Genomic DNA, 56,579 nt, shown 5'->3' on the forward strand with positions numbered 1-56,579 from the left:
AGGTAGGCCGCCGTGCGCAGGGCGTTCACCATGAGCGGCTGGTTCTGCCCGAGCGTGCCGCCGGGTACGAAGACCGTCCGCGCCCCGGCGAGCGCCAGCATCCGGACGACCTCGGGGATCCAGAAGTCCGAGCACACGGCGATGCCGATCTGCCCGAACTCGGTCGACAGGACTCCGAGGGAGTCGGTCTGGCGGCACACCACCATCTCGTTGCCGAAGGCGTGTGCCTTGACCGCGCGCCCGGTGATCACGCCCTGCCGGCCGATCAGCAGGGACGTGTTGCGGTACATGCCGTCCTGCATGTCCTCGACGAGCGAACCGAGCAGGATGTGGGTGTCGAGCTTGCGGGCCAGGGACTGGAACCCGTCGACGACCGGCCCCGGGATGGGGGTGTCGGTCAGCCCCCTGCGCCCGTCCTGCCCCGGCATGTACCACGGCGGGCCGAGCAGGAACTCGGGAAAGCACACCAGGTCGATGCCGCCGGCACCGCAGACGTCCTCGATCGCCTGGTAGGCGTTGCGCAGGCCGTCCTCGTGATCGTCGACCCACTGGGTCTGTACTACCGCTACCCTCATGCGTCTTGTCTCCTCGGGATGCCACCGGTGGATCGGCCGCGGCGGCTGCCTGCCGCGGCCGGGTGCGGGTCATGACGTGGCGGTACTCCAGTCCTGCGCGCCGACGACGGTGACCTCGGCCTCGACTCCGAGCGCCTCGCCGATGCCGCCGCGCACGGCCCGTCGCATCGCGTCCAGGTCGACGGCGCGGGGGTCGGTCACGGCGCAGGTCACGTGGAAGGTGCCGTCCCGCAGGACACAGGCGAAGTGCGGCGCGAGGCGCCGGTGCCCGAACACGATCCGCTCCACGTCGAGCGCCGTGACCAGTCCGTCCGGTCCGCGGACCGCCGCGGACACGCTGCCGAGCGGCACCAGGACGGGGCTGGCCGAGCCGCAGGCGCAGCGGTGGTCCGCCGGCCACAGCTCGACGGCCTCGCCCGTCGGGGCGCCGTCCAGGAGCAGTTCACCGCGCCGTCCGCCGCGCACCCGTGCCCGCAACCGGTGGTCGCACAGGTGCAGGGCGCCCTCCGTGCAGGCCACGGCGACGGTCGGTGCCGACGGTGTTCCGTAGAGGGCGGAGGTCCGCGCCGCCCAGGTGGCGCCGATGCGGTCGAGGCGCTCGGTGGAGCAGGCCTCGCCCACACAGACGATCGTCCGGACCGTCGAGTCCTGCGGCCGCTTCCCGAGGGACGCCGCGAGGCCCGCCAGCTCCGCGGCGAAACCCGGGGAGCACACCAGGGCCGTCACCTCGTACTGCTCGATCAACCCGAGCAGGCGGGCCATCGGGCAGATGGTGCCGCTGGTCCCCACGCTGATCACCGAGGCGCCGACCATCTCGATCACGCGGTCCACCTCGGCACCGATGAACGACAGTTCGTACGGCACCGCCGAGACCACGACGTCGTCCTCGGTGAGCAGCGTGCCCAGTGCCAGCGTGAGGTCGATCTGGTTGTGGATCCACTCGTCGCGGGTCAGCACGATCGGCTGCGATCCGCCGGAGGCGTCGACGTGTTCGCCGTAGCGGGCGCGGACGGCGGCCCGGCCGTCCGCCGCGGCGGGGGGAGGCAGCGGGTCGCCGGCGTCGCGGTCGAGGAGTGCCAGGAACTGCTCGTAGTGCGTGGTGATGGACGCGGCCGTCGTCACCGGGCCTCCGCTTCCCGGGCGAACCGGCGCCACCCGTAGTCGTCGAGAGCGCTGTCGCCCTGTGCGGGCCGCAGCAGGGGCCGGCGTCCGGTGCCGGTCTCCATGTCGACGCTGACGACCGTCGCCAGCACGAACTCGTGGTCGCCGATCCGGTAGGACGACTTCAGGCTGCAGTCGATGGTGCCGAGGGCGTCGGACAGCCGCGGGCAGCCGTTGGCCGAGGGCGTCCAGGCCAGGGCGTCGAAGCGGCTGTCCGGCCTGCCCTGCGAGAAGGCCTCGGAGACGGCGCGCTGGTCCTCGCCGAGGATGTTGACGCAGAAGCGGCCGGTGTCCGCGATGGCGTTCCAGCTGGTGCTGCCCGAGCGCACCAGGAAGCCGATCAGGGCGAGCTCGTCCGAGACGACGGTGAGCGAACCGATGACCAGGCCGTACGGTGTCGGCCCCTGCCCTTCGGACTGCCGGGTCGTGCCGGCGACCACCGTGACGGCCCGGGGCAGGAGTTCGCCGAGCACCCCGAGGTCCGGTGGCGCGCCGACCAGCGGCTCCTGCCCGGGTGCGGGCCCCGGCGGCGCCGCGGCGTCCTCGCCGCGCAGCCGGCGCACGAACCGGCCGGTCACACTGTCCGGGTCGGCGGCGAGTTCGCCGGGCGTCCCGCTGTGCACCACACGGCCGCCCTCGCGGCCCGCGCCGGGCCCGAGGTCGATGACCCAGTCGGCCAGGGCGATCACCTTCACGTTGTGCTCGATGACGACGATCGTGTTGCCGCTGGAGATCAGCCGCTCGAAGAGCGCCAGCAGGTGGCGGATGTCCGCGGTGTGCAGACCGCGGGTCGGCTCGTCGAAGATGAACAGGGTGCGGCTGCGGCGCTGCTTGAGCAGTTCGCCCGCCAGGTTGAGCCGCTGCGCCTCGCCTCCGGAGAGGGTGGTGGTCGAGCAGCCGAGTTGCAGGTAGCCCAGGCCGAACTCGCTGAGGACGCCGAGCGCCTGGACGACCTTGGGACTGCGCTCGGGGTCGAACCAGGCGAGGGCGTCCTCGACGGTCATCGACAGCACGTCGTGGATGTTCTTGCCGTCCAGCCGCACGTCGAGGACGTGTTCCTGGAAGCGGCGGCCCTCGCACTCGGGGCAGACGATGAACTCGCTCTTGAACAGGGTCATCTCGATCTCGGCCAGCCCGAGTCCCTTGCACGACTCGCACCGGCCGCCGGCCACGTTCGGGCTGAACTCACCGCGCCCGAGCCCGCGTTCCACTGCCTCGGCGCTGGCGGCGAACGCGTCGCGGATGTGGTCGCTGATGCCGATGTAGGTGACGAGGGTGCTCCGGCTGGAGCGGCCGATCGGCCGCTGCTCGACGTGGATGACGTCGTCCAGGGCCTCGGCGCCCTCGACGACCGCGTCCCCGTCCACCACGCCGGCCGACCGGTGGGCGACGGCCCGGGAGACGGCGGCGTGGATACCGGCCACCAATGAGCTCTTGCCCGCGCCGGACACCCCGGAGACGCACGTGAGTGCGCCGAGCGGGAACCTGGCCGTCTGGTCGAGCACGTTGTTGCGGGTGATGCCCCGCACCTCGAGCCACGGCGCCCCGGACAGGTCCGTCGCGGTGCGAGCCGGCCCGTCCGAGGCCAGGGCGGTCGCCGTCGGGGAGTGGGCGCACTTCAGCAGGTCGGCGTAGCGGCCCTCGAAGACGATCTCACCGCCGCGGGATCCGGCGCCGGGTCCGAGTTCGACGATCCAGTCGGCGGCGCGGATGACCGACTCGTCGTGCTCGATGACGATGACGGTGTTGCCGAGGTCGCGCAGCCGCCGCAGCGAGTCGAGGATCCTGCCGGTGTCGGCCTCGTGCAGACCGGCGGTGGGCTCGTCCAGGACGTACATGACGCCGGTCAGGTCGCTGGCCAGGTGCTGGGCGAGCAGCAGCCGTTGCAGCTCGCCGCCGGAGAGGGTGGTCACCGGCCGCCGCAGTTGCAGGTGCCCCAGGCCGACGTCCTCGATGTCGGTGCTCTGCTCGACGATCGCGGCGGCCAGTTCGCGGACCTGAGCCGGTACGTCCCCGGAGGCGAGTCCATCCCGCAGCCGGGCGATCGAGCGGGACAGTTCGTCGCTCTGGAAGTCGGGGAAGGTGTGCCCGGCCACGGTCGCCCTGAGCGATTCGGGGCGCAGCCTGCCGCCGTGGCAGGCCGGGCACACCTCCCGCCCGAGGTAGTTGGTGAAGGCGTTCTTGCGGGCGGCGGACGACGCGTTGCGGTACGCCCGCTCCAGGAAGCCCAGGATGCCCTCGAAGCGGAAGTCGTTGGTGACCTTGCGGATCTTCAGGGTGTAGACGGTGTCCGAGCCGTGCAGCACCCGCTCGGTCTGCTCCGCGGTCAGCTTCTCGAACGGCACGTCGAGGTCCAGGCCGATGTCCGCGGCCATCGCCTCGAAGGCCTTGCGCACGTTGGGGACGGCGAAGGTGCCGGGGTCGGCCCCGTCCCAGATCTCGGTGAGGGTCTTCGACCGGTCCGGGATGATCCGGTCCAGGGAGAAGCCGACGAGTTCGCCGATGCCGTCGCACTGGAGGCACTTGCCCTCCTTGCGGTTGGGGCTGAAGTGCTTGGCGGAGTGCGGTTCGGCGAAGCAGCCGCAGTCGTCGCAGAACAGGTCCGCGCCGGTCGGGCCGAGGCAGGCCGGGCAGACCGGGCGCGAGCCGGCGCCGAACAGCAGCCGGTACAGGCCGTCGAGTCCGGTGAGCGTGCCCACGGTCGAACGGGGGTTGGAGGAGCCGCCGTCGCGCTGGCGCAGGGCCACCGGCGGCTGCGTGCCCGCGATCCGGTCGAAGTGGTAGTCGCCGTCGCCCATGTCGAGGGACTTGCTGGACAGGGCCCCCAGGTAGAGCGTCTTGGAGTGCTCGAAGAGGGTGTCGATGACCAGGGACGACTTGCCCGATCCGGACACGCCCGCGGCGACGACCAGTTGTCCCTTGGGGAAGGAGACGTCGACCGACTTGAGGTTGTGGGTGGTGACTCCCTCGAGCCGGATGCTGTCGAGACTCATGTGATGTCGTTCCGCCCTTCGGCCAGGGTGCGGGCCCGGTCCTCGCAGCGCCGCAGGTCGGGGTAGCGGGTGTAGAGCATCGAGCGGACCCGGGCGGGGTCACCGCGGTTCCAGGTCTCGTACAGCTCCTGGCGCATGCCGAACCGGTCGACGGCGAGATCGGCGGCGAGCCGGAAGATCCGCGACTTCTCGTCCACGCCCATCTCGCGTCCGCACATGTAGGTGTCCAGCACCGCGCGCAGCTCGGACGTCCCCAGATCGGCCTGAGACGGCTGCATGATCAGGCCCGAGGCCCCGATCTGCCGGATGATCTCCGAGGCGCGGGTGGAGAAGCGGCCGGCGACGGCGTCCAGCGCGGCCGTGGAACCCGGGGCGAGCAGCCCCGAGGCGGTGGGCCGGCTCTCGGCGTCGACGGCGGCCAGGCCGAGCCGGACGATCTCCACGTACGAGGTGAGTTCGCCGAGCAGGTCGGTGACCTGGCGGAACGTGTCGACGCCGATCGCCTGTGCCAGGAGCGACGCGACCCCGAGCATGGTGCGCAGCCGGTGGTAGTAGCGCACCTGGCCGGTGTAGAGAGACCACTTGTTCAGCTCGCCGAAGCCCCGGACGGCCGTCCGGGAGTCGTCGAGCAGGAACACCCGGTCCATCGGGACGAACACGTCGTCGAACACGAGCATGGCGTCCTGCTCGTCGTAGCGCGCCGAGAGGCCGCCGGAACCGTCGGCGTAGGACGGGCGGCACAGGACGCGCAGGCCGGGACTGGCCAGGGGGGCGGCGAACCAGCAGACGTAACTGGGGTCTTCACGCAGGTAGTTGGCGGGTGAGAGGTAGATGAGCACCTCGTGGGCGTACGGCGCCAGCGTGGCGATCTGTTTGGCGCCCCGCACGACGATGCCGTCGGCGCCGCGCCGTACCACTCGCAGTCCCAGCTCGGGCCGGTCGGCAGGGGTGGAGGAGCGGTCGATCTGCGGGTCGCCCAGGCCGTGTGTGAGGGTGAGGTCGTTCTCGCGGCAGCGGTGGTAGTAGTTCTCGGCGTTGCGTCCGAACTCGGCGTTCACCTTGGCCAGTTCGAACCGGAAGTCGTACAGGCCGACCACGACGTTCGACATGAAGTCGGGGATCCGCGACAGCTGGCCGTGGGAGGCCTCGGCCCACCGGTGGGAGTTGGCCCACTTGCGGCCGAGGCCCTCCCGGTCGGCCGGCGCCAGGTACGACAGGCTGACGGGGTTCCCGGACGTCTCCGACCGGTACAGCATCTCGTCCGCCCGGTCGGGCAGGTGCTGGGCGTCGTACAGGCCGGCCAGGGTGGAGAGCATGGGCGTGAAGCCCGGGTCGCCGGTCACGTCGACCCGGCGTCCGTCGCTCCAGACCTCCCGCTCGTCCTTGAGGCTGGCGATGTACTCGGCTCCCCGCCAGGCCCCGGTGCGGGAACCCGGCGCGGAGGTCGTCTCGTCGGTGGGCATGACGCTGTCAGAGGCCGTGGGTCGTGTGGTGGTCACCGTCCGCGCTCCTACGGGTTCCGCTCGGCCGCACCCGACCGGAAGGGCTGGTAGCTCTGCTCTTGCACCTGCGGGAAGTACTCGCGTGTCGCCTCGCCCACGACCCGCATCAGCTCGGAGTCGAGGGAGCTGGGGTCGGTGATCAGCTTCGCCAGGGGCGAGTCGGGCACGGAGTTGGTCAGGGGCGTGCGGCGTGCCCGGTGGATGGTGGCCAGCGCGTGCTGGGCGTTGGCCGCGTCCCGCATCTTGTAGACGGCCTGGGGGCCGTCCGGGATGCCGATCATGGACTTGGTGCCGCCGCTGCCCAGGCAGTTGCGGGGCATGTGCAGGTGCTCGTGCCGCCACTGCTGGTGGGCGGTGTGCAGTTTGAACGCCTGGTCGACCACGGTGTGCCGCAGCCATGCCTCCGGGTCGTCGTGGCGCTGTGCGTCGATGTCCCGGAGGGTCTCCTCGAGCGAGGACCCGCCGAGCGAGTCCAGCCATGCCCCCAGGTCGTTCCACAGGTGTTTGAACAGGTCCCGGAACATGTGCTGCTTGATCGACAGCGAGTGGGTGCCGCTGGCGGGGCCCAGGTTGGTGCGGAAGCCGTGGTACTCCCCCGTCGCCAGGTGTTCGGCCATCACCCGTTGCGCCTCGACCACCGGGTCGAGCAGTTCCCGGCAGGCCGTCAGGTGCTGCGCCGCCCGGCTCAGGGTCTTGGCGCGGATCGCCCTGATCGCGACCTCCAGGTGGTCGTTCGCCTCGGCGCAGAGGATCTCCGGCACCTGGTGCAGGGCGACGAACTCGCCGTGCAGGGTGCCCGGGTCCAGCTCCGTCGCGGCGACGGCGCGGGCCAGGGTCTCGGCGGAGATCAGCTCGTCGGTGCTCCGGCTCACCCCGACGGGGACCGCGGTGAGGTCGCTCTCCCACTTTGTCGCGTCGTGGCACGCGGTGCGGATGCCGTGCAGCACGCGGTACAGCGAGTCGTCGATGCTCCGGGTGGCGATGGTGGTGCGGGTCAGCTCGGGCGCACCGGCCAGCAGTGTGCCCTTGGCGACGTCCTCAAGTCCGCGCAGGGACTCCACGTAGGCCGCGTAGCCGGCGGACCCGGAGATGCTCACGGCCGCGGGCCCCGCCGCCGCGCCGGCGCCGAAGACGCTGCGGACGTCGAACACCACGGTGCCGAGCCGGCGCAGCAGCCGGTGGAAGCCGACGGCCCACTGCACGTACCGGGAGGCGGCCGGGATGTCGTCGGCCAGCAGACACTGCTGTGTCCGGCCCGCCAGCCGGGCGAGGTTGAGCAGACACACCTCCGAGGCCTGCAGGACGGCGCAGACGGTCGAGTCGTAGGTTCCCTCCGGCACCCCCCGTGCGGCCCGTGCCTCACCCAGCAGGTCGATGCGGTGCAGCTGGTCGTAGCTCTCGGCCACCGGGCCCAGTTCGGTCGTCCTCCGTCCGGCGGGGCACATGTCGGCGGTCACCGGATCGTCCAGGCTTGCCATTGCGCCATCACTCCTCGCTGGGTGCCGCTGAGTACCGGATCGATTCGGTGGGACATGAGTCGAAGGCGTCGAGGACCCGTTCGAGTTCGTCGGGTGTGTCGGGCTGTTTGCACACGTAGTGGACGTCGTTGTCGAGGTCCGCGTCGAAGTTGTCGGGCGCCAGGTCGTTGCAGAGCTTGCAGTCGATGCAGGTGTCGTCGATCTCGAAACGCCCGTCGATCGGGACGCGCGTGGGAAGCGGCAGGTCAACTCGCACCGGCGGCTCCTCCTCCCCCGTAGGCACTGAAGTTGCGCATCGTCGGTTTGGCCGAGGTCCGCAGCGCCGTCTCGAACCGCTCGGTGTCCAGCGGGCCGAAGCGGGTGGACGCGCCGAGACGGGCACGGACCCCGGCCGCCACGGCTGCCCGGGTCGCGTCGTCGGCGCTGGACGGCGGCAGGGCGATCCGCAGCACGTCGCCGTCGACGTCGAACGCGAAGTAGTAAGGGCCGGTGGTCATGGCGCCCAGGACGATGTCCTCGATCTCCAGCTGGGACGTCCAGCGATCACCGACGGGGATCCGGTCGCCCAGCCGCCCGCGGTGCTGCAGCCGGCGCAGCGGGGAGCCGCACGCGCAGGGCGCCGCCTCGATCCGGCACACGTCGCCGGTGCGGTAGCGCAGCAGCGGCATGGCCCGGCTCGCCAGGGTCGTCACGGCCAGCTCCCCGACGGAGCCGTCCGGCAGCCGTCGGCCGGAGTCCGGGTCGACGACCTCGAAGTACGTCCGGGTCTCGACCAGGTGCAGTTCCCGTTCGCGGCAGAACATGGCGAGCGTGTTGGTCTCGGTCATGCCGAACATGGAGTACGCGACGGCGCCCCACTGGTCGGCGAGGCGCCGCTTCTTGGCGGGCGACGCGCCCTCGCCCGCCATGAGGATCTTCGAGACCCCCAGGTCGACCCGTGGGTCGATGCCGCGGCGGCGGGCGGTCTCGCCGAGGAACAGGGCCCGCGTGCCGGAGCACACCAGGGTCGTGGCACCCGAGCGCTGCAGGGCGTCGACCATCCGGTCGGGCGTGCAGGACGGTGAGGCCGCGCCGAGGGGCACGATCGTGCAGCCGAGGATCTCGATCGCCCGGTCGAGGTCCTGGCCCACTCCGGCCAGTTCGTACGGGACGGCGATGGCCGCGACGTCCCGCTCGTCGAGCACGGCGGACAGCAGCCCGGCGACGGTGAGGTTGTTCTCCAGCCAGTCCGCCATCGTGAAGAACGCCGCGATCGGGCGCCCGTCGCCGGTGCCGGAGCTCTCGTCGAAGCGGATCACCTCGCGCCGCGGTACCGCCAGCATGCCCAGCGGGTAGGCCGCGGAGAGGTGCTCACGCCGGGTGAAGGGGATGGCTTCGAAGGCGTGCGGGCGGCCCTGCGCCGCCGCCCGGGCGGTGCCGGCGGGGACGAAGGCCGCGTAGAACGGTGAGTTGCGGCAGGCGTGTTCCACGGTCGCCGCGAGTGCCTGAGCCGCCCAGGCGTCGAGTGCCGCACGGTCCAGTGCGGTGACCGCGGCGACCTTCCGGGCGATGTCGACGCGGGAGGCGAGGGTGTCGCGCAGCCTGGTGCGCGGGTCGTGGCCGGCCGGCCGGGTGAGCGTGGTCATCGGGAGGCCTCCTCCAGCCGCGCCATGGCCGTCCGCTCCTCGGCCGCCAGGCCGGCCACGATGGACGCCGCCTCGTCGAGGGCCTGCCGGGCGCCGGCGTCGTCGGTGTCGCGGAGCAGGTTCGCGACCTCCGTCCAGCGCCGGGCGATGCGGCGGTACTCGACGGCGAGGTCGTCGTAGGCCGCGACGCCGGTCAGCTCGTGCGCCTCCTCGAGGAACTGCGCCCACAGGGTGCGGAAGAGTCCGCCCCCGGTTCCGCCTTCCTCCATGCTGGTGCCGACGGCGGCCATCGCCTCGACGGGACGGTCGAGCCGGTCGTGCCACCCCCGCATCAGCGAGCCGGCCTTCGCGATGCCCTTGAAACCCATGTTGGTGATGGGCGGGGCCAGGAACTCCCGTGCGGTGGCCAGGATCGAGGCCTGGCAGGCCTTGGCGAGGACGGACGCGTCGTAGCCGCGCGGGTCCACGCGCACCGACAGGTTGCGCGAGGACATCGGTCCCTTGGCGGCCCTGGCCCGGGCGAGGCTGTCCCGGGAGGTCGACCGGACGCCGAGCGACCGGGTCTCGACGACGACGAACCGGTCGTCCTCGTAGCCGATGCAGGCGAGGTAGTGCGCGGCGAAGTGGTGGTTCTCCCGCGCGTAGTCGAGGTGGTAGCGGTCGAGTTTGAGTCCCACCACGTCGCCCTCGTCGAGGGCCTGGATCAGCGTGGCCTCGGCCTTCGCCGGGGAGGCCGTCTCCTGTGTGCGCAGGTCGAGGCAGAGCGCGTCGGCCACGTTGCGCATGAGGTGGTCGGGCTTGACCCGGCCGGCGAGGAACGGGCTGGGCATCTGCTTGGAGTGCCAGTACAGGAACGACAGACCCTGTCCGAGGCCGAAGATCAGCGGCTCGCTCAGCTCGATGTCGTGGTTGCGCAGCATGTTGAGCAGCGCGGTGGACTCGCAGTGCTCGCCGGAGTAGGGGGAGATCTCAATGACCGCCATCGCCGTGCCCCGTTCCGTCGCGCGGCGCCTCGAAGACGATCTCGAGCACGGAACCGCTGTCGTTGTTGCGCAGGTGCCCGTAGGTGTGGCCCAGTTCGTCGGCCTCGGTGAACGCGATGTTCTCCAGGTGGTCGACGTCCCGGTCGAGGACGTCCAGGAGGTAGCGCACGTCGTCGTCGGTGTGCACGTCGATGGCGACGTGCGACATGAGCCGCCCGCGTTCACCGGCGGGGCGCTCCGCCCAGGGGCCGAACCGGCGGCAGGCGAACATCTCGATGACGCGTCCGTCGGCGAGCACGATCGAGTTCCACCATCCCGGCGTGCCGTACTGGCGGGGCGAGATGTACGACGGGCCCATCTCGACGGTGGTGACGAGGCCGGAGGCCCGGTGGTCGTTCAGGTAGGCGTTCCAGCCGAACACCTGCTCGTCGTTGTCGTAGTCGCCCATGTAGACGCCGACGTGGTTGACCCCGGCGAGCTTCTCGACGACGTGGTCCGGCGCGTACCCGCACCAGGCCGACAGGTACTGGCCGCAGTCGAGGTCCCGCCACATGCTCGACGTCCGGAGGAGTTCCTCCCAGGACCGGTCGAAGCCGGCGCGGTCGGGAAAGCGGCCGTCGCGTGTGGCGGTGATGGCCGGCGAACTTCCCGCGAGTGCGTTCATGGCGCTTCCTTCCTGCCCGTGATGACGATCCCCATCTGCACTTCCGTCACGACGGCCGTGCCGAGCGCGGTGCCCGCCAGCAGTTCCTCGATCTCGCTCTTGACGTACGAGGACCGGATGGAGGTGCGAAAGCCCGGGCGCATGTCGGCCGCGATGTTCGCCTTCATGAACTGGAACGTCGTCCGGTCGACGTCCCGGCGCAGGTCGGAGACGCAGTAGCGGCCACCCGGCTTGAGCACCCGGTGCAGCTCCGTCAGGGCGGTCACCGGATCCGCCCATTCGTGCAGCGAGGAGGCGCTGATGACGTGGTCGAAGCGGTCGTCCTCGAACGGCAGGGCCAGGACCGTGCCGCACTCGTAGGCGCAGCGTCCGGCGACGCCGTACCCGTCGGCGTTGGTGCTCGCCCGGCGCAGCATCGCCGGTGAGATGTCGAGGCCGACGAGGCGGGCGGAGTCGTCCGCCCGGGTGAGCCACTCCAGACCCAGGTAACCGGGACCGCAACCCAGTTCCAGTACCTCACCGGAGTCGATCTCCGCCGCCAGGATGTCGTCGATCTTTTCCTGGAGCCAACCGTTGTCCCGGATGTGGCGCTGCATCTCGTCGTACTTGAGGGCCAGTTCGTCGCCCTGGAGGCCCTCGTCGGTCTCCGGCACCCGGGCGGCGACGGTGCCCCGGGCGCTAGCCACGGTCCTGCTCCGGCCGCCGTATGCCCACTGCTACACCTCTCATCGTGGCGCTCCCCATGTGCACGTCGGAACGGTCGTTGGTCGTCAGGAGATTGACCGAGGATCTGAGTGACTCGTCGATCGAGGGCTCGTCCGGATACCACCAGCCGGCGTCCGCCACCACGACGTCGGGTGCGACGGAGTCGGAGATCCTGACCGTCATGCGCACCCCGGGCGCACCGGCCCGGCTGAAGAGTTCCACTTCGTCGCCGTCCGCCAGCCCTTCCCGGCGGGCGGTGTCCGGGTGGACGGTCACCCGCGCCGAGGTCTGGCCGCGTGAGGTGGTCGGCAGCTGGTGGAACTCGGTGTTGTAGAACTGGCGCGGATGTGCGCTGGTCATCACGTACGGCAGGGCCGGGTCCGCCCGAGGGGCGTGCCGGTGGACGGGGAACGGCTCGTAGCCCATGGCCCGCAGCCCGGGGTGCATCAGGTTCACGCGCCCGGTCCGCGTACGGAAGCCGCCGTCGCGGTACTTGCGGTACCGCTTCTCGTTGCGGAGGTATCCGATCTTCGTGAACTGCTCCCAGGTGAGGTCGAGTCCGGCGAGTTTGGCGTCGAGCGCGGCTTCGAGGGAGGGGTAGAAGTGTTCGCTCAGGCCCAGTCGTTCGGCGAGCGCGAGGATGATCTCCTCGTCCGAGCGGCATCCGTCGACCGTGGCGATCTTGCGCCGGGCGGCGATGTAGGAGTTGAACTCGACGACCTGGTCCCGTTCCAGCCAGCTGGAGGCCGGCAGGACGACGTCCGCGTACCGGGCGGTCGGAGTCATGAACAGGTCGCACACGACGACCAGGTCCAGCTTGCCGAGCGCGGCGCGGACCCGTTCGGTGTTCTCGTGCGAGGCCAGGATGTTGCTGCCGAAGATCACCAGGGAGGTGACCGGATAGGGCGATCCGGTGAGGACGGCCTCGTGCAGGTCTCCCGGCGCGACCCAGCCGGACATCGACAGGATCTTGTGCGTGTCGCCGCCTATCCGCTTCCTGGCCTGTTCCTCGGGGAGCAGGTCGGAGCGGGGGAAGGCCCGCCGGCCCTCGATGGGCATGGGCTCCCAGATCACGTCGCCGCCGGGGGCGTCGATGTTGCCGCAGATCGCGGCGAGCAGCGCGATGGCACGGTGGGTGTCGAAGGAGTTCTCGTTCTGCGACAGCCCGGTGCCGGCCTCGATGCAGGCTCGCGAGGCGAGGGCGTAGGAGCGGGTCGCCTCGCGGATGAGCCCGGGTGTCAGCCCGGTGATGCTTGCGACCCGGTCGACGTCGTACGTCTGGACGTGCGCGGCGAGTTCGTCGAAGCCGGAGGTGTGCGCGGCGACGAAGTCGTGGTCGTACCAGCCCTCGTCGATGATGATCTTGATCATGCCGAGGGCGAGGGCGCAGTCGGTGCCCGGCCGGACGGCCAGGTGGAGGGCGGACCGGGCGGCGGTCGGCGTCCGCCGGGGATCGACGGCGATGACGCGGCTGCCGCGTTCCACCGCGCGCAGGAACTTGATGCCGATCACACCGTCGGAGTGGGTGTTCGGCTTGTTGCTGCCCCACAGCAGGATGACTTCGGGGTCGCCGTCGTAGTCGCAGAAGGTGAAGGCGCCGTAGGTCATGATCGAGGCCATGACGCGCGGGTAGAAGCACACGTGTGCCGGGCCGACGACGTTGGGTGTGCCGATCGCGTTGGCGAGCCGGAACACCCACTCCTGGTAGTTGCGGTCGGTCCCCTGGCCGAGGACGACGGATTCCGGCCCGTGCCGGTCGATGGTCGCGGTGAGTTCGGCGGCGATGCGGTCGAGGGCGGTGTCCCAGCCGACCGGCTCGAACGTGCCCGAGCCGCGGGGCCCGGTCCGTACCAGTGGTGTGGTCAGCCGGTCCGGGCTCCTCAGCAGGTCCAGTGACGCCTTGCCCTTGATGCAGAAGTAGCCCTCGCTGGTGGGGTTGTCCGGGTCGCCGTGGATGTCGGTGGGCACACCGTCCACGAGTTCCACGACGGCGCCGCATCCGCCGTGGCACATGCGGCAGACGGATTTCACATGGGTGACCGTCACACCGGCTCACCTGCCCGCTTCGCCGCCGACACCACGAGCCCCTCGAAGAGGGCCTGCTCGGCGTCGGCGATGGCCTCCAGCAGCGCCGCGGCCTCGTGCAGCCGCCTCGGCCCGTGCGCACCGGGGTAGGCCATCAGCATCTCGATCGCGCGGTCCCACTGCCGCTCGACGTCACCGAACCCCTCGGCGAACGGGGCGAGTTCGTCGTCGTCGCACACCTGCCGGGCCTCCTGGAGGAACGCGCGGTAGAGCGTGCGGAAGTTGGCTCCTCCGGTCCCGGCGTAGCGCCAGAAGCGTCCGACACCCGGCACCGTCTCCTCGGGGGAGGTGAGGGCGTCGTGCCATCCGGCGACCTCCGCGGCGGCGCGACGCAGCGCGGGAACGCCGTAGCGCGGTCCGCGGTCCTCGGTCATCCGCTCCGCGGTCAGCCGGACGGCGTCCCAGATCTGCTCGCGCAGCACCGCGTCGGGGTCGGTGGTCAGCCGCTCCGGAATCTGTTCGACGTACAGGTACAGGTGGGGCGAGGGCATGAATCCCTCGTCGGAGGCGCGGGCCCGGCGCAGTGATCGGGCCGGAAGTGACCTGGCGCCGCCCTGCTGTTCGGTGTCGACGACGTGCGCGTGGGTGTCGTCGAGTCCGTACAGCGCGATGTGGTGCGCGGCGAAGTGGCTCGCGGAGGTGAAGTAGTCGAGGTGGAAGATGTCGACGGACACCCCCACGACATGTCCGGACTCCAGCAGTTGTCTGGCGACGGCGTCCGCCGTGTCCGCGTCGGGCGCCTGTGCCGCGCGCAGTTCCACGCCCAGGGCCGAGCAGGCGTTGCGGGACAGCCGGGCGGGCTCGATCCGGCCGGTCAGCATCGGCGGGACGCGTCCGGGCGCGGGGGCGTCCCAGTACTGGAAGTCGATCCCCTGGCCGAGCCCGAACAGCATGGCCTCGGACACACCGACGCCGGCGTGGTGGAGCATGTTGCGCAGGGTGGTCGTCTCGCAGTGAACGCCGTGCTGGGGCTGAAATGTCGCCAAGCGCATGTGGCTTCCCAATCGCAGGGTGCGAAGAACGCCGTGAAGGAGGAGGGGCCGGCTATGCGTCGAGCAGGACGTCGTCGTATCCCCGGAGATCCAGGAAGCCGTTGCCGCTGGCCAGGATCACGATGACCGGTCGGAGGTGCTCCGCGTCGGCCTTGGCCACGACCTCCAGGGCCGCGGCGACCGCGTGTCCGGCTTCGGGGGCGAGGAGCAGGCCCTCGGTCCTCAGCAGGAGCCGTCCGGCCTCCAGCGCGGTCCGCTGGTCGAAGGCGACGGCGTCCAGAACGCCCTTGTGCCGCAGCAGGCTGACCAAGGCGGAGCTGTGGTGGTTGCGCAGGCCGCCGACGTGCGTGGGCGGTGGGATGAAGCTTTCTCCCATGGTGTAGCCGAGCACCTCGGGTGTGAAGCCGCCGAGGTCGGTGCGGGCGTACGCGTAGACCCCCTGGGTGAGCCGGGGCGCCGCCGTGGATTCGGCGGCGAGGAAGCGGAGGTCCGCTCCCTCGGCCCGGGCCCGCAGATGGGGACCGATGAGGCCGCACAGGTTGCTGCCGCCGCCCGAGCACGCGATGAGGTGGTCGCCGCGCCCGTCGACGCCCAGGTCCTCGCCGTGGACGTCCTTGAGCTGCCGGGCGACTTCGAGTCCGAGCAGGGTCTGGTGCAGGTACACGTGCGGCATCCCGCTGCCCGCGAGATACGCGGCGGAGGGGGTGTCCAGAGCGTGCTCGATGGCGTCACTGATGGCGGTGCCGAGGCTGCCCGGGTGGCCGGGGTTGTCCGAGAGGATCTTCCGCCCGATCGCCGTGCGGGGCGACGGCGACGGCCGCACCTCGGCTCCGAGCAGTTCCATGTAGTGACGCCGGTAGGGCTTCTGCTCCAGCGAGCACTTCACCATGTAGATCTCGGCCCGCAGACCGAACATCTGCGCCGCGAGGGCGACACTCATCCCCCACTGACCCGCCCCCGTCTCGGTGACGAGGGTGGTCCGCCCCTCCTGGGCCGCGTAGTAGGCCTGCGCTATCGCGGTGTTCAGTTTGAAACTGCCGCTGGGGAGGACGTCTTCACGCTTGAGATAGATCCTGGCGCCCGTACCGAGATGCTTCTCGAGACGGTGCGCGCGGTGCAGCGGTGTGGGCCGGCCGCAGTGCCCGAGCCATTCCGCGACCGGTTCGGGAATCGCGACCCACTGCTCATCGGGGGCATTCTGTTCGATGAGCGCCCGGGGGCGGATCTTCGCGGATATCTCCGCGGCGGTGGGACTTCCGGAGTCCCTGACCTCGGGCATCGGGCCGGGCAGGTCCGGCAGGAAGTTGTACCAATGGGTGGGCATTCCCGGTAAGGAACGGTCGCCGGGAACTGCGGGTCGATCATCAGGCGTTTGCGCATACCCCGACCGACCTGGGCTGTACGAAGTCACATTCCCCCCGCTCCCCCGCTCCGGAATTTTGTGAAAGTCAGCGTACGTAGCGGCCTCGGACCGCGCAACCACTTGAACGTCAGATGGCAATTCAACCATCGCGCACCTGGAATTGCCCCTCGCCGAGGCGGCATTCACAGCGCGGTACAGCAGCTTCCGGAATCATCCCGACCGCGATCATTGGCCCACTTCCCGAAAAAAGGCAGGGGCCTGACGAAAAGCAGCAAGCGATCACCGAGAAGACAGTGAATCCGCCGGCGCTTATGCGCCAGTGTCCCGGGAATTGATCCGTTCCGTCAATGAATCGGCCAGGAGCTGCCAGCTCTCGGCGTGGTGTCGCGCCAGTTCCGCGATCAGCGGCGCGCAGTGGATCGGCAGACTGCTCGCCATCGCTGCGAAGTCGTGCGGCTGGGTGGCCGAAGGGTCCAGGGTCCGCAGCAACTTGCGGCCCACCTCGGTGAACCGGAGCGAGGGATCGGCCCGCAGGCGCCTGACCGCCGACGACACGTCCCCGCACGACGGGTGCGCCCGGGGGCGTTCCGCGAGCGCGGGGCCGTGGCCCGTCCCGTTCCCCCGGGCCGGCGCTTCGCCGGCCTGCACCTCGACCTGCGGTCGTCCTCCGCCCCTGGCTTGCGCCTCCCCGGCCCGCGCCTCGACCTGCGGTCGCCCTTCCCCCTGGGCTTCGCGTGCGCGCCGGCGGGCGTCCTTGGCCGTGGTGAGCGAGATGCCCGCGGCGCGCGCCACCTCCCGCGCGGTCGCGTCGGGGTTCTCGGCGAGATAGCCCAGGGCGCGGCTTCGGCCCTCGCCCGCAGCCAGCGGGTAGGCCACCCCGTCCCGGCCCAGCCGTACGGGGGTCGGGTGCGGATTTTCCGCACCCGACCCCCGCCTCAGCGCTGCGACGGTCTTGTCCGACAGGCCGGCGACGCTCGCCAGCCGTCGGTTGGACCACTCGGGGAAGTCGGCGAGCATGTGGAGGGCCGCGGCCTTGCGGTCGGCCAGCGACAGAGGCAGTCCGTGATTGCTGTTCAGCTTGACCGCGAGGACGAACGCCTGCCGCTCGTCACCGTTGAAGAGCACGGCGCTGATGTGCGAGGCGCCGCTCCTCTCCGCCGCCCGCAGCCGGTGCACACCGTCGATGACCGTCATGGTCTTTCGGTGGATCACAATCGGCGGCAGTTCGGAACACACCTCGGCGAGCGTGCTGATGTGCCGTGGGTCCTCGCCCGCCGCGCGAAGTGAACCCACGACCCCGATGCTGCTTATCGGTACGCGCGTGATCTCCGATAAGAGACCACTGAAGTACAATTCTGAACGACTTGAATTCTGCTGCATCGGCTGCTGTGTGGCTGCCGAGACGTGGTCCCTCACTCTTCCTCCCCAGCGAACACCAGCGGACCCGCGGGCCGTCGCACGACCATCCGGTTGCGGATGACGTCAGGCGGCGCGGCGAATCAGGAACCGAGGAGAGGAAGGGCTGTCAGGAGCCATCGGAAAGGTGAGCAACATCGAGTCTCCCCCGCGACGCAATGCCGAACCGACCTCGAACCCTGCCAGCAGGATCGATGCCACGCAAGAGTCCGTTCGCACACGTCAGTTGGGAATGCCACGTACTCCGTGATCGCCGATCGGGTCGCTCCGGCCGTGTGAAGAAGGCCCTCCCCCCGGAATGATCCGCTCCCCGAGACGGGACAGGTAATGTCTTCGCTGCTCGGCGCATGATCCGTCCCGGTTGTCTGGACCATACAGCCTGTTTGCCCGGCCGGCGTGAAGTGCAGAGCACGGGAAAAGTGCGGCACGCGGGCGGCGGTCGAGCAGGTAGTGACATACCCGGCCCGGAGAAGTTGTTCCGGCGGAGCGGCTGTTCACGCCGCCGCGGCGTTGTCCTGCTCCAGCGCCCCGCGCAGCCAGCCGTCCGCGGCGCCCGGGGTCGGCTCGGGCAGCCCGGACGGCGGTGTGCGCAGTACTGCCGTCAGCTCCCAGTACCGGTCCAGGCGCGGCTCGGTGGCGAGCCGCGCCGCCAGCAGCCGCCGGAACTCCCGCGTGTCCCGGGTGCCGTACGCACTCGCGTACGCCGCGACATACGCGTCGAGTGCCTCGCCGGGGTGCGGGGCCCGGTCGTGCCGCACCTGCGGGCCCGCGAGGTCGAACGCCTCGACGAGTCCGGCGTAGAGGAGGGAGGCGCCACCGGCTCCGGCCACCCGGTGCACGTCCGGCTGGGGCCTCCGGCCGGACGGGCAGGGAGCGGTCGTCATCGCGTGCAGCTGGGCGAAGGCGAGCACGTGGGCGGGGGTGGGGTCGTCCGGTGGCTGGGGGACGGCCGCCTCCAGGAACGCCGCCGTCACGCGGGCCGGCATGCGCGGCGGCAGCCAGCCGCGCCAGAAGCGGACCAGCGGTGCCGTGCTCGGCGGGGTGCTCACCGCGCCCAGGATCCGCAGCCGTTCGGCCCGTTCCGCGGCCGGGCACTCCGCCACCAGCCGCAGGGCCGTCTCACGCCAGCGCATCGCCGTCAACTCACTGCCCAGCTCCCGCAGTCGGCCCGCGACCGCCTCCTCCAGGACGCGGCCCGCCCCGCCCGCGTCCTCGACGATCCGCCGCACCTGCGGCACCGACAGGTCCAGCGCGCGCAGGGAACGGATCAGCCTCAGCCGCTCCAGCGCGTGGGAACCGTAGCGCCGGTGTCCGCCGCCGCTGCGGGCGGACTCGGGGAGCAGGCCCCGGTCGGAGTAGAAGCGGACGGTCTTCACGGTGACACCCGCGCGCTCCGCGAGCTCGCCGATGCTCCAGAACTGCTCGTCGGACATGGCCGGTTGAACCTCCCTCAGGGGGAGTTCCTACGGTACCGGCGCACGGAGCGGACCTACGCCCCGGCCTCGTGGCCAGGGTTTGCGCGAGGCGCGGCACGCAGCGAACCGGGAGGAGAGACCCATGACGGTGTTCATCATGGTGGCGGGTGTGTTCACGGGCACACATGTGTGGCAGGAGACGGCGGCCCGGTTGGCCGCGGCCGGCAGTGAGGCACGCCCGGTGGCCCTGACGGGGCTCGACGCGGCCAGGCCCGCGGACCCGTCGGTCCGGACGGACCTGGAGACACACATCGCGGATGTGCTCGCGGTGGTCGACTCGGTGGACGCCGGCGAGGAGATCGTGCTCGTCGGTCACGACTACGGGATCCACCCCGCCCTCGGGGCCGCCGACCGGCGGGCCGGGCGCATCGCGCGGCTCGTGTACCTGGACTGCGGAATGCCGCAGAACGGTGTTCCGGCGCTGGCCGCGGTACCCGACCGGACACTGCGCGCGCAGCTCGCCGAGCGCGACCGCCACGCCGCGGCGGACGAGGTGCTGGCGCCGCCGACCGATGAGGAGTGGCAGCGCTGGGGCAGCACCGCGGGAGTTCCCGACACGGCGCTGGACCGGCTGTCCGCCCTCGCGGCACCGCAGCCCCTGGGCACTCTGCTGCAGCCGCTGCGGCTGAGCGGGGCGTCGGCCGCGGTGCCGGTCACCGGGGTGCTGTGCACCCAGAACGGCGTCAGCGTCGACCTGGTGCAACAGCTCGTCGATCTCGGCGACCCCGCGCTGGTGGCGCTGGCCGGGCCCCGCATCGGCTTCTTCGAGATGCACACCGGGCACTGGCCGATGCTGTCATGCCCCGCCGATCTGGCGGACGTCCTGCGGCGGGCGGCGGCCGGCGAAGGACGCCGCCTGCTCCGGCCCGGAGCCGACTCGCCACCCGCCCATCTGCGTCCGTTCCCGGTCGACGTTCCCGAGGTGGTGCGGGACCGCCAGGGTCAGGTCGATCTGTACGTCCCCGCAGGTGGGGAGCCGCGTCCGGCGGTGGTCTTCGTGCACGGCGGCCCGGTCCCCGCCGGGGCCCGGCCCACTCCCCGGGACTGGCCCACCCTGGTGGGTCACGCCCGGCTGGCGGCCGCCGAGGGGGTCGTGGGGGTGACCCTGGACCACCGCCTGCACGACATCGCCGACTACGAGCGCGCCGCCGGGGACGTCGCGGCCGCGGTCGAACTGGTCCGGGCCGACCCCCGGGTGGACCCCGAGCGGATCGCGCTGTGGTTCTTCTCCGGCGGGGGCCTGCTCACCGCCGACTGGCTGGCCGGCCCGCCGGTCTGGCTGCGCTGCCTGGCCGCCTCCTACCCGGTGCTCGCGCCCCTGCCCAACTGGGGGCTCACGGACAGCCGGTTCCATCCGGTACGGGCCGTCGCCCACACGGGCGGTCTGCCCCTCGTCCTGCTGCGCGCCGGGCTGGAGACCCCCGGGATCGCCGCCACCGTCGAGGCGTTCGTGACCGCGGCCGAGGAGGGCGGCGCGGCGTTGGAACTGGTCGACGTGCCAGGCGGCCATCACGGCTTCGAGACGCTCGACCCGCCCGAGGAGACCCGCCCGGCCCTGCTCCGTGCGATGCGCTCGGTGATCACGCACCTGGAGAGCTGACGCGAGGGGGTCTTCTCCCGGCCGCTCCTCTTCTCCCGGCCGCTCCTCTTCTCCCGGCCGCTCCTCGACGGCAGCCGCCTCAGGGGCGCGCGGCAGGGCCGGTGCGCCCCAGCCGGAGTGCGGAGACGAGGAAGAAGACACCGCCGAGCAGGGCGTAGCCCGCCAGGGATGCCAGCGAGGCACCGTCCTTGCTCGCCTGGGCGACGAAGGAGGCTCCGGCCAGGGTGGAGAGGGCACCGCTGGCGATCATCGGCCACTGCCCTCCCATGCCGCGCCGCAGGGCGCCGACGAGCAGTTGGACGAGGCCGGCGGTGATCGCCCAGACACCCCAGACGCGCAGGACCGCCGGGATGCCGGAGGCGACCGCTGCGGCCAGCGCCGCGGCGGTCAGGGTGCTCAGGGCGACGTTGGCGTACAGGCCGCGCACGGGTCCGCGGCCGGCCCTCGCGGACCTGATGTCGACGACGGCACAGGCGACGTCGAACAACGGATAGACCACCAGCAGGGTCGCGCCGAGGGGGCCGAGGGTGCGCGCGGTGGTGAACAGCAGCGCGGCCCAGACGACGGCGAACGCGAAGCGTACGAAGTACAGCCGGCGCAGCGCCCCGGAGGCGGCCGTGTCCGGGGTGGAGGTGGGGGCGGGCGGGGCGACGGAGCTGGCCATGGCGGCTTCTTCCTGCTCGACGGGAATCCCAATGAGGGAGAACGTTCGGTCTACTTGGTGACACGGCTCATCCAAGGCCACTCGCACTCCCCTGTCAAGACCGAACGTTCTCCCTCAGTCGGCTGCTACCGTGGCGTCATGAGCGCGAGCACAGGGAGCGGGAGTACGTCGGAAGCACGGTCGCGACTGCTCGGCACGGCCACCCGGATCTTCTACGCCGAGGGCATCCACTCGGTCGGGGTGGACCGGATCATCGCCGAGGCGCAGGTCACGCGGGCCACCCTGTACCGGCACTTCAAGGGCAAGGAGGACCTGATCCTCGCCTATCTCCAGCAGGCCGATCAGGGCATCCGGGGCCAGATCGCGGCCGTCCTGGAGCAGGACCTCACGGCACCCGACGCGGTCCGCGCCGTCGGACGGTCGATCGCCGAGAGCATCCGGACGCCGGGCTTCCGCGGGTGCGCCTTCCTGAACGCTGCTGCCGAGTACCCCGACCCGGCACACCCCGTCCATCAAGCCGTGCTGGCGCATCGCCAGTGGTTCCTGGACACCGCCACCCGACTGCTGGCCGAGGCCGGCTGCGTTCCCGCCGAGACGGCGGGGCGTCACTTCGTCATGCTCCGCGACGGCGCCATGGCGGCGGGCTGCCTCTTCGACCCGGCGCTGATCTCCGAGACGCTGCTGAACGGCGTCGAGGGCCTGCTGCGGACGGGCCTCCCCGGTACTGCTGACCGCTCCTGAGGCGCCGTTCCGGATCCGAGCACCCGTGCGCCCCCACCGGCGCCCTCCCATGCGTGTCCCGCCCGGCGCACGGTCGGAACCATGGAGGTCGGCGAAGAACCGTGCGCCGGGCGGGGGGACGGTACGGACTGCCCGAACGGCGAGGTGCTCGACGTGAGGGCGCAGGGCCCCCGCTGTGAGGAGTGCCGGCACCACTGGGAGCTGGACTGGACGGAGCCGGGGCGCAGGGCAGCAGACGACGAAGGGGCGACCCGGCCCCCGGGACCCCCGGGGGAGGCAGGGCACGACAGCGCCGCTTGACGCCATGGGCTCGGACGGACTCCGTTCCGGCCCCACCGCGGTGTGCGGACCCGGGCCCCCGCGCCGCCGCGCCAGGGGCCCGGGGAGCGCGCCGCCGTCCGTATCCCTCGTGCCGGCGGGCGCTCGCGCGGGACGGTGTCCCGCGCCCTTGCCGATCCTTCCGGGCCGGCGGCTGCGACGGATGCAGCCGCGGGGCGTCCCGCCGTCCGGCCCGGCCGGACGCGTCCCCCGGACAGGTGAGGTGAGCCGCACGGGACTGGGCACTCGCTCCCGCATGAACGAGCACCACGACGGTCCCGACGCCGCCCACCGCCGACCGCAGGGCGTGTCGGACACCACCGTCCAAGCCCTCGGCGCCCTGTCCAAGGCACTGGAGACGACCGAGCGCGCCCGCGGACACCTGTACGCCTTCCATCAGCTGACCGGGGGTGCCGACTTCGAGCTGGACCGTGCGGTCGGGCTGCTGCGCGAGGCGGGCCACCACGCCTGGGCGGACCGCGTCCGGCGCGAGATCCTGGGCCGCAACGTCATCCCGGGGCACTGGACGTTCCAGATCGTCGAGGCGTACAACGACACCTACTACGACCCGTTCAAGGCCACGGAGAAGGAAGCACGGCAGGAGCTGGCCGAGGGGAAGGACCACCTGTTCGAGGCGGAGCTCAAGGAGGAGCGGCGCACCGGTGGCCACCCGGACCACTCGGCACGGCCCGGCACCACACCGCGGGGGTGAGCTCCACGGCACTCACCCGGTGACGGTCCGCCTCAGCACAGCACCCGCAGTGCGCCCGGCAGCACCCGGGCCGTGACGGGCAGGACGGCCTCGATCTCACCGTCCGCGCCGTAGGGCAGGTCCCGGTCGGCCTCGATACGTATCTCGCGGCCGCGGACCACCTGCACCTGGGGGCGGTGGACGTGGGCTCCGGTGTCCAGCTCCTTCATCAGGGCGAAGAACAGGCGGCGCGGGGCGTCCCGGATCATCACGACGTCGAGGAGTCCGTCGTCGAGGCGGGCGTCGGGGGCGATGCGGCGTGCCGAGCCGTAGTAGCTGGAGTTCGCGGCCACCACGGTGTAGCCGCTGTAGGCGTGGTCCCGGCCGTCGACGGTGACCCGGTAGCGCACGGGGCGCCAGCTGCTGATCGCGCGCAGGGCCCCGGCGTAGTACGAGGCCGGGCCGCGCAGCATCCGGGACTGGTTGGCGTGCTGGTTGGCCAGGGCGTCCACCCCCGCGTACACGCTGCCGAGGACGACGGTGGCGGCGTGGACCGACGAGGTGACCTCGATGGTGTCCACGGCGCGCGGTGTGCCGTGGAGCAGGACCCGGGCCACGCCGTCCGGGTCGCTCGGCAGGCCGAGGGCCCGGGCGAAGTCGTTGCCACGCCCGGCCGGGACCATGCCGAACAGGGCGCCGGTGCCGCTGAGGGCTCCGCCGATGCTTCCGGTGATGCCGTCGCCGCCGACGGCGAGGACCACCCGGCCGCGTTCCCCGGCGCTCCGGGCGAGCTCACGGGCGTGGGCGAGGCTGCGGCTGTACTCGGTCTCCAGCTCGGCGCCCGCCTCCCGCAGGAGACGGGCCACCTGCAGCAGCGCCGCCGCGCTGGTGGCTCCGCCCGCGGTGGGGTTGACGACGGCGGTGAACTGGCGCATCGATGTGCCTCCGGGCTGACGGGTGGTGCCGGGCTGTCGTGAGGGTGGGATGGTGCGCGGTCGGGCGGGCCGGGGACCGGTTCAGTCCGCCGGCCCGGGGCCGGTTCAGTCGGCCGGCAGCAGCACGCCGGGGTTCAGCAGGCCGTCCGGGTCCAGCCGCTGCTTGACGGCTCGCAGGGCCGCGACCCCGAGGTCGGTGGCCTCGCGCACGTACCAGTCGCGGTGGTCGGTGCCGACGGCGTGGTGGTGGGTGATCGTGCCGCCGGCCGTGAGGATCGCGTCGTTCGCGGCGTGCTTGGCGCGCGTCCAGTGCGCCACCGGGTCGTCGCCCTGGGCCGATACGACGGTGAAGTACAGCGAGGCGCCGTTCTCGTAGACGTGCGAGATGTGGCACATGACCAGGGGCGGCGTGCCGTTCTCGGTGAGCGTGGTGGTCAGCGCGTCGCGGACGGCCGCGTACAGGCCCGGCAGCCTCGACCAGTAGGCGGCGGTCTCCAGGGTCTCGGCGAACGCGCCCGCTTCGAGGAGCGAGTCGCGCAGGTACGGCGCCGAGTAGCGGCCGTGGGCCCAGCGCTCCCCCGGCTCGCCGCCGGCGAACTCGCCGCCGCAGTCGGCCAGTACGGCCGCTGCCGCCGCCCGGCGCTGCGCGGTGTCCTCCTCGGTGCCCTCGAAGCCGACCACGGCGAGGCAGCCGGCGTTCTGCTGCTCGACGCCGGCACCGATGGCCTCGGGCTGGGCCAGGCCGATCAGGGTCTCGGTCTCGTCGGAGAGCCGCAGGACGGTGGGGCGCGGCCCGTCCTGGGCGAGGCGGCGCAGCGCGGCGGTGCCCTGCTCGAAGGAGGCGAAGCGCCAGCCCTCGTAGCGGCGCGTCGACGGAACGGGCCTGACGCGGACGGTGACGGAGGTGATGACGCCGAAGGCCCCCTCCGAGCCGAGCACCAGGTGCCGCAGGTCGGGTCCGGCGGCCGAGCGGGGTGCCCGGCCGGTGTCCAGGGTGCCCTCCGGCGTGGCGAGGGTGAGGCCGAGGACCATCTCGTCGAAGCGGCCGTAGCCTGCGGAGGCCTGTCCACTGGAGCGGGTCGCGGCGAAGCCGCCGATGGTGGCCCACTCGTAGGACTGCGGGAAGTGGCCGAGGGTGAAGCCGTGTTCGGCCAGCAGCGCCTCGGCCTCGGGTGCGCGCAGGCCGGGCTGCAGGGTGGCGGTCCGGGACACCGGGTCGAGGTCGAGCAGGCGGTTCATGTGCCGCAGGTCCAGGGCGACGAAGGGCGCCGCGCCGGCGGGGGCCAGTCCGCCGACGACGGAGGTGCCGCCGCCGAACGGCACCAGGGCGAGGCCGTGTTCGGCGCAGACGCGGAGCACGGCGAGCACTTCGTCGTGGCTCTCCGGGAGCGCGACGGCCGCGGGGGCGTCGGAGGTGTCGGCGGCGCGGATGCGCAGCAGGTCCGGGGTGGACTTGCCCCGGGTGTGCCGGACCCGGCTCTCGGCGTTCGTGCGGACGCTGTCCGCCCGTCCGCCCAGGGCGGCGTGCAGGGCGTGCAGGGCGGCGCCCTCCACCGCGGGGGTGGAGACCTCGATCTCCTCCAGCCGGGCCGACGCCGTGGGCTGTGGCTTGACACCGAGCCAGTCACGCAGCAGCCCGGTGACGGTGTCGGGCAGCGGCGTCGCCCTGGCGGGGTCGCCCCAGCCGTTCCACAGCATGTCCATGCGTGTCGTCCTCACCGGTCGTCGGGGTTGCCGCTGGAGCGGCCCTGCGCGTTACACTGTTACACATGACGCCTAATCGTCACAACAGCTCGGCTCAGCAGAAGTCCTCGGACAACGACGTGGTGCTCGACGCCGTCCGCGACTGCGTCCTGGCCGTCGGTGTCCGCCGGACGACCATGACCGACGTCGCCCGCCGCGCGGGCGTCTCGCGCATGACGCTCTATCGCCGCTGGCCCGACGTCCGCTCCCTCGTCGGCGACCTGATGACGCGTGAGTGGATCGCGGTCGCCACCGGCGCCATGCCCGAACGCCGGCCGGAACGGGGCACGCGCCCACCGCTGGTCGACGGTCTGGTGGCGGGCGTGAAGGCCTTCCGCGCCCACCCGCTGTTCCAGAAGATCGTCGACGTGGACCCCGAACTCCTCCTGCCCTATGTGCTGGACCGGCGGGGAGCGAGCCAGGAGGCCCTGCTGGAGCTGCTCGCCGGGGCCCTGCGGGAGGGGCACGCGGACGGTTCGGTGCGCGAGGCCCCCGCCCCGCTGCAGGCGCGGACGGTGCTGTTGATCCTGCAGTCCTTCGCCCTGTCCCTGCGCACCATGACCGACGAGGACGACGACGACCTCACGTCCGAGGCGTTCCTCGCCGAACTGCACACCGTCCTGGAGAGGACCCTCACCCCATGAGCCAGACCACCGTCCCGGCCGGCGGGGCCTCCCTGTCCGCGGCCCGGCGCACCCGTGAGCTGACCGAGGCGACCGACGGCCGCGTGGTGGACGTGCTGGTCGTCGGCCTCGGCGCCACCGGTGCGGGAGCCGCCCTCGACGCCGCCGCCCGTGGCCTCCACGTCGTCGCCGTCGACGCCCACGACCTCGCCTTCGGCACCTCGCGCTGGAGCTCCAAGCTCATCCACGGCGGGCTGCGCTACCTGGCCTCGGCCCAGTTCGACGTCGCTCACGAGAGCGCTGTCGAACGCGGCGTGCTGATGGAGCGGACGGCACCCCACCTGGTGCGCGCCCAGCCCTTCGTGCTGCCCCTGACCGGACTCGTCCCACGCGGCCAGGCCGCACTGGCGTGGGCCGGATTCCGGGCCGGTGACGCCCTGCGGCTGTCGGCCCGCACGGCCCGCGCCACCCTGCCCGCGCCCCGCCGGCTCTCCGCGGTCGAGACTCGCCACCTGGCCCCGGCGCTGCGCTCCGGCGGACTGCGCGGCGGACTGCTCTCCTGGGACGGACGGCTCACCGACGACGCCCGCCTGGTCACCGCCCTAGCCCGCACCGCCGCCGCACGCGGTGCCCGCGTCCTCACCCGGGTGCGGGCCCTGGAACTCACCGGATCCGGCGCCCGCGTCCGCGACGAACTCACCGGCCGGGAAGGGGAGATCAGGGCCCGAGCGGTGATCAACGCCTCCGGGGTGTGGGCCGGCGACCTCGTCGAGGGCCTCCGCATCCGGCCCTCCCGCGGCACCCACCTCGTCCTGCGCGCGGAACACATCGGCCCCCTCCCCGCCGGCCTGCACATCCCCATCCCCGGCGAGACCAACCGCTTCGTCCTGGTCCTGCCCCAGGACGACGGCCGCATCTACGTCGGACTCACCGACGAACCCCTGGACGGGCCCGTCCAGGACGTCCCCGACGTCCCGGAGACGGACATCGGCTTCCTGCTGGACGTCCTCGGCTCGGTCCTCGACGTCCCGGTCCGGCGCAGCGACGTCGTCGGCGCCTTCGCGGGACTGCGCCCCCTGCTGGACACCACACCCACCGCACAGCCGGGCGCCGTCGCGCGCACGGCCGACGTCTCCCGCAGGCACGCCGTGCTGACGTCACCGGACGGCGTGGTCAGCGTCGTCGGCGGCAAGCTCACCACGTACCGCCGGATGGCCGAGGACGCCGTGGACACGGCGGTCGCCGCACGCGGCCTCGCCGCCGGCCCCTCCCCCACCGCCGCACTCCCCCTGGTCGGTGCCGCGGCCCCCACGGCACTGGCCGCGCTGCGCGCCCCCCGACGCCTCGTCCAGCGCTACGGCACCGAGGCGCCGGCGGTCCACGCCCTGGCCGCGCAGGACCCGCGCCTGGGTGAGCCCGTCGTGCCCGGTCACCCCGTCACCGGCGCGGAACTGCTGTGGGCGCTGCGGCACGAGGGCGCCCTGGACGAAGCCGACCTGCTCGACCGGCGTACCCGCATCGGTCTGGTCCCGGAGGACCGGGCCGAGGCTCTGGGGACCGTGCGCGAGCTGGTGGGCGAAGCTCTCGGCGCGGGCGGCTGACCGCGTGACGGCCGGCCCCGACCGGCCGCCAGCCGCGTCAGGGACCGTGGGGCTGGAGGAGCTGGTCCACCGGGGCGTGGTCGTCGGTGAGCGGCTCGGCGGCACCCGTCCAGGCGTCCAGCCGCTCACCGGAGGTGACGCGCCAGCCGGTGCTCCGGGCGTCCAGTTCCCGCTGGACCGCCCGGAGGTCGACCGGCCGGTCGGAGGCGAGCACCACGAGGTTGCCGCCCTCGCCGGCCGGGCCCGGTCCGGTGCCGGCGGGCTCGCCCAGCACGGCGACATGCCCGAACGTCGCGGAGAGGGTGGCCACTTCGGCGCGGGCGAAGGCCATCTCCCCGTGGTCGATGAGATTGGCGACGTACACCCCCTGCGCGCCGAGCACGCGCCGCACGTCGGACATCGCCTCCTCGGTGGTGAGGTGCCACGGCACGCTGACGCCCCCGAAGGCGTCACCCACGACGAGGTCACGGCTGCCGGTGTCCAGCCGCCGCACACCCAGTCGGCCGTCCTCGACCCGCACCTCGACACCGGCTCGCGGGCGCAGCCCCAGCCGGTCGTGAGCCAGGCGCACCACCCCGCCGTCGATCTCGGAGACGACGCTGCGCGTCCCGGGCCGCGTGGCCGCGAGGTACCGGGGCAGGGTGAGCCCACCGCCCCCCACGTGGTGGGCGACGAGCGGTCGTCCCTCCGGGAAGGCGGCGTCGACCACCGACGCGACGGCTCGCACGTAGGCGAACTTCAGACGGGTGGGGTCGGCGAGGTCGACGTGCGAGTGGCGCAGGCCGTCCAGGACGAGGGTGCGGCCGTCACCCCCGCCGGGGTCCGCGACGACCCGCGCACAGTGGTACTTGGTCTCCACGTCGCAGCCCCCGGGGGCGACCGTGGTCGCGAGACCGCCCGCGACGACCACCAGGGTCAGGGCGGGGACGCCGCTCCAGCCGCGGGTACGCCACTCGAACCAGGCCGAACCCGCCACCAGCAGTGCGCCGAGGCCGAGCAGTATGCCGCTGACCGGCAGCCGCGACACGAGGACGAAGCCCGTCAGCACCGTGCCGACGATGGCCCCGACGGTACCGACCCCCGACAGCCGGCCGACGACCGTGCCCGTCTCCGCCAGGCTGGTCAGACGCAGTTTCGTGACGCACGGCGTCACCGCGGAGAGCAGGGCGCCCGGCACCAGGATGGTCAGCCCCGCGATGAGCAGGAGCACCACGGGCGCCCACTCGGCCGTGCTCCGCAGCACGGCCGGGGTGAGCGCCACCACCGCGCCGGACACACCCAGCGCGGGGCCGATGAGCCGGCGTGGATCGACCTGGTCCGCGACGAGTCCGCCCAGCCAGGAGCCGAAGGCGATCGCGCTGAGCGCGATGCCGATCACCATGGTGCTGGTCTCGAGCGTCAGCCCCAGATACGGCGCGAGCAGCCGCAGCGCGACGATCTCGATGACGAGGACGGCCGCCGAGGAGCCGAACACCAGCACCGCTGCGGCGCGCGGGCCCAGGCCGGCACGGCCGGGCGTGCTCTCGGCGACGGGCGAGGAGGACGATCCGGTCACGGGCCGCATTCTCGCACGCAACGCGTCAAGCGGACGGCCCCCACCGCACCCGAGCGGGGGCTCAACACCACTCCGCGTCAGGGCTGTTGACGGGCCTGCTCGGCTGCCCGGTCCGCCGCGGCCTGTTCCGTCCTGGCGTCCGCGGTGCTCAGACGGCCGCCGCTGCTCTCCAGGTGGGCGCGGACGAACCACTGGAACAGCTCCAGCCCGCGCAGCTGCTCGATCAGGATGTCCTGCGTGACGGGGTCGGAGGACTCGGTGGCCGCCATGGCCTCGCGGTGGTCCTCGATGAGCCGGGTGTAGACCACGTCGAGCGCGCCCAGGTGCTCGATGGCCTCGGCCCTGCCGATGGAGTAGTCGTCCCAGGACCGGTCGGCGACCAGCGCGCCCGGCGTTCCCTGCGGCACTCCGCCCAGGGTGGAGATCCGCTCGGCCAGGTCGTCGGTCATGGACCGTACCTGCTCGACCTGCGGGTCGAGCATCTCGTGCACCGCGATGAAGTGCGGGCCGACGACGTTCCAGTGGATGTGCTTGAGGGTCAGGTGCAGGTCGTTCAGCGAGTGCAGCCGCCGCTGGAGCAGCGTGATGATCTCGGCACTGTCCTCGGGGGTCATGCCCGGGACGGTGTACTGGAGGGAGGGCTCAGGGGCCACGGCCGTACCTTTCTCCTGCCGGTGGGGAAGACGTCTCCCGGCCAGGCAACCACCGCCCGTACCGGCCTGCCCGTCCGAGACGGCCGTACGGATACCCCGCGCTCGGGGGCCCGGCCCGCTCCGCCGTCACGGCGTCCGCCGTTCACCGCCGCCGCCGATGCGCATCTCCCGGCTGATGGCGCGGCGCTGCCGGGCGGTGGTACCGCCCCAGATGCCGGCGTCCTCCCCGTGCTCGATGGCCCAGGAGCGGCAGGCCAGCAGGACGCGGCAGCGGCGGCACACCGCGCGGGCCTCGGCGACCCGGGCGTCGGTCTCCCGCTCCACCAGCGGGAAGAACAGCTCGGGGTCCTCGCCGATGCAGGCGGCGTCCCGGAGCCAGGCGCGACCACCGCCGCTGAGGACCTCCGCCACGGCGTCGCGGTACAGCAACCAGCGGTTCTCGGGCACGGCGCACCTCCGCGTGGCACCGGCTGGGCCGGTGGGTGGGCTGCGGCACGACGGCACCGCAGGCCCGGCAGGGGTCGCGCTTCCCATGCTAGGTGTACGGCGCACGGATGGCCATGACCCGTTCCCGGCGGCCCCGCACGCGGACGCACGCCCCTCGGGTGCCCCGCCGGTGTCCGGGCTGCGGGTACGGCATGGGCGTGCGGCCACCGGGCACCCGGGCGGTGCGCCGTGCCCGCGCGGCCGCACCCTCGGAAGGGAGACGCCCGGTGACGGACGCCGCACACCATCGCAGCCACCGGCCGCACGGCCTCGCGCCATGGCTGCTGCTCCTGCTGCTGCTCGGGCTGTGCTACGGCGTGGCCGCCGTCGGCGGCGCGGCCGCCGCGGACGCCGGCAGCACCTACGCCTCGCTGGACCGGCCCGCGTGGGCTCCGCCGTCCTGGCTGTTCGGGCCGGTGTGGACGGTGCTCTACGGCACCATCGCCGTCTCCGCCTGGCTCGTGCTGCGCGGGCGCACACCGGCGAACGTCCGCGCCGACGCCGCCGCCTGGGGCACGCAGCTCCTCCTCAACCTCGCCTGGACCCCGCTGTTCTTCGGGGCCGATCGGTACGGTCTCGCGTTCGTCGACATCTGCCTGCTGCTCGGCGCGCTGGGCGTCACGATGCTGCTCTTCCGGCGCCGCAGCCGGGCCGCGTTCTTCCTTCTGGTGCCGTACGCGCTGTGGACGCTGTACGCGGCCGCGCTCAACCTCGCCATCTGGCAGCTCAACGCCTGACCCGAGCAACCGGGCGCCCCGTACAGTTGCAGGCAGGGGACATTTCTCCTCCTGGCACCCATCCGTACAGGAGCAGCCATGCACCACCCGTCCGGCGTCCCGGACGACGACTCCGGGGCCCTGTTCGGTCTCGACGCACTCTCTTCCGGGTCCGTCACGACGACCGACCGGCAGGACCCCTCGTTCCGCACCTCGGCCACCGCCCGCCGCCTGCTGCCCGTGCGGGAGATCTACGCGGAGCCGGCGGCTGCCGCGTCCCCGCGCGGGAGGCAGATCCGGGCCCGGTTCCCCGAGGCGCGGCTGACCATGGTGGACTCCCACTGGCGCATCCCCGGCCTGCACGGCAACGAGGGCAACGTCGACCGCTGGGTGCGCGTCAAGGGCGAGACGCTGGTCCTGGGCGAGAAGAAGACCCTCACCACCCGGCCCAACGGCCGCTCGGCGGACTGGATCGCTCCCGGCCCCTCCAACGGCTGCGCCATGGCCTGCGCCTACTGCTACGTGCCCCGCCGCAAGGGCTACGCCAATCCGATCACCGTCTTCACCAACATCGACCGGATCATCGCCCACCTCGGCCGGCACATCGCGCGGCAGGGGCCCAAACCCGAGCCGAACCAGTGCGACCCCGAGGCGTGGGTGTACGACATCGGGGAGAACGGCGACTGCTCGGTGGACGCGCTGATCTGCGACAACACCGCGGACGTGGTGCACGCCTTCCGGCAGTGGCCGACCGCGAAGGCCTCCTTCGCCACCAAGTTCGTCAATCCCGACCTGCTGGCCCTGGACCCGCGCGGCCGGACCCGTATCCGCTTCTCGCTGATGCCGCCGGAGGACGCCCGGCTGCTCGACGTGCGCACCTCACCCGTCCCGGAGCGGATCGCCGCCGCGGCGGATTTCCTCGACGCGGGGTACGAGGTGCATTTCAACCTCTCCCCCGTGGTCGTCCGGCCCGGCTGGGAAGACGCCTGGTCCGAGCTGCTGATCCACCTCGACGACGTGCTGCCCCCGCGCGTGAGGCGGCAGGCCGCCGCCGAGGTGATCATGCTCACCCACAACCAGGAGCTGCACGAGGTCAACCTCGGCTGGCACCCCCGGGCGGAGGAGGCCCTGTGGCGGCCGGACATCCAGCAGGCCAAGCGCTCCGAGAACGGCGCGCTGAACGTCCGTTACCGCAACGGGATCAAGGGCGACGCGGTGCGGACCCTGCGCACCCTGATCGACCGCCACGCCCCCTGGCTGCGTGTGCGCTACGCGTTCTGAGGACCCGGGCTACGCACAGGCCGTGCCGTTCAGACGGAACCCGGCCGGCCTGGCGAACGAGCCGGTGTAGGTGCCCTGGAAACCGAACGTCCGGCTGCCGCCGGGCGCGAGCTGTGCGTTGTGTGCCAGGCCGCTCGCGGTCACGGTTCCGGACGAGGGAGCGACGGTGGCGTTCCAGGCGGTGCCGACCCGCTGCCCGGAGGGCAGGGTGAAGGCCAGGTTCCACGCGTCCAGGGTGGTGGAGCCGGTGTTGGTGACCGTGACGTCGGCGGTGAAGCCGCCGTCCCAGACGTTCGGCGCGTAGGTCACCGTGCAGCTCGCCGCCGGGGTCCCCGGATCACCCGGGCTGCCGGAGCCACCGGTGTCGACGGTCGACGAGAAGGAGTTCACCGAGAGCCCGGCACCGTTCTGCCAGGGCTCGAACCCGGCCTGCACGCTGGTCAGATACCAGTCGTTCTGCGCCATGCCGCGGGAGACGGTGTGCCGGACGAAGTCCATGACGTCGAAACTCCAGGCGCTGATCGCCGAGGGTGCCACGAAGGAGATCACGTCGTTGGAGCCGTTGCTGCCGGTCCACACCTCCCAGTCGCGTCCGCCGACGGAAGCCGTGCCGCGCGGGGAGCCGATCGGCTGGACCGGGCCGACCCTGTTGAACCAGATCATGATCTCCGTACGGTTCACCCCGTCGGTGCGCGGCGTCGGGTCCAGCCAGATGTCGTACGAGGCGTTGTAGACGGCGTTGCCGACGAAGCCGTAGGAGATGCTGCTGGGCGCGCTGGTGATGGTGTCGACCCGGGCGGGGAGCCTGGTGCCCGGCGAGCAGTTGGTGTAGTGGCAGCCGTTGAAGACGGAGGGATACGACTTCGGGGCGCCGTTGGTGGGCACGGAGCCGTCGGCCTGGGTGATCCGGAAACCCGAGTCCGTGGTCGTGACGCACTGCTGGGCGCTGGTGCCCCAGCGGTTGTTCTGGACGACGTAGCGTCCCTGGATCACGGCCGAGCCGTACTGCTGACAGATAGTGGTGTCGGCCTGCGCCTGCGGGGTGGCGACCAGCAGGGCGGCCGTGGTGGCGAAGGCGGCGAGCAGCGCGCCCAGCAGGGCACGCGCGGTGCGGGGGCGATGTGGGGACGGTCGCATGTGGGGGCCTCTCCGTCTGAGTAGAGGGGACGAGCCAGGCATGGGAGCGCTCCCATGCGCAGCCACGATTCGGACTGTAGGAGCACTGCATGCCCCTGACAACCCTCCGGGCGGCAGTCGTCGGCATCCACTCGGTGCGTCGACACATCGACACGTCGCCAAGTCGGTACACCGGTACACCGGCACACCGGCACACCGGCAGGAGCGTCGCTTCCGGCTCCCCGAAGAGCGGGTGCGGTTCCGGGCGAGCCGACTCCTACGACGCGTGACCCCCCGGGTCCGCGTTCCACCCGCGGACGCGGTGGACGCGGGCCGTCTTCGGGTAGGCCGTGCCGGACTCCGACCGGGGACCGAGCTCGAACAGGTCGATCAGGAGGAACAGGGGGTATGCGGGCGCTTGGGGCGACCGTTTCACGACGACGCCCTCACAGCCGACGACCGTCCCCGACGCGTCCCAGACCACCGTCCAGGTGTGCGGCTTCGACGCGTCCAGGGGCAGGACGACCTCCGTCATGTCGGTCGTCAACCGCCCGTCCGAGTGCGCCTTCACCCCGCAGCGCGCGCGGCTCTCCCGCTCACCGACGGCTTCGGCGTCGATCTCGAAGAGGCAGATCTCACCGGTGTCCCCGTCCGACAGGTGCTCCGTCCCGACGAGCCAGGCCGCGAGCATGCACCCCTCGTCCCGACTCGCGCTGACCGTCACGTCCACGCGTCCGGCAGCGGGTGCCCACAGCAGCCGCTCGGGGGTCTCCGTGCGCACGGCCAGTCCGTCCGGCCGATGCCGGTGCGTCCCCCGGCGCGAACCGAGGGGGCCGGAGAAGGCGCCGGTCTGCACGTTGGACACCCGCAGCGGGGCGTCCTCCTCGCGCCAGTCCGGCTGATCGGCGTCGATCCGCAGCCGCAGTCCGGCGGAGTCGATGTCGTACCGGGCCCGCGACCGCTCGGGGGTCGTCCAGTGCGGCAGGTAGTGATCGACCCACCGATCCCGGCTGAGGTCCGCAGCGGCGAAGTCGTCGTGGAAGTCGGCCTCGCGCGCCGGAGGCTCGGGAAGACGCAGGACATCGGAACCCATGGCGCAATCCTGACAGACGACCACGCGACGGCCGCACCCGTTGTGCGGGGCTCCACCCTGCGACGCGACTTCGGGCGCAACAAGCGCACACGCGAGCCCACTTGAGCGATCCGCACCCCACCCCAGACGACCGCGCCCGTGGCATAGACCTTTCCTTGATCACGGACTAGGCTCTGCCGCGCACGCCAGAGAGCGCTCTCAAGCTCTGCTGTTCCACCCCCACCCTGCTGGAACAACGAAGGGGCATCCCTTGAGACGCACCACCACCCTGCGCACCGCGCTGTCCGCGCTCCTCCTGCTCGGCACCTGGGCCACCGCCAGTGCCCTGCCCGCATCCGCCGCCGAAGATCCCGCGCGCTCCCCTCGGGCTTCCGCCTCCCCGGGTCTTCTCGCCGCCATGCAGCGGGACTTGGGACTGACCCGCGACGCGGCAGAGGCACGTCTCGCCGCCGAGAAGAGGGCCACGACCACCGAACGCAGGGCCCGCGACGTCGCGGGCTCCGCCTACGGCGGCTCCTGGTTCGACGCCGAGCGCGGCCGGCTCACCGTGGCCGTCACCGACGACAAGACCGCCGACGCCGTTCGCGGGACGGGAGCGGCCGTACGCCTCGTACGGCACACCGCGCGGCAGCTCGACGCGGCGAAGACGCGCATCGACGCCCTGTCCGCGCCCGCCGGGGTGGGCAGTTGGCATGTGGACCCGAAGGCCAACAAGGTCGTCGTGAACGTCGTCGCCGAGCATCGGGACGACAACGATGTCCGGGCGTTCCTCGCCCGCGCCCGCGAGGCCGGTCCGGTGACCGTACGTCAGACCGCCGCCGCGCCGCGTACGTTCGCCGCCGGAACCGTCGGCGGCGACCCGTACTACACCGGCAACGTCCGCTGTTCCATCGGCTTCTCCGTGCAGGGCGGCTTCGTCACCGCCGGGCACTGTGGCTCGCCCGGCTCGGCCGTGTACGGCTGGGACCGTTCGTATGTCGGCAACTTCCAGGGGTCGTCGTTCCCGGACAACGACTACGCCTGGGTGAACGTCGGCAGCGGCTGGTGGACCGTGCCGGTCGTGCTCGGCTGGGGCACGGTCCCCGACCAGCTCGTCCGCGGCTCCGCCGAGGCTCCGGTGGGCGCCTCCATCTGCCGTTCCGGCTCCACCACCCACTGGCACTGCGGCAGGGTGCTGGCGAAGAACGAGACGGTGAACTACAGCCAGGGCGCCGTCCACCAGATGACGAAGACGAGCGTCTGCGCCGAACCCGGTGACTCCGGCGGCTCCTTCATCAGCGGTGACCAGGCCCAGGGCGTCACCTCCGGCGGCTGGGGCAACTGCAGCAGCGGCGGCGAGACCTGGCACCAGCCGGTCAACGAGATCCTCAACCGCTACGGGCTCAGGCTGCACACCGCCTGATCACCCGACGCGACACGACCGAGCGAGCCCGCCACCGTCCCGAGCACGACGGCGGCGGGCTCGTGCGCGTCCCGGGGCCGGGCGGTCGGCGCCGCTTGACCCTGACACGGTGACAAGGTCTTCACTGCTGCCCGAGGAGGTGGTCCGATGACCACGACACCACGGGACGCAGGCGTGCAGCGAGCCCTGCAGGCGCTGGAGGACGGCCGTTCGTCCGTGCGGCTGCGGGCGGCCATGGCGGTCGGCTCGACGCCCGACCCCGCCTTCGTCGACAGGCTCGTCGAGCGGTGCGCCGTCGAGCCCGAGTTCTTCGTGCGGGACATGCTCACCTGGGCGCTCACCCGCCACCCGGTGCCGCTGACGCTTCCGCGGCTGCTGCGGGAGCTGCACTCCGGACGTCCGCACGCCCGCAGCCAGGCGCTGCACACCCTGTCCAAGATCGGGGACCGGCGGGCATGGCCGGCGATCACCCGCGCCCTGCTCTCCGACGCCGACGACGAGGTGGCGCGGAGTGCCTGGCGGACGGCGGTCGTGCTGGTGCCGGAGGGCGAGGAGACCGGCTTGGCCGGGGCCCTGGCGACGCAGCTCGGGCGCGGCGACCGCACGGTCCAGCTGAGTCTCAGCCAGGCGCTGGCCGGGCTCGGTGAAAGGATCGTGCCGGTGCTGGAGGCAGCGGCGGCGGCCGGGGAGCCGGACGTGCGGGCGCACGCACTGGCCACACGAAGGCTGCTGGACGACCCGGAGGCGGGGTTCGAGTCGGCGCTCGAGGAGGCCAAGCGCATCGTGGCCCTCGCCGGGGCGCCGAACGGAGGAGGATAGGACCGTGCTGATCGGTGAGGTGGCGAGACGGTCGGGGGTCAGCGCCCGCATGCTCCGGCACTACGAGGCGCTCGGGCTGGTGCGGCCCTCGGGCCGTACGGGCTCCGGCTACCGGGAGTACTCCGCGCAGGACATCCGCCGGATCTTCCACGTCGAGAGTCTGCGGTCGCTGGGTCTGTCCCTGCGGGACATCGGGCGTGCCCTGGACGATCCGCACTTCACGCCCTCGGCGCTCGTGGGCGACCTCATCCGGCGGACCCGCGAGCGCATCGCCGCCGAGACCGAGCTGCTCACCCGGTTGAGCAGCATCGACTCCGCGGACCCCACCGACTGGGAGGAGGTCCTCCGGGTCGTCTCGCTGCTCCAGGCGCTGGGCTCGCACAGCGCGGACGTCCGTCAGCGTGCGGCCCTGTCGTCCGCCGGCGGCGGCACGGTCCCGGTCGAGGCCCTGGTCGAGGCGGCGCTGAACGAGACGGAGCCGAACGTGGCCGGCGCCCTTCGCTGGGCGCTGGCGCAGTCGGCCGACGGCGCACCCGCACTGCTCGCCGAAGGGCTCGGCTCGCCGGTGGCCGCGGTACGCACCCGTGCCGTGCAGTCGCTCGCCGAGCTGCCCGGCGAGGAGGTGGCCGCACCTCTGCGGCTCGCCCTGGCGGACACCGACCCCGGGGTGCGGGCGTACGCGGCGCTGGCACTCGGGACGCGGGGCGTGCAGGACGCGATCCCGGCACTCGTCGACATGATCGTGGCCGGCAGGAACGACACGGATGCGGCCGACGCGCTGGGCGCCCTGTCGAGCGACACGGCGACGGCCGAGCGGATCGCGACCGAACTCGTCGACCGCCTCGCCCGCGACAGCACGGCGGCGCCGGCCCGCGGCCGGCTGACCCAGGCGCTGGCGGACATCCCGGGCGCGACCGCCGAGCAGGCCCTGACACGGCTGTCCCATGACGACGACCGGGCGGTCGCCCTGACCGCCACGTATCTCCTCCGGCTGCGCGACGCCCGGTGACGGATGCCGCTGAGCCGTGTGGACGAGGATCCCGTGATCGATGAGTTTCCCGGCGTCCCGCGGTCGTACTGTCGAACCCGGCCCGGAGGAGGAGTACTCATGCGCAGCGTCACATACTCGATGAGCGTCTCACTCGACGGTTACATCGTCGCGCCCGACGGCGGTATCGACTGGTCGACGCCCGACCCGGAGGTCTTCCGCTTCTGGATCGAGGACACCCGGCAGATCGGCGTCCACCTGATGGGACGGCGGCTGTACGAGACGATGCTCTTCTGGGAGACCGCCGACGAGAATCCCTCGCTGGACGAGGCGGAGCGGGAGTGGGCCGCGCTGTGGAATCCGCTTCCGAAGGTCGTGTTCTCGAGGACGCTGACGACGGTGCAGGGCAACGCCCGCCTGGCCTCCGGCACGGTGGCGCGGGAGATCGAGCGGTTGCGGGCCGAGCCCGGGGACGGTGACATCGCGATCGGGGGCGCGCACCTCGCCGCCGAGGCTGCCGAATCGGGTCTGATCGACGAGTACCGGGTCATGGTTCACCCCGTACTCCTCGGCGGCGGCATCTCCTTCTTCCCCCGGCATGAGCGCCGGGTGGATCTCGAACTGGCCGAGACCCGGACCTTCGACTCGAACGTCGTCCACCTGCGGTATCGCGTGCGGCGGTAGCCCCCTCGTCAAGCCGGAACCGGCCTGTCGTGGAACAGTGGAGAACAGGAGAAGCCACCTGCGACGGCACGAGCCGGGCGAGGAGGCCGGATGCGTTCCCCCGTACTGGCATGTGTCGACGGTTCCGAGTGCGCCGCCGCCGCGGCCGCGTGGGCCGCGGATGAAGCGAGGCTGCGGGGCGTCGCGCTGCGGCTGCTGCACGTCTCGCCGCGCCTTCCCGGAGCCGCCGTCCCGGCGTCGGACCGCTTGCGCGAGATCGGCACCCGGCTGGTGCGCCGGACCGTGGAGGACCTCAGCGCCCGCTGCCCGGAGCTCGACGTGGACGGCGTGCAGGCCGAGGGGGACCCTGCGGAGGCTGTCCTCGACGCCGCGCGAGATGCCGGGCTCCTCGTGGCGGGCACCCGCGGCACGGGCGGCTTCCCGGACCTGGTGGTCGGCTCGACGGCACTGCGCCTCGCGGCGGCGGCTCCCTGCCCCGTCGTCCTCGTGCCTCCTCGCTCGGGCGCGTTTCCCGGCGACCTCCTCGCGGGCCGGGGCGCCCCTCCGGTCGTCCTCGGCTTCGACGCGCACCGTCCGGTCGGCGAGGCCGCGGACTTCGCCTTCTCCGCCGCCGAACTGCGCGCGTCCGGCCTGCGCGTGGTGCAGGCGTGGGCCCTGCCCGCCGAGTCCGTCTCCCCCCGCTCCTTCGTGGTGACGGAGGAGGACCGCGCCACCTGGGAGGACCGGGAGGTCCTGGACCTGTCCGACGCCCTGCGCCCCTGGCAGGAGAAGTACCCGCAGGTGAATGCCACTGTCGACCTGCGCCTGCTCCACCCCGCGGAAGCACTGCTCAACGCCTCCCGGGACGCGGAACTCCTGGTCGTGGGACGGTGCACCGAGGCGCGGCCGGCGGGGCGACTGGGGCCGGTGGCGCATGCGGTACTGCACCATGTGCGCCGTCCCGTCGCGGTCGTGCCGCCCGGAGCGTGACGGTTCAGCCGTAGAACACCTCGAACTCGTCGTACAGGGACGGGTCCACCACCTTGTTCTGCGCCGTGGCGTCGGCGAGCGGCACCCGGACGATCCGCGTGCCCTCGAGGGCGACCATGCGGCCGAAGTCGCCGTCGGCGACCGCCTGGACGGCGTGCAGGCCGAACCGTGTGGCGAGCCACCGGTCGAAGGCGCTGGGCGTGCCGCCGCGCTGGATGTGGCCCAGGACCGTGGTACGGGCGTCCTTGTCGGTGCGTGCCGTGATCTCCTGCGCCAGCCATTCGCCGATGCCGGACAGGCGCACGTGACCGAACTCGTCCAGCGACTGGTCCTTGACGATCAGTTGCCCCTCCTTGGGGACCGCCCCCTCGGCCACCACGACGATCGGCGCGTAGTTGATCTCGAAGCGGCGCATCACCTGCTCGCACACCTGGTCCAGGTCGAAGGGCCGCTCGGGGATGAGGATGACGTTGGCGCCGCCGGCGATCCCGGCGTGCAGGGCGATCCAGCCGGAGTGCCGCCCCATCACCTCCACCACCAGGGCGCGCATGTGGGACTCGGCGGTGGTGTGGAGACGGTCGATCGCCTCCGTCGCGATCCCGACGGCCGTGTCGAAGCCGAAGGTGAAGTCGGTGCACGAGACGTCGTTGTCGATGGTCTTCGGCACGCCGACCACATCGATGCCCTGCCGGCTCAGTTCCGTGGCGGTGCCCAGCGTGTCCTCCCCGCCGATCACGACGAGCGCGTCCATCTCGTGCGCGGCGAGTGTCTCCCGCACCCGCTGCAGCCCGTTGTCGTGCTTGAGCGGGTTGGTGCGCGAGGAGCCGAGGATCGTTCCGCCCCGGGGCAGGATGCCCCGCACGCTGCCGATGCCGAGGGGGACGACGTCGTTCTTGAGCAGGCCGAGCCAGCCGTCCCGGACGCCGAGGAAATCGAACCCGTACTCCTGTACGCCCTTGCGCACGACGCTGCGGATCACGGCGTTGAGGCCGGGGCAGTCGCCGCCGCCGGTCAGCACTCCGACCCTCATGGCCTTCTCCCATCCGCCGCCGGGGCGGCCGCCGCCCTCCCGGTGGCCCGGGACCGCTTCCCGGGGCATGCCGGTCGCAGCCCTTCTCAAGCGTCCCCCCGAACCGCCCGGCGCGGCCACTCGGCGACCGCCGTCCGCGAAGCGGCGATCCGGCGGGGCCGCGGTGCGCGGGTACGAGGTCGGCGTCGCCGGGGGATCAGCTCGGTCGGTGGCCGCCGGGGCAGACGACGCTCCGGGGCGCGATCCAGGCCCGGCAGTAGGGGCAGGGGCGAACCTGGCTGAGAGTGGACAGGGCGTGGTGCACGGTCGTGCGCACCGTCCGTCTCGTCCGGCACGACACCACGGTCATTCTCCTGAGCAGGAGGCCAGGCACCCCGGGCACACCCACGTCCTTCCTTCAGGCGGGCACAGCCCGCGTCGAGCACTCCGCGCTCGACCACGTCTTCCCCGGCTCCCGCCGCTCACTCCCGGCCCTCTCCGGCCGGGGCACCCGCTCCCCCTGCCGCGCTCAGCCGAGGTCGCGCGCGCTCTCGGCCCGCTTGCCGCGCCGCACCGCGCTCACCGCGCCGAGGACCATGCCGGCGGCCACGATCACGAGGCCCCTCAGCCACACCGCCGCCTCGATCTGCGTGGCCAGCAGGACGCAGGAGGCGATGCCCAGGACCGGCAGGACGGTCGGGGCCCGGAAGTGGTCGGTCTCACCGGTGTCACGCCGCAGTACCAGCACGGCCGTGTTGACCATGAGGAAGACGATCAGCAGCAGCAGGACCAGGGTCGACGCGAGGGTGGCGACGCTGCCGGTCAGGGCGAGGAGCATCGCGAGCAGGGAGGTGACGGCGATCGCGGCCCACGGCGTGCGGCGACCGGGCAGGACCTTGGTCAGCGCGGCCGGCAGCAGCCCGTCCCTCGCCATGCCGTAGGCGAGGCGGGAGGACATGATGCCGGTGAGCAGCGCGCCGTTGGCGACGGCCACGAGCGCGATGGCGCTGAACAGGCGGGTCGGTACGCCCCCCGCCTCCTGCACGACCTCCAGCAGCGGGCCGCTGGACTCGGCCAGCCGGGCGGTCGGTACCGCGGCGGACGCGGCGATGCCCACCAGGACGTACACGGCTCCGGCGGTGGCGAGGGCGCCGAAGAGGGCACGGGGGTAGGAGCGCCTAGGGTTGCGGGTCTCCTCCGCGACGTTGACGGAGGTCTCGAAGCCGACGAAGGAGTAGTAGGCCAGGACCGAGCCGCTCAGGACGGCGGCGGCCGCGCCCTTCTCGGGCGTGCCCAGCTGCGTCAGCCGTCCGGCGTCGCCGTCGCCGCGGAGCAGCAGCCACGCGCCGAGGACGACGATGACGATGAGCCCGCCCACCTCGATGACGGTGGCGACGACGTTGGCCCGGGTCGACTCCTTGATGCCCCGGGCGTTGACCAGGGCGAGGAGGGCCAGGAACAGGACGGCGACGAGGCCGACGGGCAGGGTCACGAAGGCCGAGAGGTAGTCGCCGCCGAAGCCGCGGGCGAGCGCGGCCACGGAGACGATGCCCGCGGCCAGCATGCAGAAGCCCGCGACGAAGCCGGCGAACGGTCCGAACGCGCGCGTGGCGTAGTGGGAGGCTCCACCGGCCCGGGGGTACTTCGTGGCCAGCTCGGCGTAGGAGGCGGCGGTCAGCAGTGCCAGCAGCAGGGCGACGACGAGCGGCACCCACACCGCTCCCCCGGCGTCGGCCGCCACCTGCCCGACCAGCACGTAGACGCCCGCACCGAGTACGTCGCCCAGGATGAAGAAGTACAGCAGCGGGGTCGTCAGCGCCCGCTTGAGTGCCGTGCCCTCCGGGGCCGCCCCCTGGCCCGCCGATTCCGCCAGCAATCTGTTCCCGCCATTTCTCGCCATACCGCCTCGTGTCCCCCGAACCGAGCGATGCACGCCCGGCTCATGCCTCGCAGCTCCGGTGCACCACGTCACATCACCGCATGTCAGAAGGGGGTGCCCGGTGGATCACGGAGGTGGCGGGGGTGCCGCCGCGTCACGGCTTCTCCTCGTCCGCGCCACCGATCAGCACGCACGGCGCGCCACCGGCCGGAAACCGACACATGGCCGAGATGTCCACGAGCCGTGCGGATGGCGGGTGGGCCGGTCGCGGCTCATACGCGCCAATGTCATCGTCCGGCGCCCCGGCAACGGCCGGTTCCGTGCGGGGCTCCGCGGGGTCCGCCTCGGCGCCGATCACCTGGGCGATCGCCCCCGTCTCCGTGGCTCCATATGTGCGTCACACTTCACGCACACTTCGAACACTTCCGGCCGGGCGTTCCACGGGGCCCGCCGCGTGGGGCAGACGGTGCGGCCGGGCCCTGCCTAGCCTCCCTGGCCATGCGATCACCCCTGATGAGACGTTTCGGGCTCGGCGCCGTCCTCGCCGCCGTGCTGGCCGTGTTCGGTCTGGCCCCCTCCGCGACCGCGGTCGACCCGGCCGCGGCCGAGCTGACCTTCGCCACCGACAGCGCCACCGCCACCCCCGGCGGCACGGTCAACCTGTCGATGACCCTCACCAACCACCACACCTACGACGTGTGGTTCGTGTACCAGACGATCGAGCCGACATGGCTGACCACGCAGCGGCCCGACCTGAAGTTCAGCTTCTCCGGCTGCACCCTGGCCACCGCGAACGGCGCCGTGCCCTGCGCCGGGACCGGCCCGGCCAACCTCGGCGGCAACTACGGCACCACCATCCCGCCCGGCCAGAGCCGCACGGTCACCCTGAAGCTGGACATCGCCGCCGACTCCGGCTGCAACGGCAACATCGGCTTCTACTCCTACTTCTACGCCGAGTTCAGCGACTCCACGAACGTCAGCGGCGGCCCGGTGTACAGCCCCGTGACCCGCGTCCTCTGCGCCTGACGCACCCTCCGGGAGCCCGGCGCGCGTGACCTGAAAGTCGCCCTGCCCGGCCCCTGGCACCGGCCTGGACCACTGGCACGACGACCGGCGGGCCCCCACGGCCCGCCGGTGCGCCGCACACGGCCCGGACCAGCGGCGAAGCCCTCACCACCGCCCGGCCCGAGCTCCCCCGGCGACCGGAGGCGCTCCCCCTCACTTCCGGAACGCCCCAGTTCGACACCTGCGCTTTTTCGTCATGTTGCGCAACAGGACCGCGAAATCTCCACACAGACCTCACTATGTGACGCGACGGATGCGTGACGAACCGGCTTCTGAGGGGGACGCCGGCGGCACGCAAGGGGGTGCGTCCGCTCCACGGGAGCCGTGCTCATCCCTGCCCGGGAGGGGACATCACCGCATGAAGCGGACCATACGCACCACCGCGGTCACGGTGGGCGCGCTCATCGCTGCACTGGGCCTGCCGGCCGGCGCGGCGCACGCCGATCCCACGCCCCGCATCGATCTGCGGGTGCTGGTGGTGAGCGACGGCGGCCCGTCCACCGACGCCATCGCCGCGGAGCTGGCCGCGGCGGGCACGCCGTACACCACGATCGACCTGACGCAGTCCGGCCGGACCGTGATCGACGCGGGTTTCCTCGCGGACACCGTCGACGGCCGGCCACGCGCCAGGTTCCAGGCGGTGGTGCTCCCCAACGACAATCCGTTCCCGGCCGGTTCCGCCGAGATGGCCGCACTCGCGGCCTACGAGCAGACGTACGACATCCCGCAGGTGGACGCCTACACCTACGCGCGCCCCGAGGCCGGTCTGCAGTACCCGGTGCACGGCGGGTACGCCGGCAGTCTCGACGGCGAGCAGGCCCAGGTGACCGCCGCGGGCCGGTCGGGCCCCTTCGGCTACCTCGACGGTGCGGTGCCCTTCGAGGACAACGACCCCTCCGTGGGCGAGAGTTACGCCTACCTGTCGAAGCCCGTGGCGGGGGCCGACTTCACGCCGTACGTGGAGGCCGCGATCCCGGGACAGACGGCCAAGGGCACGCTGGTCGGCGAGTACCGGCACGACGGGAGACGGGAACTGGTCGTCACCTTCGTCTACAACCGGTACCAGCAGCAGTTCCGGCTCCTGGCGCGTGGCATCGTGGAGTGGATGACCGGCGGGGTGCACCTGGGCGCCGCACGGAACTACTTCTCGGTGCACGTGGACGACGTCTTCGCCGCCGACGACCGGTGGAACAGCGCCCTCAACTGCACACCGGGCGACGTCGACTGCACGGACCCGAGCGCGACGCCCGACCCCATCCGGATGACGGCCGCCGACGTGGACCACGCCGTCACGTGGCAGGACAGCAAGGGCTTCACCCTCGACTTCGCCTACAACGGCGCCGGGAGCGTCGACCACCGCGAGGACAACAACGGCCGGGATCCGCTCGCCGACCGGCTCCTCGCGCGGCGGGGCGAGTTCCGCTGGATCAACCACACCTACTCGCACCCCTTCCTCGGTTGCGTGCAGGACACCTCGGTGGTGCCATGGAAGTGCGCCACCAACCCCGACGGCAGCACGCGCTGGACCAGCCGCTACGACATCTCGGACGAGATCGCCGTCAACCGGGTCTGGGGCCAGCTCGCCGGACTGCCGCTGGCCAACGACGAGTTGGTCACCGGTGAGCACTCGGGTATGAAGGTGCTCCCGCAGCAGCCGCAGGACAATCCCAACCTGGCCCTCGCCCTGGGCGACAACGGCATCGGCTGGCTCGGCTCGGACAACTCCCGCGAGCCCGACCAGCGCCGGGTCGGCCCGGCCACGACCGTGCCGCGCTACCCGATGAACGTCTTCTACAACGCCGGCCGCGCGGCCGAGCAGGTCGACGAGTACAACTGGATCTACACCAGCCGCGCCCAGGGCGGCAGCGGCATCTGCGAGGACAACCCGGGCACCACCACGTGCCTGCCGGCCCCCCTGGACACGGCCACCGGCTATGCCGGCCACATCGTGCCGCTGGAGACCCGGATCGCCCTCGGCCACGTGCTGTCCAACGATCCCAAGCCGCACTTCATCCACCAGTCCAACCTCGCCGAGGACCGCATCGCCTACCCCGTCCTCGACGGCGTACTGGACGGCTACAAGGCCCTGTTCGCCGACAACACGCCCCTGTTGAACCCGCGGATGCGCGACATCGGCGCCGAGTTGAAGCGCCGCGCCGACTGGCGGGCCGCGCTCCGCGCCGGGAACGTCACGGCGTACCGCGTCGGCGCCACGGTGAGCGTCGACGCCCCGGCCGGCCTGGCGGTCACCGCCACGCTGCCGGCCGGCAGCACCCTGCGCGGCACGGCGTTCGGCCAGGCGTACGCGGGTGCCGTGTCCGGCTGGACCCCCGCGGGGAGCACGCCCCTCGTCTTCACCCTGCCGGCGTCCGCCGCTCGGGCCGTCGACGACACCACCGGACCGGCCCGGGTGACCCGCCCCGCGCCCCGCACCCGGGTCCCGGCAGGCGTGACCGAGGCGCCGGCGCGGGTCACGCCGGGCATCTCCGGCCCGGTCGGCCACACCGCAGACGGCTGAGCGGCGCAGCCGCGCCCCACACCGACCGAAGGTCCCGGCCGTCCCCTGGGCGGCGGCCGGGTCCGGCCCGAACCACCCCACACCTCAGCCGTGGAGCACATCGATGCCCTTTCCCCAGGGCGCGCGACCCACCCGAGCGACGCGCGTCACCCTGCTCACCGAAGGCACCTATCCGCACAGCCACGGCGGTGTCAGCGTCTGGTGCGACCAGCTCGTCCAGGGCATGCCCGACCTCGACTTCGACGTCATCGCCGTCACCGGCACCGGACGTGAGCCGGTCGTGTGGGAACTGCCCGCGCACGTCTCGAGCGTGCTGTCCGTCCCCATGTGGGGCGCCCCGCCCGAGGGACGACCGCCCCGGGGCCGGGCGCGCGGCCGACTCGCCGCGGCCTACGAGCAGTTCGTGACCGCGCTGCTCGACCCGGGTGCCGAGGACGGGTTCGCGCCCGCCCTGTACGCGCTGGCGCGGACCGCGCCGGACGGGACGCTGAGCGCCTTCCTGCGCGGTGACCGGGCCGTCACGATCCTCACCGCCCTGTGGAACCGCCCCGGCCTCGCCGTCCGCGAGGCCCGGCCGACCCTGCACGACGCGCTCACCGCGACCGCCCTCCTGGAGCACGCCCTGCGCCCGCTGGCCGCCCCGGCGCCCGAGAGCGGGGTGGCGCACGCGGTCAGCGGCGGGGTCGCCGTGCTGCCGGGGCTGGCCGCCCTGGCGGACCACGGTGTGCCCCTGCTCCTCACCGAGCACGGCGTCTATCTGCGTGAGCGCTACCTCGGCTACCGCACCGCGCCGTACCGGTGGCCGGTGAAGGCCGTGATCCTGGGGTTCTTTCGGCTGCTGGCGCGGGAGAGCTACCTGCGGGCCGCGCTGATCACCCCGGGCAACCGCTACAACCGGCTGTGGGAGGAGGAGGGCGGCGCCGACCCGCGGGCGATCCGCACCGTCTACAACGGCGTCGACCCGGCGGCCTTCCCGGCGGCCGGTCCGGAACCCGAGGTCCCCACGCTCAGCTGGGCGGGTCGCGTCGACCCCATCAAGGACCTGGAGACCCTGATCCGCGCCTTCGCCCTCGTGCGGGCGCGCCTTCCCCAGGCACGGCTGCGCCTGTTCGGCGGAACCCCACGCGGCGGGGAGGCCTACCGGGAACGCTGCGAGGCCCTGGCCGCCGAGCTCGGGCACGCGGACGCCGTCACCTTCGAGGGGCGCGTCGAGGACATCAAGGACGCCTACGCCGCGGGGAACGTGGTCATGCTCTCCAGCATCAGCGAGGGCTTCCCGTTCACGCTGATCGAAGCCATGTCCTGCGGCCGGGCTACCGTCTCGACCGATGTGGGCGGAGTGCGCGAGGCCGTCGGGGAGACCGGGCTCGTCGTGCCCCCGCGCGATCCGCAGGCGATGGCCTCGGCCGCGCTGGAGCTGCTCGGCGACGCCGGCCGGCGCCGGGCCATGGGCGAGGCGGCCCGGCTGCGGGTCATCGAACAGTTCACGCTGCGCCAGACCATTGACACGTTTCGCTCCGTGTACCTGGAACTCGCCCACCCCGAACAGGAGTCGACGGCCATGCCCCCCGCGGTCAGGATCCCCGCACCGGCCGTCCACGGCACCGGAAGTCTCGCCCTGTGAGCGGGCCGATATCCCTGGAACCCGGGGGCTCCGAGCAGGACACCCTGGCCATCCGGCTGGCCCGGCCCCGCCCCGCACGCCGCCGCCCGCGCTGGGCCCTCGACGACGCCACCCTCGCCATCCGGCTCCCGCGCAGCGGCCCCGACGAGCGGGCGGTCAGTGAACTGGCCGCCGAACTCGCCGACCGCATAGGGCCTGCCGTCCACCCCTACGAGGTGGCCGCGCTCCTGGAGGCGGAGGGGCTGTCCGCCTCCGTGATCCACGAGCGCTACGGTCACCCGAACCTGTTCTCCCTGGCCGCCGCGCTGTACGAACGGGTGCCACGGACCTTCCCCGAGCCCGCCGCGGCCGCCGACCCGTGGCGGCCCGACACCGTGCGCTGTCTGCTGCGCGGTGTGCTGTTCGCCCTGCCGGGGCTCGCCTACCTGCTGACCGCTCCGCTGTGGGACGCCGGCGGAAACGTTCCCCCTCTCGTCGTCGCCGGGCTGGCGTCCTGGGCGTGGGGACAGGCCCTCGGTCACCGCGCGCACCTGCGGTTGGCGACCGGGCGCCGGGAGGCGGGTCGTACTCTCCTGGCCGGCGCTCCCGCCAGCGCGGTCGTGGCCACGGCGATCGCCGCGCTGCTCGCCGAGGGCGGGTGGGTGACACTCGTGGCCGCCGCCCAGTCCGCCTATCTGGCCGCCGCCGGTGTGCTGCTCGTGCTCGGCCGGGAACGGCTGCTGCTGGCCGCGCTCGGCCCGCTGCCCGCGGGTGCCGCCGTGCTGCCCTGGTGGGATCCCGGGCCGGTGGTCCGCACCGGCCTGCCGGCGCTGGCGCTGCTCGCCACGCTCGCCGTCACCGCACGGGTCCTGCACGGTGTGCTCTCCGCCCCGGCCGTCACCGGCGCGGGCCGCCCACGCCTGCGATGGTCACTGCCGTACGGCCTGTTCGGACTGGCCGCCGGTGTGCTGGTGCTGCTGGAGGGGCGCGAGGAGCCGTACGCGGTGATCGTCCTGACGCTCAGCATGGGGCCCGCGGAATGGCTGCTGTACCGCTATCGCGGGCTGTCGGTGGCCGCGCTGCGCGCCACCACCACACCCGCCGGCTTCCTGCTGCGCTCGGCCGGCATCCTCGGTCTCTGCCTGCTCGTGTATCTCGCCCCGCTGCTGCCCGCGGCCCTGCTCACGGGCGCCGATCCGGTCGCCCTGCTGCTCCTGGCGGCCGTGCTGTGGACCGCGCTGCTGCTCCAGGCCTTCGGGGCGGCCTGGCCGTCGGCCGTGATCTGTCTCGCGGCCGCCGCCGGGCCGGCGGCCGTCGTACTCCTGCGCCTGCCACCGGGCATCGGTTCGGCGCTGCCGCTCACGTGCGGCGCCGCCGCCCTGTGCCTGGCGGCGTGCGCGCTGAGGCTGCTCGGCCGGCCCTCCCCGCACATCTGACCCGGCTCGTCCTGCGCTCACCTCCCGTCCGATCGAAGGGACCACCCAGTTGACCTCCGCACCGCTCGCCGCCGTCACCGGAGCCGAGGGATTCATCGGCTCGCACCTCACCGAGGCCCTGGTCGCCTCCGGCCACCGCGTGAGGGCCATGGCCCAGTACAACTCCTTCTCCTCCTACGGCTGGCTGGAGACCCTGCACCCGGACGTCCTGGACCAGGTGGAGATCGTCCTCGGCGACGTACGGGACGCCGGGTCCGTCCGCGGTCTCCTCGAAGGCGCCGACACCGCCTACCACCTGGCCGCCCTCATCGCGATCCCCTACTCGTACCAGGCGCCGCACAGCTACGTGGACACCAACGTCACCGGCACCCTCAACGTGCTGGAGGCCGTGCGCGCCCTGGGCACGCCCCGGCTGGTGCACACCTCCACCAGCGAGACGTACGGCACGGCGCAGACCGTGCCGATCACCGAGGACCACCCCATCAACACCCAGTCCCCGTACGCCGCTTCGAAGGCCGGCGGGGACCGGCTCGCCGACAGCTACCACGCCAGCTTCGACACCCCCGTCGTCACACTGCGGCCCTTCAACACCTTCGGGCCGCGCCAGTCGATGCGTGCGGTCATCCCCACCGTCATCGGCCAGGTCGCCGCCGGCGAGCGCACCATCACCCTGGGGGACCTGCGCCCCACCCGCGACTTCACCTTCGTCGAGGACACCGCCCAGGCGTTCCTCGCCGTCGGCACGGCGCCGGCCGGGAAGGTCGTGGGGCGCACCTTCAACGCCGGTACGGGCGGCGAGATCTCGGTCGGCGACCTCGTCGCGCTGATCGGCAAGGTGATGGACACCCCGCTCGACGTGCGCGAGGACGAGAGCCGCATCCGCCCGGCCAACTCGGAGGTGATGCGCCTGGTCGCCGACGCGAGCCGGCTCACCGCCGCGACCGGCTGGCAGCCGGCCCACACCCTGGAGGAGGGCCTCGACCGCACGGTGACGTTCTTCCGCGACCCGGCCAACCTCGCCCGCTACAAGACCGGCATCTACAACATCTGACCTCACGCACGTCGTCCGTCACGCGTCACGCACGTCCCCGAAGCGTTCACGAAGGAGGAGCCCACCATGCACGCAGTGATCCTGGCGGGAGGCAAGGGCGTCCGGCTGCGGCCCTACACCACGGCGCTGCCCAAGCCGCTCGTCCCCATCGGCGATCAGCACGCCATCCTGGAGATCGTGCTGCGCCAGCTCTCCGCCGCCGGCTTCACCAGCTGCACCATCGCGATCGGTCACCTGGGCGAGATCATCCGCGCCTACGTGGGCGACGGTTCGCAGTGGGGCCTGGCCGTCGACTACGCCACCGAGGAGAGCCCACTGGGCACCATGGGCCCGCTGCTCACCCTGCGCGACCGGTTGCCCGAGACGTTCCTGGTGATGAACGGCGACGTCCTGACCGACCTCGACTACGCCGACGTCCTGCACCGGCACCGCGGCTCCGGCGCGCCCCTGACCATCGCCACCTACGCCCGCAAGGTGCACATCGACTTCGGGGTGCTCACCACCGACGCCAGCAGGGTCGTGGCGTTCACCGAGAAGCCGAGCATGGACTACCGCGTCTCCATGGGGGTCTACGGCCTCTCCCGCGCCACGCTGGACGGCTACACGCCCGGACTGCCGCTCGGATTCGACGAGTTGGTCCTCGACCTGCTGAAGTCGGACAACCAGCCGCACGCCTACGAGTTCGACGGCTACTGGCTGGACATCGGCCGCCCGGACGACTACGACCAGGCCAACGCCGAGTTCACCACCCGCAAGTCCCTTCTGCTCAAGGGAGCCTGAGCACCTCATGCGCATCCTCGTCCTGGGTTCCACCGGCTACCTGGGCGCCCACGTCGCCGAGCGGCTGCGCGCCCTGCCGGGCGCGCTGGTCCTCGGCGGCGGCCGGTCGCCGGCCGCCGACGTCGACGTGGACCTGGCCCGCATGGGCCCGGAGCACCTGGCGAAGACCCTCGCCCAGGCCGCGCCCGACACCGTGATCAACTGTGCGGGCGCGACCGGCGGCGACGCCGTCGCCCTGGCCGAGGTCAACGCCCGTGGCCCCGCGGTGCTGTGCGCCGCGCTGCGCGAGGCGGCCCCCACCGCCCGTCTGGTGCACCTGGGCTCGGCCGCCGAGTACGGCCCGGGAGAGCCCGGCACCCGGGACACGGAGTCGGCGGCCACCCGCCCCGTCGGCTCCTACGGCGCGACCAAGCTCGCGGGCACCTTCGCCGTGACCGGCTCCGGCCTGGACGCGGTGGTGCTGCGCGTGGGCAACCCGGTGGGTCCGGGAGCGCCGCCCACCGGCCTGCCCGGCCGCATCGCCGCCCTGCTGCGCGAGGCGGGCGACGACCCGGAGGCGGTGCTGCGGCTGGGCGACCTGTCCGCCCACCGGGACTTCGTCGACGTGCGCGACGTGGCCCGGGCCGCGGTCCTCGCGGCCACGGCCCCGGCACCCCTGCCGCCGGTCCTGAACGTCGGCGGGGGCCGGGCCGTCCCGGTCCGCGACCTGGTACGGGACCTGGCCGCCCTGGCCGGTTTCCGCGGCCGGATCGAGGAGACGGCCACGGGCACCGCGGGCTCGGCCCGCTCCGCCCGGGTGTCGTGGCAGTGCTCCGACGTCTCCGCCGCCGAGGAGGCCCTGGGCTGGCGCCCGGCCCACACGCTCGACGAGGCGCTGACCGCGCTGTGGGAAGGAGGCCGCACACCGTGAGCCTGCTGATCCCCCTGTACGTCCACCCGGCCGAGGACCCGGGCGCGTGGCACCGGCTGATCACCGCCGCGCCCCGTACCTACGGAGTCGTCCTGAACCCGGCCAGCGGCCCGGGCGAGGCCCCCGACCCGGCCTTCACCGCAGCGGCCGGCGCCCTGCGGGACGCGGGAGCGCGGCTGCTGGGCTACGTCGACACCGACTACGGCATGCGCGACCCGGGGGACGTCGTCGAGGACGTGCGCCGCCACCAGGAGTGGTACGCCACGGACGGCTGCTTCCTCGACCGCGTCACCGCGACGGCCGACGGACTCGCGGCCTGCCGCCGGCTCGTACGGACCCTGCGCAGGGCGGGTTCGGCGACCGTGGTCCTCAACCCCGGCGTCCACCCGGAGCCGGGCTACGCCCGTCTCGCCGACCTGACGGTCACCTTCGAGGGTCACTGGTCGACGTACGTCTCCGCGTTCAGCCGCCCGGCCTGGGCCGCACGCCGGCCACCCGAGCGGCTGTGCCATCTCGTCTACGGGGTGCCCGACGCGCTGGTCCCGCTCGCCGTGCGCACCGCGCACGAGCGCGGAGCGGCGGTGTGCGGCCCGGTGACGGGTGAACCGCCCAACCCCTGGGCTCAGTTGACACCGGCTCTCCATGGGGCGGAGCAGTGACGGGTGCCCGGTCCCGTGCCGCCCTGCTGACCGTGCTGGTGGCGGCCGCGGCGCTGACGGGATGCTCCGGCGGCGGGGGACGGACCGCCGACGAGCACGGCACGGCGACGACCGCGCCGCACGTGGCGACGACCGGACCACGGTGGAAGCCGCGCCCGGGCCTCGCCTGGCAGTGGCAACTCGACGGCAGGGCCGACCCGTCGGCCGACGTGCCCGTCTACGACATCGACGGCTTCGAGAACTCCGCCGCGGACGTGGCCCGGCTGCACCGCGCGGGCCGGAAGGTCATCTGCTACATCAACGTCGGCGCGTGGGAGGACTTCCGGCCGGACCACAAGGCGTTCCCGCGCTCCGTACTCGGCCGGCCCAACGGCTGGAAAGGCGAACGGTGGCTGGACATCCGGCAGGTGGACGTTCTGCGGCCGATCATGGAGCGCCGCTTCGACATGTGCCGCGACAAGGGCTTCGACGCGGTGGAACCCGATCTGGTCGAGGGCTACGGCAACGACACCGGCTTCCCGCTCACCGCCCGTGACCAGCTGACGTACAACCGCATGATCGCGGCCGTCGCCCACGAGCGGGGGATGTCGGTGGGCCTGAAGAACGACCTGCCCCAGATCCCGCAGCTCGTGGACCACTTCGACTTCGCCGTCAACGAGGAGTGCGCCCAGTACGAGGAGTGCGGTGCGCTCTCCCCGTTCGTCAAGGCCGGCAAGGCGGTGTTCCACGTGGAGTACACCGAGGCGCGGAGCAGCTTCTGCGCCGAGTCCCGCAGGCTGGGGCTGTCGTCCATGGTGAAGAAGCCGGAACTCGGGGTGTGGCGCAGCCCTTGCTGAGCCGGCACCTCACACGTCCTCGCAGAGGGCGAGGTGACCGACGTGGCCGTGCTGACCCAGGTACCCCTCACCGACCGTGCTCACGGCTCCCGGGGCGAGCATGTGGCAGGGGCCCGTGGCGCCGTCCTGGTAGACGGCTCTCACGTGCACGGTGTCACCGCAGTCGTTGGAGGCACTCAGATACCGCCAGCTCTCGTACACGGCGACACACGCGGGGGCGGGCGTGAGGGAAGTGGCCTGGGCCGTGTCCGAGAAGACGGAGCTCGACAACGTGACGGCGAAGAGTGCGATGCCGGCCCGTTTCATCCGCTTGATCATGGATCATCCTCGCGTTCGTGCGTCGGTGGGTTCGAGCAGTGTCGACAACCGCCGCAGTTCGCTGACGGTGTGTTCGAGAACTGAACTTGTCCTGGCTCGGCGTCGAACGCAAAAGCGGGCATGCGTTTCGGACAGGGGGTCTCTTGCAGGGGTGCCGGCGCCTCGCCTGTGTGCGGCCGCAGTCGGCACCGGGCACCGCAGGGGCCGGGGTTTCAACCATTGCGGCCCCCTGCCGGCGAGCCGCCACTGTCTTCCCACACCAACGCCCCCGACGTACCGGCCGGGGACCGACGCCCTTGCAAGCCACCGGGAGGTCACTTTGTCGGGAAGCAGGCGGCGTCACACGCGCCGTGCCGGGCGACCACGGTGCGGACGGGAGCGGCCCGGCCGGGCGGAGCCGGCCGGGCCGTGAGGGGCGCCAGAGTGTTCTTCGGACGACGGTGGATCAGCGCGTCGTCTGGTCCGAGTAGCTGAAGTCACCCACCGTCCAGGCGCTGACGTCCTCGATCGCCACCCGGTACATCCCGCCCGTGTCGGGGATGCCCACGGTCCCCTGCAGGATCCGGGCGACGTGGAAGTGCAGATGGGTCGGCGGCCCGCCCTTCTCGCCGGGGGCGTCGAAGACGGCGGAGAACTCGCCGAGGTGGGCGGAGTCGGTCAGCACCTCGGACACCCGCTGGCGCCACACGGCTTCGGGTGCCAGGCGACCGGTGATGACGGCACCACCGGTGACCACGGTCAGGGACATCCGAGTGCTCTGCCCGGACTCCACACGGGCGGCGATGTCAACGATCAGCTCGTCAGGCTTCGGCATGCGACCGGATTGTATTGCGTCGGCCGGTCACCGTGGTCCGCGAGGGTGCACCAGCGCGTGCTGCGGCGGCCCGAGTCGCCCTGAACGCGGCCCGAGCGGCCCGCTCCACGGCCCGGGGTCCGGCTCACCCGTGCAGGCTCGGCCGGTAGACGAGCCGTGCGCCCCGGACGCCGATCGCGACGCGGAACCCATCGGCGGTGCCCGCCGGCGCCGCGTCAGGAGGAGGCGGCGGCGTCGACCGTGTCGCGGATCTCCAGGACCTGGTCGACGGCGGTGATCTCACAGAGCCGCCGGACCGGCTGCGACGGCGCGACCAGCCGGAAGTCTCCCGACTGCTGGGTGAGGATCAGCAGATTCAGGAACGTCGAGTCGGCGAAGGTCACGCCGGAGGCGTCGAGGATCACCTTGGGGTACGTCCTGGCCGCGGCGTCCAGGGCCTGCGCCAGCGGCTCGATCGAGTGCAGGTCGTAGGGGCCGTGAGCGGCGACGACCCGGGCCCCGGGCACGTCGTACTGGAGCACCGCGGTCCCGTGGAGGGATGGCCCGCCGGCCTGCTGCGGCAGTGGCTTCGCGTCCGCGACGCCCGCGATGCCGGGTGTCACGACCTCGTCCGAGGGCACGTTCGGGCTCCTTCTGTGGTTCTCCCCTGCGGGAGCACGTCATCGGTTGCCGGAAAAGTATGTCATGTATCCGGATTCAGGCAACCACGGGCGTTCAAAATGCAGGTCATGGTCGCAGTGCCCCGGTCCCACGGCCGACCTCGAACACGACGGATACCTCACTGCTTCCGCCGGGGCCCCTCACCCGAACGGCCGCCCTCGCGCGGCGCGGAACCCCCCGGTGCGGTCAGCTGGAGCGAACGAATGCCTGTCCTATGGGGGAAGCATGTACGAGATGTGCCCCGGCCTCGACGAGCCCGGCACGGCCATGGTGTGGCACGTGAAAGCCAAGCAGGGCACCGTGACCCTGTGCGGACGGCCCCTGGAACCGGCCGAACCCGACCAGGTCGACGCGGACCGGCACTGCACGCCCTGCATGTCCTCCTTCAGCCGGCTGGTCGAGCAGAACGGCTGACGTCCCGCGGCGGCGCCTTGCACACGGCTCCCGCCGCGAGGATCCCCGTCAGTGCCCGGCCGCCGCCTTCACCAGGGCGACGGCCACGCCGATCGCCGCGTCCACGACGCCGGCCAGGATCGCCGTCGGCACACCGCCTCCCATGCGCAGCCCGCCCAGGCAGCCCCAGAGGAACAGCGACACGACGGCCACGCCCGCCGCGGCCGACAGGGCGGTGTCCAGGGACAGGACGTCCGCGGCCGCGAGTCCGATCAGCAGGGCCGGGCCGCCGGCGCAGGACAGCAGTGGGCTGCTGACGTACAGCATGCGCCGCAGCTCGCGGCCGGTCGCGAAGCGGCGGTGGACCGTACGGTGCGCCTGCTGGTCCGCGACGAACGCCGCCAGCCACAGTCCCAGAGCCGTCGTCAGGACCGTGGCGAGAGCCCCGAGGGTCCCCACTTCGCCGAGGGACAGTCCGACCACCACGGCGATCATCGTGATCGTCGCGTAGATGCGCTCCTTCAGACGGTCCGCCAGGACGCCCGCCTCCGCCGCGTCGGCATCCGCGTCGCCCGCATCCGCCGCGGGCGGGCCGTCGGCCTGCCGGTCGTCCGCCACCCGATGCCCCCGCCTGTCGCGCCACACGAAGTCCGCCGGTCGCTGCGGTGTCCGCGATGAGCGCACCCGCGACGGCTACCAGCATGCCCCCGTCCCCCCGTCCGGATCCGGGAACCGGGGCCGGTACCCGGCACCGTTTCACACGACTGACGCGGGCTCGGCGGGGCTCGGCGGGACCGGGCGGGCGAGGTGGTCCACGGCCCCGAACGCACCGACGGCTCCCGTCCCGCGAGGGGAGAGGAGCCGTTCGGAGTGTGCGCAGCGCCCAGGAGGCGTGTGCCGGTCGAAGCGGGTTACGCGTGACGGTGCGAGCGACGGTTGCCGGTGATCACGCG

General features: G+C 72.5%; 52 protein-coding genes (2 of these 52 running past the window's edge). 22 read left to right on the forward strand and 30 right to left on the reverse strand.

Annotated features, from left to right (window positions below; genetic code table 11):
• The 15 genes from ACZ4M5_RS15705 to ACZ4M5_RS15775 all read right to left on the reverse strand — a co-directional run.
• Positions 1–575, reverse strand: partial view of a carbon-nitrogen hydrolase family protein gene (locus ACZ4M5_RS15705; protein ID WP_467736985.1) — the 5' portion only. Its footprint begins 364 nt before the window's first position; only the first 575 of its 939 coding nucleotides appear in the window; the start codon lies at positions 573–575; the stop codon falls past the left edge of the window.
• A gap of 69 nt (positions 576–644) precedes the next feature.
• Positions 645–1,697, reverse strand: a complete 1,053-nt coding sequence (locus tag ACZ4M5_RS15710; RefSeq protein WP_467736987.1) for a phenylacetate--CoA ligase family protein — start codon at positions 1,695–1,697, stop codon at positions 645–647.
• Entirely contained in the window at positions 1,694–4,729 is a 3,036-nt protein-coding gene (locus ACZ4M5_RS15715) for a flavin reductase (protein ID WP_467736989.1), read from the reverse strand. The genes ACZ4M5_RS15710 and ACZ4M5_RS15715 overlap by 4 nt, the downstream gene beginning before the upstream one ends.
• Positions 4,726–6,228, reverse strand: coding sequence for a 4-hydroxyphenylacetate 3-hydroxylase N-terminal domain-containing protein (locus ACZ4M5_RS15720; RefSeq protein ID WP_467736991.1), 1,503 nt, complete (start codon positions 6,226–6,228; stop codon positions 4,726–4,728). Before ACZ4M5_RS15720 ends, ACZ4M5_RS15715 begins: the two co-directional genes overlap by 4 nt.
• 11 nt (positions 6,229–6,239) lie before the next feature.
• Positions 6,240–7,709 carry a hypothetical protein gene (locus tag ACZ4M5_RS15725; protein WP_467736993.1) on the reverse strand — a complete coding sequence of 490 codons (1,470 nt, stop codon included), beginning with the start codon at positions 7,707–7,709 and terminating at the stop codon, positions 6,240–6,242.
• A gap of 7 nt (positions 7,710–7,716) precedes the next feature.
• On the reverse strand, positions 7,717–7,965 hold the full coding sequence (locus tag ACZ4M5_RS15730; RefSeq protein ID WP_467736995.1) for a ferredoxin: 249 nt from the start codon (positions 7,963–7,965) through the stop codon (positions 7,717–7,719).
• The gene (locus ACZ4M5_RS15735; protein ID WP_467736997.1) at positions 7,955–9,334 is read right to left on the reverse strand and encodes a phenylacetate--CoA ligase family protein; all 1,380 of its coding nucleotides are present in this window, start codon (positions 9,332–9,334) and stop codon (positions 7,955–7,957) included. Before ACZ4M5_RS15735 ends, ACZ4M5_RS15730 begins: the two co-directional genes overlap by 11 nt.
• Positions 9,331–10,317, reverse strand: coding sequence for a BtrH N-terminal domain-containing protein (locus ACZ4M5_RS15740; protein WP_467736999.1), 987 nt, complete (start codon positions 10,315–10,317; stop codon positions 9,331–9,333). Before ACZ4M5_RS15740 ends, ACZ4M5_RS15735 begins: the two co-directional genes overlap by 4 nt.
• Positions 10,304–10,981, reverse strand: a complete 678-nt coding sequence (locus tag ACZ4M5_RS15745; RefSeq protein ID WP_467737001.1) for a hypothetical protein — start codon at positions 10,979–10,981, stop codon at positions 10,304–10,306. Before ACZ4M5_RS15745 ends, ACZ4M5_RS15740 begins: the two co-directional genes overlap by 14 nt.
• A complete protein-coding gene (locus ACZ4M5_RS15750; RefSeq protein WP_467737003.1) occupies positions 10,978–11,667 on the reverse strand; it encodes a class I SAM-dependent methyltransferase in 690 nt (229 codons plus the stop codon). Before ACZ4M5_RS15750 ends, ACZ4M5_RS15745 begins: the two co-directional genes overlap by 4 nt.
• The gene (locus ACZ4M5_RS15755) at positions 11,660–13,732 is read right to left on the reverse strand and encodes a molybdopterin-containing oxidoreductase family protein (protein WP_467737005.1); all 2,073 of its coding nucleotides are present in this window, start codon (positions 13,730–13,732) and stop codon (positions 11,660–11,662) included. Before ACZ4M5_RS15755 ends, ACZ4M5_RS15750 begins: the two co-directional genes overlap by 8 nt.
• Entirely contained in the window at positions 13,729–14,763 is a 1,035-nt protein-coding gene (locus ACZ4M5_RS15760) for a BtrH N-terminal domain-containing protein (protein WP_467737007.1), read from the reverse strand. The genes ACZ4M5_RS15755 and ACZ4M5_RS15760 overlap by 4 nt, the downstream gene beginning before the upstream one ends.
• Positions 14,764–14,815: 52 nt before the next feature.
• The gene (locus tag ACZ4M5_RS15765; RefSeq protein ID WP_467737009.1) at positions 14,816–16,087 is read right to left on the reverse strand and encodes a TrpB-like pyridoxal phosphate-dependent enzyme; all 1,272 of its coding nucleotides are present in this window, start codon (positions 16,085–16,087) and stop codon (positions 14,816–14,818) included.
• Between the two features lie 348 nt (positions 16,088–16,435).
• Complete coding sequence (locus ACZ4M5_RS15770) at positions 16,436–17,419, reverse strand: transcriptional regulator (protein ID WP_467737011.1); 984 nt, start codon at positions 17,417–17,419, stop codon at positions 16,436–16,438.
• 617 nt (positions 17,420–18,036) lie between these two features.
• Positions 18,037–18,975 carry a helix-turn-helix domain-containing protein gene (locus ACZ4M5_RS15775; RefSeq protein WP_467737013.1) on the reverse strand — a complete coding sequence of 313 codons (939 nt, stop codon included), beginning with the start codon at positions 18,973–18,975 and terminating at the stop codon, positions 18,037–18,039.
• Positions 18,976–19,099: 124 nt separating this feature from the next.
• On the opposite strand from ACZ4M5_RS15775, the gene ACZ4M5_RS15780 reads away from it, so the two are divergent.
• Positions 19,100–20,617, forward strand: coding sequence for an alpha/beta fold hydrolase (locus tag ACZ4M5_RS15780; protein ID WP_467737014.1), 1,518 nt, complete (start codon positions 19,100–19,102; stop codon positions 20,615–20,617).
• Between the two features lie 79 nt (positions 20,618–20,696).
• Here the strand turns inward: ACZ4M5_RS15780 and ACZ4M5_RS15785 are convergent, their stop codons facing one another.
• A complete protein-coding gene (locus ACZ4M5_RS15785) occupies positions 20,697–21,281 on the reverse strand; it encodes a hypothetical protein (RefSeq protein WP_467737016.1) in 585 nt (194 codons plus the stop codon).
• Positions 21,282–21,419: 138 nt separating this feature from the next.
• On the opposite strand from ACZ4M5_RS15785, the gene ACZ4M5_RS15790 reads away from it, so the two are divergent.
• Together ACZ4M5_RS15790 and ACZ4M5_RS15795 are read left to right on the forward strand one after the other, a co-directional pair.
• Positions 21,420–22,022: a TetR/AcrR family transcriptional regulator gene (locus ACZ4M5_RS15790; RefSeq protein WP_467737018.1), complete on the forward strand. Its 603-nt coding sequence runs from the start codon at positions 21,420–21,422 to the stop codon at positions 22,020–22,022.
• Positions 22,023–22,596: 574 nt separating this feature from the next.
• On the forward strand, positions 22,597–23,052 hold the full coding sequence (locus ACZ4M5_RS15795) for a hypothetical protein (RefSeq protein ID WP_467737020.1): 456 nt from the start codon (positions 22,597–22,599) through the stop codon (positions 23,050–23,052).
• 32 nt (positions 23,053–23,084) lie between these two features.
• On the opposite strand, the gene ACZ4M5_RS15800 is transcribed toward ACZ4M5_RS15795, so the two are convergent.
• Entirely contained in the window at positions 23,085–23,966 is an 882-nt protein-coding gene (locus ACZ4M5_RS15800; protein WP_467737022.1) for a diacylglycerol/lipid kinase family protein, read from the reverse strand.
• 105 nt (positions 23,967–24,071) lie between these two features.
• Positions 24,072–25,670: an FAD-binding oxidoreductase gene (locus ACZ4M5_RS15805; RefSeq protein ID WP_467737024.1), complete on the reverse strand. Its 1,599-nt coding sequence runs from the start codon at positions 25,668–25,670 to the stop codon at positions 24,072–24,074.
• Positions 25,671–25,735: 65 nt separating this feature from the next.
• Here ACZ4M5_RS15805 and ACZ4M5_RS15810 point away from each other — a divergent pair, with 65 nt between their 5' ends.
• Positions 25,736–26,353 carry a TetR/AcrR family transcriptional regulator gene (locus ACZ4M5_RS15810; RefSeq protein ID WP_467737025.1) on the forward strand — a complete coding sequence of 206 codons (618 nt, stop codon included), beginning with the start codon at positions 25,736–25,738 and terminating at the stop codon, positions 26,351–26,353.
• A complete protein-coding gene (locus tag ACZ4M5_RS15815; RefSeq protein WP_467737027.1) occupies positions 26,350–27,933 on the forward strand; it encodes a glycerol-3-phosphate dehydrogenase/oxidase in 1,584 nt (527 codons plus the stop codon). Before ACZ4M5_RS15810 ends, ACZ4M5_RS15815 begins: the two co-directional genes overlap by 4 nt.
• A gap of 37 nt (positions 27,934–27,970) precedes the next feature.
• Here the strand turns inward: ACZ4M5_RS15815 and ACZ4M5_RS15820 are convergent, their stop codons facing one another.
• From ACZ4M5_RS15820 to ACZ4M5_RS15830, 3 genes are all read right to left on the reverse strand, one after another.
• Positions 27,971–29,488, reverse strand: a complete 1,518-nt coding sequence (locus ACZ4M5_RS15820) for a fused MFS/spermidine synthase (protein ID WP_467737029.1) — start codon at positions 29,486–29,488, stop codon at positions 27,971–27,973.
• A gap of 77 nt (positions 29,489–29,565) precedes the next feature.
• Positions 29,566–30,102, reverse strand: a complete 537-nt coding sequence (locus tag ACZ4M5_RS15825) for a Dps family protein (protein ID WP_398108695.1) — start codon at positions 30,100–30,102, stop codon at positions 29,566–29,568.
• 165 nt (positions 30,103–30,267) lie between these two features.
• Positions 30,268–30,588, reverse strand: a complete 321-nt coding sequence (locus ACZ4M5_RS15830; RefSeq protein WP_467737031.1) for a WhiB family transcriptional regulator — start codon at positions 30,586–30,588, stop codon at positions 30,268–30,270.
• Positions 30,589–30,854: 266 nt separating this feature from the next.
• Between ACZ4M5_RS15830 and ACZ4M5_RS15835 the strand changes: the two genes are divergently transcribed.
• Together ACZ4M5_RS15835 and ACZ4M5_RS15840 are read left to right on the forward strand one after the other, a co-directional pair.
• Entirely contained in the window at positions 30,855–31,364 is a 510-nt protein-coding gene (locus ACZ4M5_RS15835; RefSeq protein ID WP_467737033.1) for a TspO/MBR family protein, read from the forward strand.
• Between the two features lie 78 nt (positions 31,365–31,442).
• A complete protein-coding gene (locus ACZ4M5_RS15840; protein WP_467737035.1) occupies positions 31,443–32,624 on the forward strand; it encodes a spore photoproduct lyase family protein in 1,182 nt (393 codons plus the stop codon).
• Positions 32,625–32,633: 9 nt separating this feature from the next.
• Here ACZ4M5_RS15840 and ACZ4M5_RS15845 read toward each other — a convergent pair whose 3' ends face one another.
• Together ACZ4M5_RS15845 and ACZ4M5_RS15850 are read right to left on the reverse strand one after the other, a co-directional pair.
• A complete protein-coding gene (locus tag ACZ4M5_RS15845) occupies positions 32,634–33,761 on the reverse strand; it encodes a glycoside hydrolase family 12 protein (RefSeq protein WP_467737037.1) in 1,128 nt (375 codons plus the stop codon).
• Between the two features lie 256 nt (positions 33,762–34,017).
• Positions 34,018–34,833: a family 16 glycosylhydrolase gene (locus ACZ4M5_RS15850; RefSeq protein ID WP_467737039.1), complete on the reverse strand. Its 816-nt coding sequence runs from the start codon at positions 34,831–34,833 to the stop codon at positions 34,018–34,020.
• 250 nt (positions 34,834–35,083) lie between these two features.
• Between ACZ4M5_RS15850 and ACZ4M5_RS15855 the strand changes: the two genes are divergently transcribed.
• The 5 genes from ACZ4M5_RS15855 to ACZ4M5_RS15875 all read left to right on the forward strand — a co-directional run bounded on the left by ACZ4M5_RS15855 (position 35,084) and on the right by ACZ4M5_RS15875 (position 39,695).
• Positions 35,084–36,235 carry a S1 family peptidase gene (locus tag ACZ4M5_RS15855; RefSeq protein WP_467737041.1) on the forward strand — a complete coding sequence of 384 codons (1,152 nt, stop codon included), beginning with the start codon at positions 35,084–35,086 and terminating at the stop codon, positions 36,233–36,235.
• Between the two features lie 147 nt (positions 36,236–36,382).
• Positions 36,383–37,054: a HEAT repeat domain-containing protein gene (locus ACZ4M5_RS15860; protein ID WP_467737043.1), complete on the forward strand. Its 672-nt coding sequence runs from the start codon at positions 36,383–36,385 to the stop codon at positions 37,052–37,054.
• A gap of 4 nt (positions 37,055–37,058) precedes the next feature.
• Complete coding sequence (locus ACZ4M5_RS15865; RefSeq protein WP_467737045.1) at positions 37,059–38,063, forward strand: MerR family transcriptional regulator; 1,005 nt, start codon at positions 37,059–37,061, stop codon at positions 38,061–38,063.
• A gap of 99 nt (positions 38,064–38,162) precedes the next feature.
• A complete protein-coding gene (locus ACZ4M5_RS15870; protein ID WP_467737047.1) occupies positions 38,163–38,726 on the forward strand; it encodes a dihydrofolate reductase family protein in 564 nt (187 codons plus the stop codon).
• A 90-nt stretch (positions 38,727–38,816) separates the two neighbouring features.
• On the forward strand, positions 38,817–39,695 hold the full coding sequence (locus tag ACZ4M5_RS15875; RefSeq protein WP_467737049.1) for a universal stress protein: 879 nt from the start codon (positions 38,817–38,819) through the stop codon (positions 39,693–39,695).
• Positions 39,696–39,699: 4 nt separating this feature from the next.
• Here the strand turns inward: ACZ4M5_RS15875 and ACZ4M5_RS15880 are convergent, their stop codons facing one another.
• Both ACZ4M5_RS15880 and ACZ4M5_RS15885 read right to left on the reverse strand, forming a co-directional pair.
• Positions 39,700–40,725: a 6-phosphofructokinase gene (locus ACZ4M5_RS15880; RefSeq protein WP_467737051.1), complete on the reverse strand. Its 1,026-nt coding sequence runs from the start codon at positions 40,723–40,725 to the stop codon at positions 39,700–39,702.
• A gap of 508 nt (positions 40,726–41,233) precedes the next feature.
• Complete coding sequence (locus ACZ4M5_RS15885; protein ID WP_467737053.1) at positions 41,234–42,580, reverse strand: APC family permease; 1,347 nt, start codon at positions 42,578–42,580, stop codon at positions 41,234–41,236.
• Between the two features lie 501 nt (positions 42,581–43,081).
• On the opposite strand from ACZ4M5_RS15885, the gene ACZ4M5_RS15890 reads away from it, so the two are divergent.
• The 9 genes from ACZ4M5_RS15890 (at position 43,082) to ACZ4M5_RS15930 (ending at position 53,441) form a co-directional block, all read left to right on the forward strand.
• Positions 43,082–43,609 (forward strand): hypothetical protein, encoded by a 528-nt coding sequence (locus ACZ4M5_RS15890; protein ID WP_467737055.1) that lies wholly within the window; start codon positions 43,082–43,084, stop codon positions 43,607–43,609.
• A 397-nt stretch (positions 43,610–44,006) separates the two neighbouring features.
• Complete coding sequence (locus ACZ4M5_RS15895; protein WP_467737056.1) at positions 44,007–46,166, forward strand: hypothetical protein; 2,160 nt, start codon at positions 44,007–44,009, stop codon at positions 46,164–46,166.
• A gap of 103 nt (positions 46,167–46,269) precedes the next feature.
• Entirely contained in the window at positions 46,270–47,790 is a 1,521-nt protein-coding gene (gene pelF, locus ACZ4M5_RS15900) for a GT4 family glycosyltransferase PelF (RefSeq protein ID WP_467737058.1), read from the forward strand.
• Positions 47,787–49,205: a hypothetical protein gene (locus ACZ4M5_RS15905; RefSeq protein ID WP_467737060.1), complete on the forward strand. Its 1,419-nt coding sequence runs from the start codon at positions 47,787–47,789 to the stop codon at positions 49,203–49,205. Before pelF ends, ACZ4M5_RS15905 begins: the two co-directional genes overlap by 4 nt.
• A gap of 49 nt (positions 49,206–49,254) precedes the next feature.
• A complete protein-coding gene (locus ACZ4M5_RS15910) occupies positions 49,255–50,256 on the forward strand; it encodes a GDP-mannose 4,6-dehydratase (RefSeq protein ID WP_467737062.1) in 1,002 nt (333 codons plus the stop codon).
• A 66-nt stretch (positions 50,257–50,322) separates the two neighbouring features.
• The gene (locus ACZ4M5_RS15915) at positions 50,323–51,036 is read left to right on the forward strand and encodes a nucleotidyltransferase family protein (RefSeq protein ID WP_398108070.1); all 714 of its coding nucleotides are present in this window, start codon (positions 50,323–50,325) and stop codon (positions 51,034–51,036) included.
• A gap of 7 nt (positions 51,037–51,043) precedes the next feature.
• The gene (locus ACZ4M5_RS15920; protein WP_467737064.1) at positions 51,044–51,946 is read left to right on the forward strand and encodes an NAD-dependent epimerase/dehydratase family protein; all 903 of its coding nucleotides are present in this window, start codon (positions 51,044–51,046) and stop codon (positions 51,944–51,946) included.
• On the forward strand, positions 51,943–52,605 hold the full coding sequence (locus ACZ4M5_RS15925) for a spherulation-specific family 4 protein (protein WP_467737066.1): 663 nt from the start codon (positions 51,943–51,945) through the stop codon (positions 52,603–52,605). Before ACZ4M5_RS15920 ends, ACZ4M5_RS15925 begins: the two co-directional genes overlap by 4 nt.
• Positions 52,602–53,441: an endo alpha-1,4 polygalactosaminidase gene (locus ACZ4M5_RS15930; RefSeq protein WP_467737068.1), complete on the forward strand. Its 840-nt coding sequence runs from the start codon at positions 52,602–52,604 to the stop codon at positions 53,439–53,441. Before ACZ4M5_RS15925 ends, ACZ4M5_RS15930 begins: the two co-directional genes overlap by 4 nt.
• A gap of 9 nt (positions 53,442–53,450) precedes the next feature.
• Here the strand turns inward: ACZ4M5_RS15930 and ACZ4M5_RS15935 are convergent, their stop codons facing one another.
• The 3 genes from ACZ4M5_RS15935 to ACZ4M5_RS15945 all read right to left on the reverse strand — a co-directional run bounded on the left by ACZ4M5_RS15935 (position 53,451) and on the right by ACZ4M5_RS15945 (position 55,193).
• Positions 53,451–53,759, reverse strand: coding sequence for a hypothetical protein (locus ACZ4M5_RS15935; RefSeq protein ID WP_467737070.1), 309 nt, complete (start codon positions 53,757–53,759; stop codon positions 53,451–53,453).
• 445 nt (positions 53,760–54,204) lie between these two features.
• Entirely contained in the window at positions 54,205–54,573 is a 369-nt protein-coding gene (locus tag ACZ4M5_RS15940; RefSeq protein WP_467737072.1) for a hypothetical protein, read from the reverse strand.
• A 215-nt stretch (positions 54,574–54,788) separates the two neighbouring features.
• Complete coding sequence (locus ACZ4M5_RS15945) at positions 54,789–55,193, reverse strand: STAS domain-containing protein (protein WP_467737074.1); 405 nt, start codon at positions 55,191–55,193, stop codon at positions 54,789–54,791.
• A 265-nt stretch (positions 55,194–55,458) separates the two neighbouring features.
• On the opposite strand from ACZ4M5_RS15945, the gene ACZ4M5_RS15950 reads away from it, so the two are divergent.
• Positions 55,459–55,647 (forward strand): hypothetical protein, encoded by a 189-nt coding sequence (locus ACZ4M5_RS15950; RefSeq protein ID WP_467737076.1) that lies wholly within the window; start codon positions 55,459–55,461, stop codon positions 55,645–55,647.
• A gap of 48 nt (positions 55,648–55,695) precedes the next feature.
• On the opposite strand, the gene ACZ4M5_RS15955 is transcribed toward ACZ4M5_RS15950, so the two are convergent.
• Positions 55,696–56,244 carry a hypothetical protein gene (locus ACZ4M5_RS15955; protein WP_467737077.1) on the reverse strand — a complete coding sequence of 183 codons (549 nt, stop codon included), beginning with the start codon at positions 56,242–56,244 and terminating at the stop codon, positions 55,696–55,698.
• Between the two features lie 293 nt (positions 56,245–56,537).
• Positions 56,538–56,579, reverse strand: partial view of a GlsB/YeaQ/YmgE family stress response membrane protein gene (locus tag ACZ4M5_RS15960; protein ID WP_467737079.1) — the 3' portion only. Its footprint extends 237 nt past the window's final position; only the last 42 of its 279 coding nucleotides appear in the window; the start codon falls outside the window, past its right edge; it ends in the stop codon at positions 56,538–56,540.

The sequence above is a fragment of the Streptomyces sp. NPDC026246 genome, from assembly GCF_055567995.1.

Bases quoted from the DNA above. Each gene is read 5' to 3' on its own strand.
- ACZ4M5_RS15715 (WP_467736989.1), bottom strand. From the start codon at position 4,729: ATGAGTCTCGACAGCATCCGGCTCGAGGGAGTCACCACCCACAACCTC.
- ACZ4M5_RS15725 (WP_467736993.1), bottom strand. From the start codon at position 7,709: ATGGCAAGCCTGGACGATCCGGTGACCGCCGACATGTGCCCCGCCGGA.
- ACZ4M5_RS15735 (WP_467736997.1), bottom strand. From the start codon at position 9,334: ATGACCACGCTCACCCGGCCGGCCGGCCACGACCCGCGCACCAGGCTG.
- ACZ4M5_RS15740 (WP_467736999.1), bottom strand. From the start codon at position 10,317: ATGGCGGTCATTGAGATCTCCCCCTACTCCGGCGAGCACTGCGAGTCC.
- ACZ4M5_RS15745 (WP_467737001.1), bottom strand. From the start codon at position 10,981: ATGAACGCACTCGCGGGAAGTTCGCCGGCCATCACCGCCACACGCGAC.
- ACZ4M5_RS15760 (WP_467737007.1), bottom strand. From the start codon at position 14,763: ATGCGCTTGGCGACATTTCAGCCCCAGCACGGCGTTCACTGCGAGACG.
- ACZ4M5_RS15765 (WP_467737009.1), bottom strand. From the start codon at position 16,087: ATGCCCACCCATTGGTACAACTTCCTGCCGGACCTGCCCGGCCCGATG.
- ACZ4M5_RS15775 (WP_467737013.1), bottom strand. From the start codon at position 18,975: ATGTCCGACGAGCAGTTCTGGAGCATCGGCGAGCTCGCGGAGCGCGCG.
- ACZ4M5_RS15780 (WP_467737014.1), top strand. From the start codon at position 19,100: ATGACGGTGTTCATCATGGTGGCGGGTGTGTTCACGGGCACACATGTG.
- ACZ4M5_RS15785 (WP_467737016.1), bottom strand. From the start codon at position 21,281: ATGGCCAGCTCCGTCGCCCCGCCCGCCCCCACCTCCACCCCGGACACG.
- ACZ4M5_RS15790 (WP_467737018.1), top strand. From the start codon at position 21,420: ATGAGCGCGAGCACAGGGAGCGGGAGTACGTCGGAAGCACGGTCGCGA.
- ACZ4M5_RS15795 (WP_467737020.1), top strand. From the start codon at position 22,597: ATGAACGAGCACCACGACGGTCCCGACGCCGCCCACCGCCGACCGCAG.
- ACZ4M5_RS15800 (WP_467737022.1), bottom strand. From the start codon at position 23,966: ATGCGCCAGTTCACCGCCGTCGTCAACCCCACCGCGGGCGGAGCCACC.
- ACZ4M5_RS15805 (WP_467737024.1), bottom strand. From the start codon at position 25,670: ATGGACATGCTGTGGAACGGCTGGGGCGACCCCGCCAGGGCGACGCCG.
- ACZ4M5_RS15810 (WP_467737025.1), top strand. From the start codon at position 25,736: ATGACGCCTAATCGTCACAACAGCTCGGCTCAGCAGAAGTCCTCGGAC.
- ACZ4M5_RS15815 (WP_467737027.1), top strand. From the start codon at position 26,350: ATGAGCCAGACCACCGTCCCGGCCGGCGGGGCCTCCCTGTCCGCGGCC.
- ACZ4M5_RS15825 (WP_398108695.1), bottom strand. From the start codon at position 30,102: ATGACCCCCGAGGACAGTGCCGAGATCATCACGCTGCTCCAGCGGCGG.
- ACZ4M5_RS15840 (WP_467737035.1), top strand. From the start codon at position 31,443: ATGCACCACCCGTCCGGCGTCCCGGACGACGACTCCGGGGCCCTGTTC.
- ACZ4M5_RS15845 (WP_467737037.1), bottom strand. From the start codon at position 33,761: ATGCGACCGTCCCCACATCGCCCCCGCACCGCGCGTGCCCTGCTGGGC.
- ACZ4M5_RS15850 (WP_467737039.1), bottom strand. From the start codon at position 34,833: ATGGGTTCCGATGTCCTGCGTCTTCCCGAGCCTCCGGCGCGCGAGGCC.
- ACZ4M5_RS15860 (WP_467737043.1), top strand. From the start codon at position 36,383: ATGACCACGACACCACGGGACGCAGGCGTGCAGCGAGCCCTGCAGGCG.
- ACZ4M5_RS15870 (WP_467737047.1), top strand. From the start codon at position 38,163: ATGCGCAGCGTCACATACTCGATGAGCGTCTCACTCGACGGTTACATC.
- ACZ4M5_RS15875 (WP_467737049.1), top strand. From the start codon at position 38,817: ATGCGTTCCCCCGTACTGGCATGTGTCGACGGTTCCGAGTGCGCCGCC.
- ACZ4M5_RS15880 (WP_467737051.1), bottom strand. From the start codon at position 40,725: ATGAGGGTCGGAGTGCTGACCGGCGGCGGCGACTGCCCCGGCCTCAAC.
- ACZ4M5_RS15890 (WP_467737055.1), top strand. From the start codon at position 43,082: ATGCGATCACCCCTGATGAGACGTTTCGGGCTCGGCGCCGTCCTCGCC.
- ACZ4M5_RS15895 (WP_467737056.1), top strand. From the start codon at position 44,007: ATGAAGCGGACCATACGCACCACCGCGGTCACGGTGGGCGCGCTCATC.
- pelF (WP_467737058.1), top strand. From the start codon at position 46,270: ATGCCCTTTCCCCAGGGCGCGCGACCCACCCGAGCGACGCGCGTCACC.
- ACZ4M5_RS15915 (WP_398108070.1), top strand. From the start codon at position 50,323: ATGCACGCAGTGATCCTGGCGGGAGGCAAGGGCGTCCGGCTGCGGCCC.
- ACZ4M5_RS15920 (WP_467737064.1), top strand. From the start codon at position 51,044: ATGCGCATCCTCGTCCTGGGTTCCACCGGCTACCTGGGCGCCCACGTC.
- ACZ4M5_RS15935 (WP_467737070.1), bottom strand. From the start codon at position 53,759: ATGATCAAGCGGATGAAACGGGCCGGCATCGCACTCTTCGCCGTCACG.
- ACZ4M5_RS15940 (WP_467737072.1), bottom strand. From the start codon at position 54,573: ATGCCGAAGCCTGACGAGCTGATCGTTGACATCGCCGCCCGTGTGGAG.
- ACZ4M5_RS15950 (WP_467737076.1), top strand. From the start codon at position 55,459: ATGTACGAGATGTGCCCCGGCCTCGACGAGCCCGGCACGGCCATGGTG.